Annotated in this window: 54 protein-coding genes (2 of these 54 cut by a window edge); 25 read left to right on the forward strand and 29 right to left on the reverse strand. The window is 46.6% G+C overall.

Features of this window, described 5'->3' with window-relative positions; genetic code table 11:
- The 7 genes from J8N69_RS10255 to J8N69_RS10285 form a co-directional block, all read right to left on the reverse strand.
- On the reverse strand, nt 1-681 hold the 5' portion of the coding sequence (locus J8N69_RS10255) for an iron chelate uptake ABC transporter family permease subunit (RefSeq protein WP_168824326.1). The gene continues 321 nt to the left of window position 1, outside the view; the window shows 681 of its 1,002 coding nt (coding positions 1-681); its start codon is at nt 679-681; its stop codon lies beyond the left edge, outside the window.
- On the reverse strand, nt 678-1,613 hold the full coding sequence (locus J8N69_RS10260; protein WP_168824328.1) for a Fe(3+) dicitrate ABC transporter substrate-binding protein: 936 nt from the start codon (nt 1,611-1,613) through the stop codon (nt 678-680). The genes J8N69_RS10255 and J8N69_RS10260 overlap by 4 nt, the downstream gene beginning before the upstream one ends.
- 107 nt (nt 1,614-1,720) lie before the next feature.
- Nucleotides 1,721-2,731: a gluconate operon transcriptional repressor GntR gene (gene gntR / locus J8N69_RS10265; RefSeq protein WP_227803866.1), complete on the reverse strand. Its 1,011-nt coding sequence runs from the start codon at nt 2,729-2,731 to the stop codon at nt 1,721-1,723.
- Between the two features lie 130 nt (nt 2,732-2,861).
- The gene (locus tag J8N69_RS10270) at nt 2,862-3,353 is read right to left on the reverse strand and encodes a gluconokinase (protein WP_168824330.1); all 492 of its coding nucleotides are present in this window, start codon (nt 3,351-3,353) and stop codon (nt 2,862-2,864) included.
- Between the two features lie 83 nt (nt 3,354-3,436).
- A complete protein-coding gene (locus J8N69_RS10275) occupies nt 3,437-4,753 on the reverse strand; it encodes a TRAP transporter large permease (RefSeq protein ID WP_168824332.1) in 1,317 nt (438 codons plus the stop codon).
- A complete protein-coding gene (locus J8N69_RS10280; RefSeq protein ID WP_168824334.1) occupies nt 4,746-5,303 on the reverse strand; it encodes a TRAP transporter small permease subunit in 558 nt (185 codons plus the stop codon). The genes J8N69_RS10275 and J8N69_RS10280 overlap by 8 nt, the downstream gene beginning before the upstream one ends.
- A gap of 139 nt (nt 5,304-5,442) precedes the next feature.
- Complete coding sequence (locus tag J8N69_RS10285) at nt 5,443-6,459, reverse strand: TRAP transporter substrate-binding protein (RefSeq protein ID WP_168824336.1); 1,017 nt, start codon at nt 6,457-6,459, stop codon at nt 5,443-5,445.
- 438 nt (nt 6,460-6,897) lie between these two features.
- On the opposite strand from J8N69_RS10285, the gene siaA reads away from it, so the two are divergent.
- The 6 genes from siaA to J8N69_RS10315 all read left to right on the forward strand — a co-directional run bounded on the left by siaA (nt 6,898) and on the right by J8N69_RS10315 (nt 13,328).
- A complete protein-coding gene (siaA, locus tag J8N69_RS10290) occupies nt 6,898-8,898 on the forward strand; it encodes a biofilm regulation protein phosphatase SiaA (RefSeq protein WP_168824338.1) in 2,001 nt (666 codons plus the stop codon).
- A 16-nt stretch (nt 8,899-8,914) separates the two neighbouring features.
- A complete protein-coding gene (gene siaB, locus J8N69_RS10295; RefSeq protein WP_168824340.1) occupies nt 8,915-9,451 on the forward strand; it encodes a biofilm regulation protein kinase SiaB in 537 nt (178 codons plus the stop codon).
- A gap of 10 nt (nt 9,452-9,461) precedes the next feature.
- Nucleotides 9,462-9,836 (forward strand): biofilm regulation phosphoprotein SiaC, encoded by a 375-nt coding sequence (gene siaC, locus J8N69_RS10300; RefSeq protein ID WP_168824342.1) that lies wholly within the window; start codon nt 9,462-9,464, stop codon nt 9,834-9,836.
- A complete protein-coding gene (locus J8N69_RS10305) occupies nt 9,837-10,694 on the forward strand; it encodes a diguanylate cyclase (protein WP_168824344.1) in 858 nt (285 codons plus the stop codon).
- A 105-nt stretch (nt 10,695-10,799) separates the two neighbouring features.
- Nucleotides 10,800-12,665 (forward strand): DUF294 nucleotidyltransferase-like domain-containing protein, encoded by a 1,866-nt coding sequence (locus J8N69_RS10310; protein ID WP_168824346.1) that lies wholly within the window; start codon nt 10,800-10,802, stop codon nt 12,663-12,665.
- Nucleotides 12,666-12,680: 15 nt separating this feature from the next.
- Nucleotides 12,681-13,328: a 3'-5' exonuclease gene (locus tag J8N69_RS10315; protein ID WP_227803867.1), complete on the forward strand. Its 648-nt coding sequence runs from the start codon at nt 12,681-12,683 to the stop codon at nt 13,326-13,328.
- A gap of 94 nt (nt 13,329-13,422) precedes the next feature.
- Here J8N69_RS10315 and J8N69_RS10320 read toward each other — a convergent pair whose 3' ends face one another.
- The 4 genes from J8N69_RS10320 to J8N69_RS10335 all read right to left on the reverse strand — a co-directional run bounded on the left by J8N69_RS10320 (nt 13,423) and on the right by J8N69_RS10335 (nt 17,799).
- Complete coding sequence (locus J8N69_RS10320) at nt 13,423-14,256, reverse strand: UDP-2,3-diacylglucosamine diphosphatase (RefSeq protein WP_168824350.1); 834 nt, start codon at nt 14,254-14,256, stop codon at nt 13,423-13,425.
- A gap of 102 nt (nt 14,257-14,358) precedes the next feature.
- Nucleotides 14,359-16,152 carry a GGDEF domain-containing protein gene (locus J8N69_RS10325; RefSeq protein WP_168824352.1) on the reverse strand — a complete coding sequence of 598 codons (1,794 nt, stop codon included), beginning with the start codon at nt 16,150-16,152 and terminating at the stop codon, nt 14,359-14,361.
- 467 nt (nt 16,153-16,619) lie between these two features.
- Nucleotides 16,620-16,802, reverse strand: a complete 183-nt coding sequence (locus J8N69_RS10330) for an RSP_7527 family protein (protein ID WP_168824354.1) — start codon at nt 16,800-16,802, stop codon at nt 16,620-16,622.
- Nucleotides 16,803-16,908: 106 nt separating this feature from the next.
- Nucleotides 16,909-17,799 carry a helix-turn-helix domain-containing protein gene (locus J8N69_RS10335; protein WP_168824356.1) on the reverse strand — a complete coding sequence of 297 codons (891 nt, stop codon included), beginning with the start codon at nt 17,797-17,799 and terminating at the stop codon, nt 16,909-16,911.
- Between the two features lie 236 nt (nt 17,800-18,035).
- Here J8N69_RS10335 and pobA point away from each other — a divergent pair, with 236 nt between their 5' ends.
- The 4 genes from pobA to J8N69_RS10355 all read left to right on the forward strand — a co-directional run bounded on the left by pobA (nt 18,036) and on the right by J8N69_RS10355 (nt 22,422).
- Entirely contained in the window at nt 18,036-19,241 is a 1,206-nt protein-coding gene (gene pobA / locus J8N69_RS10340) for a 4-hydroxybenzoate 3-monooxygenase (RefSeq protein ID WP_168824358.1), read from the forward strand.
- Nucleotides 19,242-19,550: 309 nt separating this feature from the next.
- Nucleotides 19,551-20,582, forward strand: coding sequence for a TRAP transporter substrate-binding protein (locus J8N69_RS10345; protein WP_168824360.1), 1,032 nt, complete (start codon nt 19,551-19,553; stop codon nt 20,580-20,582).
- A 47-nt stretch (nt 20,583-20,629) separates the two neighbouring features.
- Nucleotides 20,630-21,139, forward strand: a complete 510-nt coding sequence (locus J8N69_RS10350) for a TRAP transporter small permease (protein ID WP_168824362.1) — start codon at nt 20,630-20,632, stop codon at nt 21,137-21,139.
- Nucleotides 21,136-22,422, forward strand: coding sequence for a TRAP transporter large permease (locus tag J8N69_RS10355; RefSeq protein WP_168824364.1), 1,287 nt, complete (start codon nt 21,136-21,138; stop codon nt 22,420-22,422). The genes J8N69_RS10350 and J8N69_RS10355 overlap by 4 nt, the downstream gene beginning before the upstream one ends.
- A gap of 155 nt (nt 22,423-22,577) precedes the next feature.
- Here the strand turns inward: J8N69_RS10355 and J8N69_RS10360 are convergent, their stop codons facing one another.
- The 8 genes from J8N69_RS10360 to J8N69_RS10395 all read right to left on the reverse strand — a co-directional run bounded on the left by J8N69_RS10360 (nt 22,578) and on the right by J8N69_RS10395 (nt 29,416).
- Nucleotides 22,578-23,609: an LPP20 family lipoprotein gene (locus J8N69_RS10360; protein ID WP_168824366.1), complete on the reverse strand. Its 1,032-nt coding sequence runs from the start codon at nt 23,607-23,609 to the stop codon at nt 22,578-22,580.
- A gap of 2 nt (nt 23,610-23,611) precedes the next feature.
- Nucleotides 23,612-24,238, reverse strand: coding sequence for a penicillin-binding protein activator LpoB (locus J8N69_RS10365; RefSeq protein WP_168824368.1), 627 nt, complete (start codon nt 24,236-24,238; stop codon nt 23,612-23,614).
- A 54-nt stretch (nt 24,239-24,292) separates the two neighbouring features.
- Nucleotides 24,293-25,987 carry a hypothetical protein gene (locus J8N69_RS10370; protein WP_227803868.1) on the reverse strand — a complete coding sequence of 565 codons (1,695 nt, stop codon included), beginning with the start codon at nt 25,985-25,987 and terminating at the stop codon, nt 24,293-24,295.
- 249 nt (nt 25,988-26,236) lie between these two features.
- A complete protein-coding gene (gene secB / locus J8N69_RS10375) occupies nt 26,237-26,716 on the reverse strand; it encodes a protein-export chaperone SecB (protein WP_168824372.1) in 480 nt (159 codons plus the stop codon).
- A 24-nt stretch (nt 26,717-26,740) separates the two neighbouring features.
- Nucleotides 26,741-26,995 (reverse strand): glutaredoxin 3, encoded by a 255-nt coding sequence (grxC, locus tag J8N69_RS10380; RefSeq protein ID WP_168824374.1) that lies wholly within the window; start codon nt 26,993-26,995, stop codon nt 26,741-26,743.
- Nucleotides 26,996-27,001: 6 nt separating this feature from the next.
- Nucleotides 27,002-27,421 carry a rhodanese-like domain-containing protein gene (locus J8N69_RS10385; protein WP_227803869.1) on the reverse strand — a complete coding sequence of 140 codons (420 nt, stop codon included), beginning with the start codon at nt 27,419-27,421 and terminating at the stop codon, nt 27,002-27,004.
- A gap of 224 nt (nt 27,422-27,645) precedes the next feature.
- Complete coding sequence (locus tag J8N69_RS10390; protein WP_168824377.1) at nt 27,646-28,449, reverse strand: DUF1338 domain-containing protein; 804 nt, start codon at nt 28,447-28,449, stop codon at nt 27,646-27,648.
- Between the two features lie 97 nt (nt 28,450-28,546).
- Complete coding sequence (locus J8N69_RS10395; protein ID WP_168824379.1) at nt 28,547-29,416, reverse strand: LysR family transcriptional regulator; 870 nt, start codon at nt 29,414-29,416, stop codon at nt 28,547-28,549.
- A 195-nt stretch (nt 29,417-29,611) separates the two neighbouring features.
- Between J8N69_RS10395 and amaB the strand changes: the two genes are divergently transcribed.
- From amaB to J8N69_RS10455, 12 genes are all read left to right on the forward strand, one after another.
- Nucleotides 29,612-31,156, forward strand: a complete 1,545-nt coding sequence (gene amaB, locus J8N69_RS10400) for an L-piperidine-6-carboxylate dehydrogenase (protein ID WP_168824381.1) — start codon at nt 29,612-29,614, stop codon at nt 31,154-31,156.
- Nucleotides 31,157-31,235: 79 nt separating this feature from the next.
- Nucleotides 31,236-32,507, forward strand: a complete 1,272-nt coding sequence (locus J8N69_RS10405) for an NAD(P)/FAD-dependent oxidoreductase (RefSeq protein ID WP_168824383.1) — start codon at nt 31,236-31,238, stop codon at nt 32,505-32,507.
- A 382-nt stretch (nt 32,508-32,889) separates the two neighbouring features.
- The gene (locus tag J8N69_RS10410) at nt 32,890-33,843 is read left to right on the forward strand and encodes a LysR substrate-binding domain-containing protein (protein WP_168824385.1); all 954 of its coding nucleotides are present in this window, start codon (nt 32,890-32,892) and stop codon (nt 33,841-33,843) included.
- A 63-nt stretch (nt 33,844-33,906) separates the two neighbouring features.
- Nucleotides 33,907-35,436: a 2,3-bisphosphoglycerate-independent phosphoglycerate mutase gene (gene gpmI / locus J8N69_RS10415; protein WP_168824386.1), complete on the forward strand. Its 1,530-nt coding sequence runs from the start codon at nt 33,907-33,909 to the stop codon at nt 35,434-35,436.
- A 7-nt stretch (nt 35,437-35,443) separates the two neighbouring features.
- Nucleotides 35,444-36,583, forward strand: a complete 1,140-nt coding sequence (locus J8N69_RS10420; RefSeq protein ID WP_168824388.1) for a murein hydrolase activator EnvC family protein — start codon at nt 35,444-35,446, stop codon at nt 36,581-36,583.
- 68 nt (nt 36,584-36,651) lie between these two features.
- Nucleotides 36,652-37,926: a S41 family peptidase gene (locus J8N69_RS10425; protein ID WP_168824390.1), complete on the forward strand. Its 1,275-nt coding sequence runs from the start codon at nt 36,652-36,654 to the stop codon at nt 37,924-37,926.
- A 42-nt stretch (nt 37,927-37,968) separates the two neighbouring features.
- Nucleotides 37,969-39,180: a divergent polysaccharide deacetylase family protein gene (locus J8N69_RS10430; RefSeq protein ID WP_227803870.1), complete on the forward strand. Its 1,212-nt coding sequence runs from the start codon at nt 37,969-37,971 to the stop codon at nt 39,178-39,180.
- A gap of 508 nt (nt 39,181-39,688) precedes the next feature.
- Nucleotides 39,689-40,801, forward strand: a complete 1,113-nt coding sequence (locus tag J8N69_RS10435; protein ID WP_168824392.1) for a branched-chain amino acid ABC transporter substrate-binding protein — start codon at nt 39,689-39,691, stop codon at nt 40,799-40,801.
- Nucleotides 40,802-40,904: 103 nt separating this feature from the next.
- The gene (locus tag J8N69_RS10440) at nt 40,905-41,816 is read left to right on the forward strand and encodes an ABC transporter permease subunit (RefSeq protein WP_168824394.1); all 912 of its coding nucleotides are present in this window, start codon (nt 40,905-40,907) and stop codon (nt 41,814-41,816) included.
- Nucleotides 41,817-43,088, forward strand: coding sequence for a high-affinity branched-chain amino acid ABC transporter permease LivM (gene livM / locus J8N69_RS10445; RefSeq protein ID WP_168824396.1), 1,272 nt, complete (start codon nt 41,817-41,819; stop codon nt 43,086-43,088). It abuts the gene before it with no gap.
- Complete coding sequence (locus J8N69_RS10450) at nt 43,085-43,966, forward strand: ABC transporter ATP-binding protein (RefSeq protein ID WP_168824398.1); 882 nt, start codon at nt 43,085-43,087, stop codon at nt 43,964-43,966. Before livM ends, J8N69_RS10450 begins: the two co-directional genes overlap by 4 nt.
- Entirely contained in the window at nt 43,963-44,676 is a 714-nt protein-coding gene (locus J8N69_RS10455) for an ABC transporter ATP-binding protein (protein ID WP_168824399.1), read from the forward strand. Before J8N69_RS10450 ends, J8N69_RS10455 begins: the two co-directional genes overlap by 4 nt.
- Nucleotides 44,677-44,839: 163 nt before the next feature.
- Here J8N69_RS10455 and J8N69_RS10460 read toward each other — a convergent pair whose 3' ends face one another.
- The 5 genes from J8N69_RS10460 to glnA form a co-directional block, all read right to left on the reverse strand.
- Nucleotides 44,840-45,397, reverse strand: a complete 558-nt coding sequence (locus tag J8N69_RS10460) for an L-threonylcarbamoyladenylate synthase (protein WP_168824401.1) — start codon at nt 45,395-45,397, stop codon at nt 44,840-44,842.
- Between the two features lie 209 nt (nt 45,398-45,606).
- The gene (locus J8N69_RS10465; RefSeq protein WP_168824403.1) at nt 45,607-45,987 is read right to left on the reverse strand and encodes a DUF3461 family protein; all 381 of its coding nucleotides are present in this window, start codon (nt 45,985-45,987) and stop codon (nt 45,607-45,609) included.
- Nucleotides 45,988-46,138: 151 nt separating this feature from the next.
- Nucleotides 46,139-47,572, reverse strand: coding sequence for a nitrogen regulation protein NR(I) (ntrC, locus tag J8N69_RS10470; protein ID WP_168824405.1), 1,434 nt, complete (start codon nt 47,570-47,572; stop codon nt 46,139-46,141).
- A complete protein-coding gene (gene glnL, locus J8N69_RS10475) occupies nt 47,569-48,654 on the reverse strand; it encodes a nitrogen regulation protein NR(II) (RefSeq protein WP_168824407.1) in 1,086 nt (361 codons plus the stop codon). Before glnL ends, ntrC begins: the two co-directional genes overlap by 4 nt.
- Before the next feature lie 298 nt (nt 48,655-48,952).
- Complete coding sequence (glnA, locus tag J8N69_RS10480; RefSeq protein ID WP_168824409.1) at nt 48,953-50,359, reverse strand: glutamate--ammonia ligase; 1,407 nt, start codon at nt 50,357-50,359, stop codon at nt 48,953-48,955.
- Nucleotides 50,360-50,691: 332 nt separating this feature from the next.
- Between glnA and thiI the strand changes: the two genes are divergently transcribed.
- The 3 genes from thiI (at nt 50,692) to dtd (ending at nt 54,808) form a co-directional block, all read left to right on the forward strand.
- Nucleotides 50,692-52,143, forward strand: a complete 1,452-nt coding sequence (thiI, locus tag J8N69_RS10485; protein WP_168824411.1) for a tRNA uracil 4-sulfurtransferase ThiI — start codon at nt 50,692-50,694, stop codon at nt 52,141-52,143.
- Between the two features lie 255 nt (nt 52,144-52,398).
- Nucleotides 52,399-54,219 carry a translational GTPase TypA gene (typA, locus tag J8N69_RS10490; RefSeq protein ID WP_168824413.1) on the forward strand — a complete coding sequence of 607 codons (1,821 nt, stop codon included), beginning with the start codon at nt 52,399-52,401 and terminating at the stop codon, nt 54,217-54,219.
- Between the two features lie 154 nt (nt 54,220-54,373).
- Nucleotides 54,374-54,808 carry a D-aminoacyl-tRNA deacylase gene (gene dtd / locus J8N69_RS10495; RefSeq protein WP_168824415.1) on the forward strand — a complete coding sequence of 145 codons (435 nt, stop codon included), beginning with the start codon at nt 54,374-54,376 and terminating at the stop codon, nt 54,806-54,808.
- Here the strand turns inward: dtd and tatC are convergent.
- The 5 genes in view from tatC to ubiB are tightly spaced (at most 43 nt apart) and all read right to left on the reverse strand, a layout consistent with a single transcriptional unit that may run on beyond the window.
- Nucleotides 54,805-55,548 carry a twin-arginine translocase subunit TatC gene (gene tatC / locus J8N69_RS10500; RefSeq protein ID WP_168824417.1) on the reverse strand — a complete coding sequence of 248 codons (744 nt, stop codon included), beginning with the start codon at nt 55,546-55,548 and terminating at the stop codon, nt 54,805-54,807. The two genes, dtd and tatC, sit on opposite strands and share 4 nt — an antisense overlap.
- Nucleotides 55,549-55,591: 43 nt before the next feature.
- Nucleotides 55,592-56,059 (reverse strand): Sec-independent protein translocase protein TatB, encoded by a 468-nt coding sequence (gene tatB, locus J8N69_RS10505; RefSeq protein ID WP_168824419.1) that lies wholly within the window; start codon nt 56,057-56,059, stop codon nt 55,592-55,594.
- Between the two features lie 3 nt (nt 56,060-56,062).
- Nucleotides 56,063-56,281, reverse strand: coding sequence for a Sec-independent protein translocase subunit TatA (gene tatA, locus J8N69_RS10510; RefSeq protein ID WP_168824421.1), 219 nt, complete (start codon nt 56,279-56,281; stop codon nt 56,063-56,065).
- Nucleotides 56,282-56,297: 16 nt separating this feature from the next.
- Nucleotides 56,298-56,630 (reverse strand): phosphoribosyl-ATP diphosphatase, encoded by a 333-nt coding sequence (locus tag J8N69_RS10515; RefSeq protein WP_168824423.1) that lies wholly within the window; start codon nt 56,628-56,630, stop codon nt 56,298-56,300.
- A gap of 16 nt (nt 56,631-56,646) precedes the next feature.
- Nucleotides 56,647-57,671 carry the 3' portion of a ubiquinone biosynthesis regulatory protein kinase UbiB gene (gene ubiB, locus J8N69_RS10520; protein ID WP_168824425.1) on the reverse strand. Its footprint extends 619 nt past the window's final position, so only the last 1,025 of its 1,644 coding nucleotides appear in the window; its start codon lies beyond the right edge, outside the window; its stop codon occupies nt 56,647-56,649.

Consider the following 57,671-nt stretch of genomic DNA (forward strand, 5'->3'; position numbering starts at 1 on the left):
ATTGTCGTCGCCCAGTTGCAATAGATTAAGCGTGGGCGCAATCAGCATCGCGCCCACTAAACCAAGGATGCAGACTGGCCAGAAGGCGTCAAAGGTCTGCCATCTGGCATCGGTTAAACTGCCAGCCAACCAAGTCAGCACACCGGCGGCTTGATCTTCCGCAATGATAATAACGGCTTTGGTCAAGGCGGCACACAAGGCCGAAATAGCCACTCCAGCTAACACCAACCGGCCATGTTCATTGCCACCTCGCCAGGCGTTGCCCAGCAGCATCACAAGGGCCCATGCGATACCGCCGCCAATCATCGCCGCCACCGAGGTGCCGAGCAAACCAAACCAAGGCGCAAGGCTAGAGACGGTTGCCATGCCCAGCGCGGCGCCCGCGTTAATGCCTAATACCGACGGTGAAGCGAGAGGGTTTTGTGTTAAGCCCTGCATGATAACGCCAGCCGCCGCGAGATTGGCGCCGACCATTAGGCCAATCAGCACTCTGGGTAGGCGTAAGTCATGGACAATATGCTGAGCAATGCTTTCCTCGTTCATATTGTACAAAGCTTGAATGGCGTCGGTAGGGGTAATCGGAATGACGGACCAACTAAATAAGCTGACCCAAGAGCAAATCAATAACAGCAGCAATAAGGCGACACATTGGCGGATAAAAGACAAACGTACCGTGATCATTGCTTGGTGTGAAAGACATTAATCAGGTCTTGCCCCATGGCTTCGGCTGAAATAATGCCGCGACAACGGGACCAAGTATTGGGATTGACCGAATAAACATGGTGATTTTTAGCGGCTTTTAAAATCGACCAAAGTGGTTCATTTTTCCATTTGTCGACGATGCTTGGGGTAACGTAATGGCCAACAATAAAGTAGTCAGGGTTCACCGCAAGGAATTGTTCTAGGCTGGTTTGACGATAAGCGTCGTCGCTTCGGCCAGTGTTGGCATTTTTTAAGCCTAAGGCACGAATGACACCGCCAGCGTAAGAGTCTGCAGTATGCAGAAACAATGCGTCATCACGGGCCACGCCAAATTGCACTTCTTTGCCTTCTGGTAATTGTTTGGCAAAGTCGGCCATGACCTGAGCGTGTTTTTTCAAGCGTGCTTGCATTGCTTTGTCTTTGCCAATGGCTTTGCCGATGATGGCGGTGGCTTGGAGGTTTCCTTCATAGGTGGCGCGGCGTGAAGGTAAAATGAGTGTTGGTGCTATCTTTTGTAGATCGGCATACACCCCTTCGTGACGGGAAATATCAGCAATAATCAAATCCGGTTTAAGAGAAACGATGGTTTCAAGGCTGGGTTGAGAGCGAGTACCAACGGAGGTCCAATCGCCAATTTCATTACGAATGTCTTTTAAAATACGTTCTGGGTCTTTGTCATCGGCAATGCCCACGGGACTGACCCCCACCGCTGCCAAAGCATCGACAAAAGAAAGCTCTAATACCACAATGCGCTTTGGCGTGTAGTCAATGCTAAAGGTGCCTTTACTGTCTTCGACGCTATTGTTCAGACTGTTTTTTGCCCTGTTCTCGGTAGCCGAAAAGACGTGTGTTGAGAGCGAAAAACTCAGTAGTAGAAGGGCAGAAAGAGTAATTGATAAGAAACGCGTCATTGAACAGCCTATGAGAGAATAAAAAACGCGCTAATGATAACACTTATCAAATGTATTTGAAGTGTTATTGCGGCTATTCTCTTGCCATTCCCTGTCCTAACGCTGAGCTAAATACTTTCCCCTGCTTCGATTTGGAAAGGCAGTTCAATGATGCGTTGCGAGACGGGGTTGCCCTGTAAACGCGACAATAAATGTTCGCCAGCGAGGCGTCCCATTTCTTCTCTAGGGGTGATGACGGTGGCCAGCAAGGGCACCATCACGCGGGAAATATCGTGGCCATGGAAACCAGCAATGCTGATGTCTTGCGGGACGTTAATGCCGGCTTTTTGGCAAGCATAGAGCGCACCGATGGCCAAATCGTCGTTGGTGCAAAAAATACCATCGGTGTCGGGTTGTTGCTGTAAAGCGTCTTTTAGAAACATGGCGCCTAGGGTGAAAGAAGAGGCGCTGTGGGTTTTTAAACACAAGGGCGTTAAGCCGTTGTCGAGCATGGCGGTTTCGTAGCCTTTAATTTTGAATAAGGTTCGTTGGTCCATTCGGGCGGCAAAATAGACGATCTTTTGTCGACCTTTTTTGATCATAAAATCTGTCATCGCATAAGCCGCCGCTTGGTTGTCTATGCCAATGGCTTGTTCAATGGGAGGCGAGACGGAATCCATAATTTCAATGACGGGAATGCCGGCCACAGAGAGCATTTTTCTGACGCGTTCTGTGTGGTAGCTTTCGGAAATAATTAAGCCATCTACGCTATAAGACAAAAGCGTTGCAATGCGCGCTTCTTCGGCTTCTTTACTGTAGCCATAGTGGGCGAGCATGGTTTGGTAGCCTGCAGGTTCTAACACAGACTCGATGCCGCGGATGACTTCGGCGAACACTTGGTTGGTTAAAGAGGGCAGTAATACGCCAATCGCATGGCTTTTTGATTTGGATAAGATATCCGGTGCTCGATTGGGAATATAGCCTAGGGTGTCTAATGCGGCCGCGATTTTACTTTGTAAGGGCACAGAAACTTGCTGGGGATTTTTAAGAAAGCGACTGACCGTCATTTTGGTCACGCCGACTAAATTGGCGACGTCTTGTAATGTGGGGCGTTTGTTTTTCATAGCAGAGTGTTTCATGTCAGAATGTTTCGCACAAGACGGCCTATGGATGCTTTGTTACAGGTAACATTACCATAAGGCATTCATGGCTAAAACAAAAAAGAGCCGCGGTAAAAAGGCACAGCCTAGTGGCTGTGCCGCGTTGACGTTACCGGTTGGCTAACAGCGTCAGGGCTTCGTTTAATACCGCATCGGCGTCTTGAGTAATGTCGATCACCAGCGCTTCGTCTTCGCTTGGCTCAATTAAGGTTGCAAATTGACTCTCTAACATCTCTCGACCGTTGAAATAATGTCCATCACGCTTTTGGTGACGCTGCCAAATAGTGTCAATGTCGCCTTTGAGGTAGATCATGGTGACATCGTCTAAGTCATGGCGCAGCATGGCGCGGTATTCCGGTTTTAATCCAGAGCAGGCAATGACTGCGGTTGGGTTATCGGTCAATATGGTATTGAGTGTGGCTAACCAGCCTTTCCGATCTTCGTCGGTCAGCGGGGTGCCTTGGCGCATTTTGTCGACATTGGCTTGGCTGTGAAAGTCATCGCCATCAAAAAATGGGTAGCCAAGTTTGTCGGCGATGCTTTTGCCTATCAGGGATTTTCCTGAGCCTGATACGCCGAGTACTACAATTTTGTTTGTCATCTTCTTTTGTCCTTATTGCCTTGCTGTTTTCAGCAAGGCTGTGTCGTTCAAAAAGCCGTATTGAACGGCATGGTCACAATGGATTACTTCCACCAAAGGGCCAGCTGAGGGAAGAATATGACCAACAAAAGCACCGCTACTTGCATGCCAATAAAGGGCAGTAAAGAGCTGAAGATTTCGCCAAGGCTAATGTCTTTAGGGGCAACGGATTTAAGGTAAAAGGCCGCCGGACCAAAGGGGGGTGACAAGAAAGACACCTGCATGTTCAAACAGAACACCACACCAAACCAGATAGGGTCTAAACCAAGCCCGGTAATAATCGGCACAAAGATTGGCATGGTTAATAGCGCAACACCGACCCAATCTAAGAACATGCCCAATATTAGCAATATCACCATCATGATCATGATGGTGCCCATGACGCTGCCGCCACTGAGGGTAAGAATGGTTTCTTCAACGAAATCGATGCCGCCCATTAAGTTGTAAACACCGACCAGCGCGGTGGCACCAATACCGATCCAGATGATCATGCCACAGGTGCTCATGGTGGCTTTGGCGCTGTCTTTTAGCATGGCAAAATTCAATTCACCGCGAATCGCCGCGCTGATTAAAATACCAACAACACCCAGTGCAGAGGCTTCTGTGACTGAGGCCACACCGGTATAAATACTGCCCAGTACCATCATCACGGTAAGCAAAGGGAACAGTAGGGCTTTGAAATAATTAACATCTTCCTCGGCAGCCAGTTCTTCTGCACTTGGCAGTGGTGCGTATTCTGGGCGCAGACGACAGATGATCAACACGTAAGCCATATAAGCAAAGGCAAGAATAAACGCCGGTAGGAAGGACGCTTTGAATAAGTCGCCAATGGAAACGCTGGCGGTTAGACCATAAATAATCAATACAATACTGGGGGGCAGCATGGTGCCTAATGCGCCACCCGCACAGGTGACACCAATCGCCAGTTTGCGGTTGTAGCCAAGACGCAGCATTTGCGGTAACGCCAAGATGCCTAGTAGGACGGTTTCGCCGCCAATAACGCCAGACATAGAGGCCAATACCACGGCGACTAATAAGGTTTGTATCGCCACACCGCCGCGCAATTTACGGCCAAACACCTTCATCGCATCGAACAGATCGCGGGCAATACCGGATCGGTCTAGTAAGGCGGCCATTAGGACAAACATGGGCACCGCAAGGAAAACATAGTCGCCAACGAAGCTGTACAAACGGCTGGTAATCAATGGCAAAGCGCCAACACCGAACCAGCCAATGGCAAAAATAAGCGCCACTAGTGCCGTGACGAAAGCCAATTGCATGCCCGTTAGTAGCAATGCAATCATAGAACCGAGCATTAATAGGCTGCCGTAGCCTATGCCCATCGCAGATAAATCAAACATCTTTACGTTTCCTTAAGCTGTTTAGTTCTTGTATTAGATGCAAGGAAAACTGCACAAACATAACGCACAGCGTGGCGAACACCATGCCTTTTACTAAGGCTGGGAATACGGGATTCCAAGCGGATCCTGAGGTTTCTAAACGCAAATCACCAAATGGCGTGAACCAAGAATCCTGCACCATTTGATAAGCCGCCCAGCTAAGTAGACCGGAAAATAGCAATCCCATAACATGATGAAAAACATTCAACCAACGACGTGTACTGTCCGATACGATGTCATAGATAAGCACCACACGAACATGTTTGTTGATTGATAAGGCGTAAATACCGCCATAGATAAATAAAACACCGCCTAAAAACGTCGCGGTTTCGTGTACCCACATAGTGGGGTCGTTAAACACGTAGCGCATAATGACTTCATAAAAAGAAATGGCGACGGTAAAAAGAAATAATAAGCTGATGGCATTGCCAAAGGTGAAGATAGCCTTATCTAAAATATTTCTTGGCTGCTCTGAGCTATCAGGAGAATCTGGATGAATTTCGTCTGTCATGATCATAATCCAATGAAAATCAGCCGCCAGCGAGATAGTGACGTGCTAGCGGCTGGTGTGCTGGTTTTGAAGGTTTCCAACAATAGTCAACAAGGGTACGACGTGGTGTATAACCTCGTCGTACCGGATCATCATAGGCTTATAGAAGGTCGTTTTCTTCTAAATAAGTGGTAATGGAATCGTAGACTTTTTGCGCGTTGTCAGAGCCTTTTGCAAACTCTTCCCACTGTGTACGAGCAATGGTGCGGAATTTTTTACGTTCTTCTGCAGACCAGTCGTGAATAGTGATATTTGGATCTGCTTGCGCGGCTTTCACAGCGGCTTGGTCAGCAATACGTAATTGCGTTGTCATGTCTTCTGCGAAGTCACGTACCGAAACCGTTAGAATAGCTTGAATGTCCGCTGGCAGAGCGTCCCATTTTTTCTGATTCATTGAAATATCGATCAATGGCAAAGAATGGAAACCAGGCTGTACAGGGTGTGTGGCAATGTCGTTCATGCCGGATTTTTGGTTGGTTGAGAAAACCGTGTAATCCGCTGCGTCGATCACGCCTTTGCTTAGCCCCGTGAAGACTTCAGAACCTGGTAGGTTTACTGGAGCCGCCCCTGCCGCCGCAAAGACACGCTGTACAAGACCTTCTGGCGCACGCAGTTTTAGACCTTTCAAATCCGCTACGCTGTCTAGTGGTACACGAGCCACCAAAGACTCAACGCCAGTGGTAGAACCGCCAATGAATTTCACACCGTAAGGCGCGTAAAGTTCATTCATTAGTTCGTAACCACCACCGTAGTTTACGTATTGTAGAAGTTGCTGAGTGTTTGACCATGCACCAACCGTGTTACCAATTAGGCCAAAGGCTGGGTCTTTGCCAGAGAAGAATTCCGTCGCGGTGATATGGCCATCTAAGATGCCCATTTTAATGCCGTCTAGGGTTTCTGTGTGTTTAAAAATACTGCCAACAGGAAGCAATTCGATTTGAACACGACCGCCAGTCATAGACTCGACGCGTTGGGTCCATTCTTTTTGAACTTGGAAGTTTTTGTCACCCGCTGGATCAGAGGATTGAAACTTGAAGTTATAATCCGCAGCAATCGCAGAGGTGGATAGAATGCCGGCCATAGAGGCGGTCAATAATGTGGTGCTGAATTTGTTCATGATATTGCTTCCCATTATTTTTTTTTGAAAGAACTGTTTGTTGCAAACAGTTTTTAGGAAATTACTTAGTTTTCATTGAGGCTTTTTATTCAATGTTACCGGTAACTAAGAATGGCAATGTTACCGGTAACTTTTCGCTCTCGTCAAGTGTTTGACGTTTTATTTTTAAAGGACAAATACAAGGACAAAGTGAAGGGCAAATAGCTGATTGATATATAAGGCTTCTTTATAAGTATAAATCTTTTTTATAGGAGCCATGAAAAAGGTGAAAAACACAGCATAAGCGGCTCTTTATCCGCTTTTAGGGTGATTATCTTGGTTCCAATCAGCCATTTCTTTCACTAAGATAGTCATTGATTACAAAGTTGCTTTTTCTTTCTAGCCTTTTCATCACGGTGTGTTGTTATGCCGTTGAGTTCATCCACAAGGAAATTTTTAATGGCCCGTTGGGGATTACGCGGTAAATCATTATTTGCTTTAGCCGCTAGCTGTTTGTTTGCCTTGCTGATCATCGTGGTGATGGGTGGTTTTTTCATTCAAAAAGGCCAGGAATATTCAGCCGAAAACTACGCCACGAGTTTCACACAGCTTAACTATCAGCGCATTTTAACCCCAGTCTCGCGCGAAGTGGCATTAGCAGAGCGCTTTGCTAACTCAACGATTGTTAAGTCTTGGTTGCAGCGCCCAGATGACCCCGCATTAGAAACCGCATGGCTTGAAGAAACGCAAGGCTACCTCGATACCTTTCAAAATCACGCCATGTTTATCGTCAATGATGGCACGCTAAACTATTATTTCGCCGACCAAGAAAGCGCCCTCTCACGAATCCCGAAATACACACTAAGCCAGCAGAAAAACGCCGATAGCTGGTATTTTGCTATGCGCGAGACAAACACCCCCTTCAATATTAATGTGAACTACGATGAAGTATTAAAGGTAATGAAGGTGTGGATTAATTTTCAGGTCCGCGATCACGGTCGGTTTATTGGCTTAGCGGGGACGGGGTTTTCTCTGGAGCTTTTTATTAAGCAATTTGCTGAAAATCCGGTGCCCGGCGTGACGCCCTTTATTCTCAACGCGGATGGCACGATCGAAATTCATCAAAATGAAAAGCTGATTGCCTACAATGCGCAGAACGGCGACGCTAGCCTAGGCTCTATTTATTCCTTGTTGGACGATGATGAGTCTAAGCAAACTGTCCAAGCGGCGTTGGCCAGTGCGCAACAGAGTGATGGCAACGTTGTTACGGTTCCGGTTATGCAGGATGGCCATAAACAGTTGATGTCATTTGTGTATTTTCCATTATTGGATTGGTTTGTGGTGACCAATGTGGATTTGGCCAGCGTGAGTGTTTTTGATTCTAGTCTTGTCTTGCCCGCGGTCAGTGTTTTTGTACTGATGTTGGTTATATTATTGATTGTATTTGGCTTTGTGGTGGAGCGTTTGTTAATTGCACCGATTAGGCAGCTACAAAGGTCGGCGAAAAACATCGCCAGTGGCTCTTATGACGTGACGTTGGCCACAGGTGGAAACGACGAAATTGGAGAATTAGGCAAAACCTTCAATAAAATGGCACAACAAGTCAGAAACCATACGCAAGAGTTGGAGCATAAAGTTCAGGCTCGAACCGCTGAGCTGGAATTGGCCCATGCAAAAGTGTTGGAAGCTCATCGTAAAATTGGCGCGTCGATTGATTATGCCAGCTTGATTCAGAAATCGATTCTACCCGATCGCCAGATGCGGCAGTTTTTAGGGGAAGAACACAGTGTTATTTGGCGTCCGCGGGACGTGGTTGGTGGTGATTTTTATGTGTTTCACCCCACTGACGACGGTTGTGTCTTGGGGATTGTGGATTGTGCTGGGCATGGTGTTCCGGGCGCGTTAATGACCATGTTAATACGTGCGGCGATTGATTATGCAATTGCCCGAGTGGGGATTGCCGATCCTGCCGCCTTGTTGTCTTCTATTGATGACACTCTACGCTCTATGTTGAATGAAGACATGAGCGCTAATAAAGTCGCGACAAACGCCGATGTTGGCTTGGTGTATGTACCCAAAAAGGGCGATTTTATGCGCTTCTCTGGGGCTAAAATTGCCTTGTATGGCAGTAATGGCAAGGTGTTAATAAAGCACAATTCTGGCCGCCGAGCCTTAGGTGACCGTCGCCGTGGACACTATGAAAACACCGAGTTACCTATGTCCGGTTGGACTTATTACATGACCACGGATGGGTTTTTAGACCAATCTGGCGGTGATAAGAACTTTGGTTTTGGTAATCAACGTTTTGAAACGTTAATTAAAGACAACGCGGCGTTATCTTTAAAAGAGCAAGCGGCGTCTTTTGAGTTTGCCTTAGATGAATACATGGGAGACCAACCACAAAGGGATGACATTACGCTGTTGTCTTTTCGGTTTGATGCCAACAATAATGCACAGTGAATTATGAGGAGGTGAGATGAGTTCGCCAGATTTGTATGGATTAAGAGAGCGCTTCGAGAAAGACAATATTTTATTGTGTTTTAACGGTCCAATTTCTCGTAGTTTAATTGAAGAGATTGGTAACGCGCTAAAAAACTATTTGAAGTCCGAACAGCTGTCTCCAGCGTCGGCGCTAGATGTGTTTGCGGCGTATATTGAACTGACCCAAAATATTCGCCATTACGCGGCGTCTTCGCAATTACCTGGGGCCGACACGGCGACAGTGATTGTTAGCCATTATGACGGTTGTTATCGTGTTGCGGCGGGCAACATGGTGCGTGTAGCAGATGGTAAGGCTTTGGTTGAGCGTATTGCGTTATTTGCTAAAATGGACAAAGCAGAACTCAAAACCCTCTACAAAACGCAACTTCGAAGGCCTCGCGATGAAACTGCGGTGACGGGCGCTGGGCTGGGCTTGATCGACATGGCGCGTAAATCCTCAAAGCCGATGGAAGCGACATTGAAAGACATCGGTAACGACATGGCTTATTTCAGCTTAAGTATACAAATCTGAGACTATGAATATGAATGATTTAATAATAGAAGGGACGGTTTCTTCTCCGAGTGTGAAAGGGGATTGGGCAAACGGCATTCTGCATATGGAAGGCGATTCTTACCCAGAAAATTCCTATGAGCTTTATGCCGATATGGTAGCTTGGGTAGCACGTTATCTTGAAGAGTCGTCTGAACCACTGACGCTAGAATTGGCGTTGTTATACCTTAATACCAGCAGTATTAAAGTGATGATGGATATGTTTGATGAAATGGAAGAGCGCTTTCAAACAGGCCGCCAAGTGGCGGTAAATTGGTACTTCGATGAAGAAAATGAGCGAGTGGCGGAACTTGCAGAAGAGTTCAAAGAAGATTGTACTTTTCCTTTTAATATCATAGGCAAATAAATGACGACTGACTTCACTGAACTTGAAAAAACCATTCAGGATATTTTGGCCAAACCAGAGTATCAAGATCACCCTGCTAGTGTCGCGCTGAGTAAGCTGTGGGCGGTCAATCAAGACCAGTGGAATCGCATGGATCGTTTAACCCGGCTATCCGATTCGTACCAAGATATGATGCTCCAGCGAGAAAAAAGCCTCAGTGAGCGGTTTGATAAACACCTGCGTCAATTGGAAAAAATGACGCGAATATCAGATCGTTATCAGCGCAGTTTAAGACAGCTGAATATTGAGTTAGAGAAAACCTCATTGATTGATCCATTGACGGAGCTGCCCAATCGACGAATGATGATGAGGCGTTTGTCCCAAGCCTTTGACTATCAGCAAGAGGAAGATCAGCAAGAGGAAGATCAGCAACAAGAAGACTCGCAAGACCGTCCACAAGGGCAAGCGGAAAACCATCCAGTTGAGCATTTGGCTGTCGCCATGGTGGATGTTGATTACTTTAAGAAAGTAAACGATGAGTTTGGTCATCAAGTGGGTGATGATGTGTTAATCGCCATTGGCAAGCTGATGGAAAAAGAGATTGAGGGTCATGGCGTGATTGGGCGCTGGGGCGGCGAAGAATTTTTGGTCATATTGCCCGGTTACAAGATCGCCGACGCGGCCATTGTGATGGAAGCGCTGCGCTCCAACGTTAATGCTTACTCTTTTCAAGTCGACGAAAAAACCGTGTCAACCAGCGTTAGTATTGGCCTTGCGGGTTACCAAGATAAGGATTCGATGGACTCGCTCCTTTCAAAAGCAGACAACGCTTTGTACCTTGCCAAATCAAAGGGTCGAAACAGCGTGGTCATTGGATAAAGACAAGGATCTATTGGTTTACCTAGACATTGGTCTAAGAAGGGTTTTGTTGTCTAGGATAAAAGCGCACACTCTTTTATCCGTCGATAAAATGAGAATAATAAGATGGCCGCGATCGACATCCCCGAAGTTCATAAATTTATTGAAACCATTCCGCCTTTTTCAAGCTTGAATTTGCTAGAGCGTAAGCAAGTGCTAACCGGCGTGTCCATGTTGTACGTGCGACAAGGGCAAACCTTAGTGCTAACGGGGGAGGCGGCTACGGTGCATTTAATTCGCCGTGGCGCGTGTGAAATCCGTACGCCAAAAGGTGGGCTGGTGGATCAAATCGCCGATGGCGAGTGCTTTGGCGTGTCCAGTGTGATGGCGCAAAATCCCGATGGTTTACAAGTGGTGGCGATGGAAGACAGTTTGGTCTATCGCTTCAACAAAACGCATTTTATGCAGACGCTGGAAAAGAGCGAAGCCTTTGGGCTCTTTTTTGAATATACACAGCATAATCGCTTGCGCAAATTATCTCGCCGTCAAAGCAACGAATTGGCCTCTCCCGCCTTACAATTATCGACACCTGTCGCACACATTATGACGCGTCAGTTGATTTTGGCGTCCCCAGAAGAAACCGTGCAAACCATCGCCATGCGCATGACCGAAGCCCGAGTCAGTTCGATTCTGGTGGTGGAAGCGGAGCGTTTGCTGGGCATTGTGACCGATCGAGATTTGCGTTCTCGCATCTTGGCGCTTGGCGGTTCGGCTGACACATTAATAAAAGACATGATGACCCTCGATCCGGTTAGCTTGCCGCCAGACTCTTTGGTGATGCAGGCGCAAACCTTAATGAGTGAAAGCAATATTCACCATTTGCCGATTGTTGACGAGGATAAAAAAGCCGTTGGCATGCTAACCGCCGCGGATTTACTGCGTCACCAAGAGTTGAGCCCACTTTTACTGATCAATCAAATTCATCGCCAGCAATCCATCGACAGCCTCGCCAATGTTTGCAAGCAATGGCCAACCTTGATTATTAATTTGATTGTCACCGATATGAAACCAGTCGATGTTGGTAAAGTATTGGCGACGGTCAGCGATAACTTAACGCGACGGGTGATTGAGCTGGCGTTGGATAAACTTGGCCCTGCGCCGATGGCATTTCAGTTTTTGGTGTTTGGCTCACAGGCGCGCCGCGATCAGTCACTCGGCAGTGACCAAGATAACGGTTTGATGCTGGAGCGTGAACCGACCACAGCAGAAAGTCAGTACTTTGCTGAATTGTCTGAGTTTATCTGCCAAGGGCTCGCCCTTTGTGGCATTCGCCTTTGCCCCGGTAATATCATGGCGAGCAATCCTGAATGGCGCAGAACTCAGGCAGGTTGGCAACAAGCGTTTTCCACCTGGATCAAAAGCAGTGCGCCAAGTGCCTTGCTTCATGCCAGCATCTTTTTTGATATTCGCTGTGTGTATGGAAGCGAAGCGCCAGTCCTTGCGTTGATTGCCGCCATGCAACGAGAAGTGAACAAAAACAGCGTCTTCCTTGCCACGTTAACCCGCGCCGCACTGGCGACTAAGCCACCATTGGGCTTTTTTCGGCATTTTTTACTGGAATCGTCTGGGGAACATAAACATCAGTTGGATTTAAAACACCAAGGTTTGGCGTTAATCAATGATCTGGCGCGCTTGTATGGTTTGTCTTGTCAGACTTATCGGGTGGCGACATTGGACCGAATCGAGCAAGCGATCCGCGAAAAGCTGATTAGCGTAGACACCGCGCGTAACCTAATCGACGCGTGGGACAAATTAAACGGCTTGCGCTTAGAAGCGCAACGTCGACACTGGCAAGCGACAGGTAAAGCCAGCGCCTATCTCGACCCTAAAGATTTAAGCTCCTTAGAACGCAAACACCTGAAAACCACCTTTAGCATTATTAGCGACGTGCAAGACGTGGCGCAACAGCGCTTTTTAAGAGGATACAGCTAGATGCTGGCGGATTGTTTGCAAAAACTTAAAGCTTGGCAGCGCTTTCGACAGTCGACAAAACGAGCCTGGAGTGAGTGGGAGTATTTGGTGCTCGATATTGAAACTTCTGGGCTGGATGCGAAACAAGACCGTATTGTTAGCGTGGGGTGGGTTTGTATCCGAAACGGCACGATTGAATTAGACAGCGCCCGCCATATCGTATTGGACAGCGCCAAAATAGGCGACAGTGTCGGCATCCACATGATTACCGATTCAGACGTGCAACAACAGGGCAAACGCCAAGAAAGCGTCCTACGTTACCTACGGCACTTGCTGCGCGAGCGTATTTTGGTCATGCACCACGCGCCAATGGAACTGGGGTTTTTAAAACAAGCGTGGCAAGCCGAAGCGCTGCCTACGTTTTCCGTGAGTTGGCTGGATACCTTAGCCATCGAAAGAACCAAAGCCCACCGATCACAACAACCAATCCAAGAGGGCGGCTTTCGCCTTGGCGCCTGCCGAGAACGCTACGGCTTACCAGAATACCAAGGCCACGACGCCCTTACCGACGCCCTAGCCACCGCCGAACTACTCCTCGCGCAAATCGCCTACCAAGGCCACGACTGCCGACTACAGGACCTAAACCAAATGGGCGGTGGACGAGTGAAGTTCACGACGCGTTAATTGTGCTTCATACCTCATTTCCGTGAAGACGGTTGCCGCAAAAGGTTTTGTAGGCCTGATTACAGTCGTGCCTCCCTCATCAGGCCTACAAAACCTATCCAACCTTCGCTGAATACCTTTTGCGACAGCCTCTAGAAGGAATCGGCGATAATCCCCAGTGTTCTTCTTTGGGTTCGGTGGCTAAGAGGGTTGGGTTTTCTGACCAGTGTATTAGGCTCATTTCTCCGCTTGCTGATTCAGTCAGTGCTGTGCAGTGTTCAACCCAGTCGCCGTCGTTGCAGTACAGAATGTCGTCTTTGATGCGAAACGAGGCAAAGTGAATGTGCCCACAAATATAGCCGTCGACTTTTTGATTTTTGGCGGATTTGAGCGCGGCGGTTTCAAAGCGTTCGATAAATTCTTTGGCCTTGCTGATATGGCTTTTTAAGTAGCCCGCGAGGGACCAATAAGGCAGCCCCACCAAACGCCTTATACTATTGATCCATTGATTCAACGACAACATGAGTCCGTGGGCTTTGTCGCCAATGGCGAGCATGAGTGGGCTGATTTTTACCATTTGGTCGAATTCGTCGCCGTGGCTGACGTGAAAAGTGCGGCCATTGGCGGTTTTGTGGCGAGCATTGAGTTTTATGTCGATGCCAGAAAGGGTTTGCCCCGCAAATTGACGGAAAAACGCATCGTGGTTGCCGGGAATATAAATGACTTTGGTGCCGGATTTTGCCATGGCGAGAATACGTTCGACGACTTGGTGATGAGCCTCGATAAAATACGCCCGGTGGCGCATTTCTTGTAAATCGATAATGTCACCGACTAAATACAGGGTGTCTGTTGTGATCGATTGTAAAAAATCGAGTAAGTGGGCCGCTTGGCACGCTTTGGTTCCCAGATGGACATCTGAAATAAACACAGAGCGGAATTTTGTCTGCATAAACACCTCCTATTGTTGCCTGTCTTAAGAGTAAAGAGGGTTTATGACAGATGTGTGAGGCCTTTGTGACAAGTTAACTTGAAAAAACCGGATTACAGCGTATTAGGCGGAATGGTGGGGGCGAGTGTGTAGTTTGTCGATATCGACAGGGGGATGCGTTGGCTGAAAATACACAATATTGCCGCCTTGTTGTTTGGCCGAATTTTTGGCGTGGGCGGCCATTTCTGCAACTTGGTGATGGTTGTTGGATTGCTCTGGATCTGGGTGCACGACGCCAATGGCTAGGCTGAGTATTGGGTGAAAACGCATTTCGCCGTGACGGCTTTTTGTCCATACGCCGCCTTCTGCTAGGGTGTCATCACTGTAGAATGCTCGTATTTTTTGGGCGAATGTCTGCAGAATCATGTCACATTGATGTTGCCAATCTGGGCTACCGAAAATCACCACAAAATCGTCGCCCCCAATGTGACCGATAAAGTTATTGTCCGGAGCGACCCATTCTTTGATCAAGGCACCAACGAGTTGAATGACGGCGTCACCTTTTGAATAGCCGAAAAAATCATTGAAAGGTTTGAAGTCATTGAGATCAAAGTACGCCACGTAAAAATCTTCTTTGGCTAATAGGCGTCGGCTTACTTCCCAATGTATTGGGACATTGCCTGGCAATAGCGTGAGGGGATTTGAGTAGGTGGCGTTTTGTATTTTTAGTTCGGTGATGCGCTTTAATAAGTCTCTAAGATGGCCGGTGCCAATAAATTTACCTTCTCTAACGATGATGATTTCGTTGTTTATCGTATCGGATTCTTGGTCTGTCATTAATGTCGAGACATTGGACAGCCCGACGTTGCTTTCGACAATAAGTACATCATCGCTCAGTAGGTTGATGACGGGTTTGTGTTCGTATAATGCGCGACCGTAAGGCGTGGAAAACAGTTCATGTAACTGATTGCGCCGTACCACTCCCAATGGCTCGCCATGGGGGTTGAGTATGGGAATGGCGATGAGGTCGGGTTGTTTTCTAAAATATTGCGCCGCGTCTTCGAGTAAGTCGTTTTCGAGCAAACTGGGGGTTGGGCGGCACAGGGTTTGTACGGTTTCAGAGTGGTCTATTTGAAACTGCGAGCGCCTTTTGGCTTGTTTCACTAAATATGGATGGGTTGAAAATGCCGGGTGTTCTGTCGGGCGCCCTAGAAAATACCCTTGTCCGAGTGTGACGCCGATGGCAATTAATTGGTCGAGTTCTTGTTGCGTTTCGATGCCTTCGGCGATGAGTGTGCAGTTCAGTCGTTGGGCAATGGTGACAATAGAGCGAACAAACTCGCGTTTAATTTCATCTTTGTCGACGCCGGTAATAAAGTGCTTATCTATTTTGACAATGTCTGGTTGTAGTTCAGACCACAGTTGTAACCCTGAATATCCAACACCTAAGTCATCGATGGCGACTTGAAAGCCCATTTTTCGATAATGCTCCACACTGTTTCGGGATAAGCCGTTGTGGTCATAAGGGTGTTGTTCGGATAGCTCAATGACGATGTCTTTTTGATCCAGTCCAAGCTCTTTTAAGATGGCAAGTGTCATGCCTGATTGGTGGTCTGGGGACGCCAATAACGAAGCGCTGACGTTAAGAAAAAGTCGGCCTTTTAATGACAGTTTGGCGAATTTAGACAGGGCTTTTTCACGGCAGAGAAGTTCTAATTTGTGCAGTTTTTCTTCTTTTTGCGCCAGCGTAAACAGTGGGTCTGGGGAGAAGAGGGGAGAGTTCATTGGACCGCGAGACAATGCTTCGTGCCCATATATTTCACCGTTGTTGAGGTTATAAATGGGTTGAAAATACGGCGTAATTAACGCGTTTTTAAGTATTTTCTCAAGCAAGTCGCGGTCGTCTATTTGGCTCATTTCGTCTCAAATATAGTCAGGGTGAGTGGATGTTGTTGAAAGGATTTTATGTCGTATTTATGACACTTTCATGACGTGTGATTTTTGATCTAGAGGGAATCGACTCTAAGGCGGTCAAATAAAATGCAGTAGAAGAAAAAGGGGTAACCATGGCAGCGAGCGGATTGGTAAGAGCGGGATGGTTTGTTGATTTGGATAGTTTGTTGATTTGGATAGTTTGTTGATTTGGATAGTTTGTTAGAGCGGGGTGGTTTGTTGGTTTGGATACTGAAGAAGCCCCCGTTACCGGATCGATTTGTTATTTTTGCCTTTCGATCTTCGGGAACATTGGGGCCTTAGCGTCAGGAGGGTATTTGTCTCGACCACGGTTGTTAGTGCGTTTGATTATGCAAAACAGCAAAAGCGACAACGGCAGTAAAAAAGCAAATAAAGTGACGTAAAGGTTTGTGAAAAATAAAACGCTGATCTTAGTGCTGAGAAGCCGATTTTAGTGGGCGACTAGCGGTAACATTGGCAAAAAATGCTTTAACGTTTGCTGTCATTTTCTTGATTAGAGCGGTGAAGTAAGCACGACGTAATTCGTAGGCTTTTTCCACATAGTAATCAGTGTCAAGGTTGCCAAAAGTATCGTATTTCATCTCGTTTTTCATAATGATTCTCCTATCAAAATAAGTCATGGTTGACGCTGTTTATAATAGGGCTCAGCTAATGAATCGGCAAACGATCAATTTTCAGCTGATAGGTTAGAAAAATTCATCAAATCGCGGGCTGGTTGCTCAATGCACGAAATTTTCCCGGCGGGACGCCTGTTGAGCGCTTAAAAAAACGTGAGAAGTAGCCCGGGTCTTTAAAGCCCAAATCGTAACTTATTTCTTCTACTGAACGGGCGGTATAAATCAGGCTGCGCTTTGCTTCGAGTAAGACTCGGTCATGTATTAGTTCTAGTGTGCTTTGGTTAAACGCGGTTTTACTGAGGCGGTTTAAGCGGCTGATCGAGGTGTTTAGTTTCTCTGCGTATTGATGGCTGGTCCAATGTTCTCGGTAGTGTTTTTCGATCAGTTCTTTGAGCTGTTGGGCTTGGCTAAGTTCGGTTTTATTGGTGTTGGTGACCGCGTCATTTGCCTGCTGGCGGTGTAACAATAATAAAATGGCTTTGATGAGATATTCGCTCATTAAGGCGCGCCCTTCACGAATAATAGCTGACTCACGTTCAAGTTGTTGGATGAGCGGCCAAAGCTCAGAAAAAACAGTGCGGTGCGCATTAAAATCGATATAACACGCTTGGCTAAGCAAGGGTTGAATGAATTTTGCAGACTTTTCCTTGTAGACATCTTCAAGCAAGGGCTCTGCAATGCTAATGACGCGCCCGTCGGTCTCTGGCGCGAAACGAAACCCATGTACTACCCCGGCTGGCACAATAATCGCCCACGCCCCGCGCAGCCGATACTGCTCAGCGTCGAGCTGCACATTGACTTCACCGGCCTTTAAAATAAGTATTTGAAAAAGCTGTGCATGTCGATGTGGGTTTATTTTCCAACCTAGGTCTCCGCTGCGCGATTCTATGTCTTCAATATGGAAAAACTCTGGATCATTGATCCAGCTGGATTCACCATAAAGGCCAAAGTGAGGGATGTTGAGGTGTTTCATGGGCTCTTCTTACTGTGGTAAATGAACAAATTATACTGTGCTAAATAGACAAGTGACTGTGTTAAAAAGACAAGTAACTGTGTTTAAAAGGCAAATAACTGTGCTAAATAAGCAAAAAGTACAATTTTTTGATGAAAAATAACCTAACGTATTCTGCCTGAATCTCTCATTATTATGGGTACTAGATGCCATTTTAGCTATTGGTATTGGACAATAACAATAAATCGGAGAGAAGCATGAAAACACAAGTTGCGATTATTGGTGCCGGCCCATCAGGTCTATTACTGGGTCAATTGTTAGCCAAACAAGGCATTGAGAACATTATTATTGAACGGGTGTCAGGCGAGTACATTCTTGGGCGTATTCGTGCTGGTGTGCTTGAGCAGGGCATGACGGATTTGCTGCGCGAAGCGGGCGTTGGCGAGCGCATGGACAGAGAAGGTCAAGTGCATACCGGTGTTGAGTTGGCCTTTAACAACAAACGTGTGCAGATCGAATTAGAAAAGCTCACTGGCGGTAGCACTGTGATGGTGTATGGCCAAACGGAAGTGACACGTGATTTGATGGAAGCACGCGCCGGTGCGGGTTTAACCACTTATTACGAATCCAGCAATGTGGAGTTACATGATGTCAAAACCGATGCGCCTTATGTGACTTTTGAACAGAACGGCGAGCAACACCGATTGGATTGTGACTACATTGCGGGTTGTGATGGTTTCCATGGCGTATCGCGTCAAACCATACCCGAGTCGTCGCGTAAAGAGTTTGAGCGTGTCTACCCGTTTGGTTGGTTAGGGGTGTTGTCTGACACGCCACCGGTCAACCATGAGTTGATTTATTGTAAGACAGATCGCGGTTTTGCTATGACGAGTATGCGTTCGGCAACGCGCTCGCGTTATTATCTCCAAGTGCCGTTGACCGATAAAGCGGAAGATTGGAGCGATGACGATTTCTGGACAGAGCTAAAACGTCGTCTTCCTGACGATGTGGCGGCCAAGCTAGTGACTGGGCCAAGTATTGAAAAAAGTATTGCGCCACTGCGGTCTTTTGTCTGTGAACCGATGCAATACGGTCACTTATTTCTGGTTGGCGATGCGGCGCACATTGTTCCGCCAACGGGAGCAAAAGGGCTGAATTTAGCGGCGTCTGACGTGGCGACCTTGTATAAAGTGATGACACGGGTTTACAAAGAAGGCGACAAAGGCTGTATTTCTCAGTACTCAGACATTTGCTTGCGTCGTGTTTGGCATGGGGAGCGTTTCTCTTGGTGGATGACCAGTATGCTGCACGACTTTGGTCAGGGCGATGTTCATGATACTGACGCTGCGACGCATGAGAAATTTATGAGCTCAGAATTGAATTTCTACACCGACACCGAAGCTGGGCGTCGTATCATTGCGATGCAATATGTTGGCTTGCCTTACGAAGATTTGAGCAAATAAACTGTTTTGAAAACACTTTATTAGCAAAAAATGAACCTTGTTTGTTTTTTTGCTAATAAAAGTGATTTCATTTTTATTTATTAAATATCAATATTTTATATGCTATTTTGAATTTTATCTGATCTTTAAGAACGCTTCGTTTCTTTAAAAAAACGCTGTCGCTATCCAATTTTTCAATACCTTGGATTTATAATCAATTACCTTTTTGAAGATTAGGTTGCTAGTCTTCTTTAAGTATAGTGGTCGCAAGCATCCTGTGATCAGTGTGAACAATGAGATAAAAACAACAAAGCTACTTTGGAGTCGATTATGATAAAAATAATGAAGCACGCCGCTATCACGGCCGTTGCTGCTTCCGCTATTGTTAGTGCGCAAGCAAATGCATCCGCAGAGTATACTTTGCGTTTCAGTCATTTCTTTCCCGAGGTGTCAGGCCCAAGTAAAGGTCTATTTCAAAAATGGGCCGAGGCGGTCGAGACAGAATCAAACGGACGTATTGATGTACAAATTTATCCCTCTAGTACGTTAGCCAAGTCACCGGCTCAATATGATGCAGTGAAAAGCCGTATTGCCGATGCGTCGGTTGCGGTCCAAGGTTATACCGCAAACCGTTTCCCTTTGACGCAGATTGTTGAATTACCTGGTGTGACTCAAAATGCCGCTCAAGGCTCTTGTATCGTTCAGTCTTTATACGATGAAGGTCTGATTACGAGCGAATACCGCGAAACCAAACCTCTTTTCATGTTTACACATGGTGCGGGCGCGATTCATACGGTAGACAAAGAAATTAATACGCCAGAAGATTTAGCGGGTTTACGTATTCGTCGTCCAACCGCGGTGGTCGCAAAATTGCTTGAAGGTTTAGGAGCACAGCCTGTTGGCATGCCAGCACCTGATGCGTATCAGTCTGCTCAGCGTGGTGTCATTGATGGGGTTTCGTTGCCGTGGGAAGGTCAATATACCTTCCGTCTTAATGAGTTAACCCAACATCATACTGAGGTCGGTGGTCTTTATACATTGGCCTTTGTGATGTCGATTAATAAATCTTTCTATAACAGTTTGCCTGCGGATCTTAAAGAAGTCATCGATCATAACTCCGGTATGGAGTGGGCGAAAAAAGCGGCAGTGGTATTTGATGACTTAGATACTAACGGCCGTACTCAAGCCATTGAAATGGGCCATAAAATCAATGTTATTGAGGGCGGTGCCGAGAACCCTCTATGGAAACCTGTGCTTTATCAGGCAACAGAAGATTATTTGAACGAGTTACAAGAGAAAGGCTTACCGTCTTATAAAGTCTATGCTCGTGCTGTTGAATTGTCTCAGTCAGCGTGTCAATAACGTTATTTCGTTAAATGTTTCGAGTAGAGGCAGTTGGAGAGATTTAAATGAAGGTGATAGCTCAAATAGTCGAGCGTATAACCCATGGAATGCACCTATTGGGCGGGTTTTTCTTAATCGCAATGATGGTGGTTACCCTGTGGGATGTGTTTACCAGAGGTCTTTTTACCATGACGGATGGATCTGTTGATTGGACCATTCTAGGGGGAATCGAGTTGGTAAAATACAGTCTGCTATTTACTGTGCTCTTCATTTTGCCTCACTCTGTTAGCCGTTCTCAGGTCATTGTTGACCTGTTTACGGAGCGGCTTCCAGCAAGAAGCAAAAGAGTATTAGAAGCCATCTACATGTTCTGCTTTGGTTTGATGGGTGTTGGTATGAGTTACGGTTTTTATCATTTGGTGGATGAGGCGGCGATGAGTTATGAAACCACTCAGGATTTGTTGATCCCATTAACCTATTTTTATGGTGTCGCGGCATTTGCCACGGCCATGCTCGCGGTATCTGCCACAGTGCATACGCTTCAATTATTAGTTTGCAGGAAGACAGCGTCATGAGTACATCAATGATCGGCATCATTTGTATTGCTGCCATGTTGTTATTAATTGCACTGCGTGCGCCCGTTGCATTAACTATGGCGTTGGCAGGTTTTGTAGGTTTTGGTTGGATTGTTGCATTTGATCCTGCGGTTTCTATATTGGCAAGTGGCCCGTTTGAAACCCTGTCTAATTACAGTTTTAGCCCTATTCCGATGTTTATTTTGATGGGGGTGTTTGCGTCAAAAGCGAGGATGTCGCAAGAGCTTTTTGATGGCTCAAGGGCAATGTTTGGTAGCTGGCGAGGCGGAATGGGATTGGCCGCGGTTATGTCTTGCGGTATTTTCTCGGCGATTTCCGGCTCTTCTATGGCGACAGCTGCAAGCATGTCTCGTGTAGCATTACCTGAAATGGAAAAAAATGGCTATGCACCGACTTTGGCAACAGGGGTTTTGGCGGCTGGTGGTACATTGGGCATCATGATTCCGCCTTCTATTGCCTTGCTCTTGTATGCCTTGATTACGGAACAATCTGTTGGCGATATGTTTATTGCTGGCATGGTGCCTGGTTTGCTTGGCTTGGTAATGTATGGATTGACTGTGGCGGTACTTGTTAGCGTTTTTCCGAATATTGCACAACCGGGTCAGGCGACGACCTTAAAGGAGAAATTGCTTGGGTTAAAAGGTTTAGTGCCTTTTACTGGGGTTTTTGTATTTATTATTGGTGGGATTTACACTGGTTGGTTTACCCCAACAGAAGCATCGGCGGTGGGCGCTGGCGCAACACTAGTGATCGCCTTGTTTCGTGGCATGCGTTTTGAGCAATTTAAAGACGCCGTTGGTGAAACCTTAGTCATGTCTGCGATGATCTTCTTTATGATCATTGGTGCGGAGATTTTTGGCTACTTTTTATCTGTATCGCGTATTTCTTTTTCATTGGTCGAATATGTCGACAGTCTTCAGCTTAGCCCTTATATGATCTTATTGTGTGTGTTGATTATCTTCATGCTGCTAGGTTGTGTGATGGACAGTATTGCCATGTTGTTGCTGACTGTGCCCGTGGTGTATCCATTAATTGAAGCGGCGGGTTTTGATCCCATTTGGTTCGGGATTGTGGCGGTTATTACGGTTGAACTCGGTTTGATTACACCGCCTGTCGGAATGAACGTCTTTGTTATTAAGTCGGTGGCCCCGCATATCTCCATTGGGGACATGTACAAAGGCGTCATGCCATTTGTGATTGCCGATTTATTGCGTCTGGCCTTGATCGTTGCTTTTCCGTTCCTTGCAATAGGATTGCTGTAAAAATAGCGCTATTGCTGTCTTTAGAAAACAAAAAACGGCCCTATTGATTAGGGCCGTTTTTTTTATCAAATTAATAGCATCTAGACTTATCAATTAATTGCTTAGGGTAAATACCTCGCCCCTTGGGGCGGGTTATTTATTAGTATCTAGAGGCTTTAATCTAAACGCGTCAACCAGGTAAACAGGGCTTCAATGGCTTGATTCGACCAGTTGACGGTGGCTTTTTCTTGCGCGCTGGTGAGGCTTTTGCCAATGCCTCTGGCGCTGACGCTCCAAGAGGCTAGGCGCGAACCCGTTGGGGCGATGAGTTCTAGGGTGCCGTCTTCAAAGGCGTAAAAGCGTCCGTCTTGTGTCTCATGGTGCTGTACGGTTCGGCTGTTAAGCAGAAAGAGTGAGTCGCTTTTTGGGGTGAGACCATAATGCGAGAGGGCGCTGGCAAGGGCGTCGGCCTGTCTTGTTTTCGATGCGTCAAAACCATAACTGCTCAGCGCTTGGTTGAGACGTTGCTCTGTGTGTTGAATATCGGCATCCGCTTTGCCTAGGGCGCTTCTTTGTGTTGAGTAGAGGTTGAGTTCGTCTTGATACGATTGGCGTTGAGCAAAATAGGGAATCAGCCGCATATAAGTCTGCCAATCTTGCGGTGCCGCTGGGTGTGCTTCTGTTGTTGCGGTTAGCAAGCCTGCCTGCGTGCGAATCATCTCGTCGGTGTCACGAATTGCACCTTGTAGTTTGGCAATAATGCGGCTGCGATCAAGGGATTGTAGGGCGTAAACATAGTTTTTCCCAGTGAAGCGTTTTTCGTTTATCGCTTGTTCCAGCTCAATCGGTGACGTTGTCACTTGCGTATAGGCGGTGGCTATTTTCGATACTTGTTCTTCGCCTTGTCCCGATCGTACTTGCGTGTCTTGGGTATTGGTTTGGCTAACTTGAGTACGTAGCTGTTGTGCGATTTGCGCATTGCCATTTTGCTCGGCTTGAGTGAAGGCTAAGGCGATATTTTCAATCCGTGGTGCGCTGCCAACGCCATACAAATGCGTGTTACTTTGTGGCGGAGACGATACCCAATCGGGCATCGTCTCTTCATTTTGAGCGGTTTGGGTATCGATGATTGAACAGCCCGCCAAACTGAGCAATAGCCCAGTCAGCATCAGGCTATTGAGTACCGAAGGAAGTGCAGAGAGTTTCATGGTTAGAAAAAGCCTTTATCTGCCAATTTTTTGATTTTCTTCTGACCGTTCCAGACTTCACGGTTGGTGGTCATGTCGATCAATTTCAAATCGACTTGATAGAAGCTCACTCGTTGGTCGCCATTGGAGTCGACAATTGAGTTGATGGTGCCAGACAGTGCAAACCCAGCGCCTTGTTCTAGACCAAATTTAGCCACGGTATCGGGTGCCGCGTTGAGTTCTTGCTCTTCACGTTCTGTGCGAATGTCGTCTCGTTCCGCACCGGAAACAACAAAGTCGACTTTGCCCGCGCGTAAAAGGCTGCGTTTGATGTCGTTAATGAAGGTATCAACCGGAATGTGCTCAGAGGTTTTGTTGCGAATGGTTTGAACAATAACCGTCGGGTTGCCTTTGTTGCTGAAATTGTAGTCACGGAACCAAGGGAAGGTGAGCATGTCGCCCATCATTTCTTCTGCCACGAGGCGTGAGTCTGTGTCATTCCAGCGGTCAGACAACATGACGTCTTCGTTGCTGTCTAGGCGCTTAACGCTGCCGGAACAAGCGGTTAATAACACGGCCATAGAGAGGGCGACTAATCCCTTCCAGGAGAGAGAAATCAAATTAGACTGTTTAAGTGTGCCAATGCGCATGATATTTTCCTTACGTCCGTTTTAGCCTGATGCCAAGCCGTTAGTGTAATCAATTTAATAGGGATTGCGTAGATTCCAAACTTTAATTTTGTTGGCTTCTAGAGTGACCTTGCCAAGCGAGAACACATTTTCATTTACTTTATAGGTTGGTGTGTAGTCTCCAGGAGAGAGCGGTTCTCGTGTTAATCTGACTTGGGCTGGCAAGGTTAGCCAGTTTCGCGTATCGGCGGCAGAAGAGGCAAAGACCGCTACTTGGCCAATAAGGTTTAAAATCAACGCCGCATTTTGATCCTGCACATTGGAGGATACCTGATACGCTAACCAGCTGCGTAACAGTTCCCTTACTAAGCTTTCGTAAATATCCCTTTGTGCTTGTGCGAGTTGTTCTTGTAGTGCAATGTCCGCCAGCGAGGTCATAGTCAAACCACGGGTAATGGTAGGATGATCGACCTTGGTGTTTTTCGTTGTCTGGTTGAGCTGTAGGGTCGGTTGGTGTTGATCCAAGGTAAAGCGTTGATAATATGGCACGGTGACACGTACCACTTGCTCGGTTAGCAATGTATCGACCTTGCTTGAACTGAGCTGTTGCCAAGCGGGGCGTCCAAGAATCACGCGCTTGGTGAAAATACCGGAAAATGTGCCCCATGCGCCGCCTGTTTTATAGTTGGCAATCAGGTTCAGTGGGTTAATGTCGGCATACACCATGGTAAACCAGCGAAAAGCATCGTTTGCGGCTTGTGTTCCACCGCCATGCAGCGGCTCAAGCACCAAAGAATAGGCGTTTGGATCGGCATACAACAATACCGTCATTTCACTTTTATCAGGAATAAAACCTTGGTGTTCCAAAATCACTAACTCGGCATCGCCTTTCTGGTATTGCTTGAGGGTTGTTTGCATTTCTGCTGAAAGCTGGGTGTCGATTTGTCGTTGAATCTCTCTGTGATTGTAGCCGCCTTTTTGCATCATACGAATGACATCTAACCAAGCGCGCTCTGCGGTGACACTGGGTAAATCGTACTGTTTGGCGTAGCCATCTTGATAAAGGTTGGCGGCTTTTTGATAGCTGATTCGAGCGTCGTCGTAGTCGCCGCTTATTTCGTACTGCAAACCTTCCAGGTAACGAGCCCAGGCATCATCCCGATAGAGAAATTTGTCGGTGTCGCGTCCACCAGTGTAAAAATCGCCTAACCAACTTAATGCTTTCAGGTAGAAAGCTTGGTTTTCTTTGGCGTTGAGGTCTTGATAACTGGGGTTTTGCGCACGAATTTCATTGAGTTTAATATCAATGCGGCGTACTTCGACTAAAGCGGCATCGTTTAATTGGCGTTTTTTGGTGAGGGTTGATTCTTGCTCCGCCAAGGCCAAATAATTTAATGATTTAAGGTAGCTGATGTAAACGCGCTCCATGCCGCTACCGCGATAATCGCTTTGCCTTGGGTTGCTTAGTAACGCCCAAGAGCGGTTGGAGAAGTTGTCGGGGAAAAAGGTGTCGCTTAACCTTTCAGCCTGTTCTAGCAGCGCATTACTGCGCTCGAAGTCGCCTTGATTTTGGGCAAGGGCGCCGATTTCCATGTAATAGAGTAGTTTGTCTTCGGGGCTATCTAATATGCCCTCGAGCTTACTTTCAGCGCCTTTCCAGTCGCCTTCTTTTGCTAAGCTTAATCCAGCATCAATGTCTTGTTTGTACGTGGCGCAACCCGTCAGAAAACTCAAAGCCACTAGGAAAATGCTCGACTTTAAAGTGTGCAAGGCTCTCATTACATTCCTTTCTCTAAGAATTGGTGGACGATGAGTACGCCGAGTAAGGCAAAACAACCGAGATAAAGAATCAGCCAGCGGGCTTTTAGACAATTCGGACAAGGTTTCTTTTTCTTTTTCATCACAGTTCCATTTTGACGGATGATTTTAGAATGAGGCGGTGTCCTTATTATGCAACAAAAAAAAGAGGCGTCGCCTCCTTTTTTATTGTTTTGAATCGTTTTGGTCACTCAATAGGGTTTACTGAGTGGTTTCCGCTTGTTGTTTTTGCAAGCTTTCAACGTACAAGGCATCAAAGTTGATGGGGGCCAACATAACGGCTGGGAAGCTGCCTTTAACAATCACTGCATCGATGTTTTCACGAGCGTACGGGAATAACGTAGCAGGGCAGAAAGCACCTAAAGCGTGATGCAATTGCTGGTCATCAAGACCCGAAATAACAAACAAACCACCTTGTTGGACTTGCACTAGGTAGCCGGTGTTGCCATTGTTTTTTACCGTTACAGTGATTTCAAGCACGACTTCATAAACACCTTCACCCACTTGACGGCTTTTAGTGTTTAATTCTAAGCCAATCTCCGGCTTCCACTCTTCTTGGAAAATCATGGGTGAACGAGGAGATTCAAACGAAATGTCTTTTAAAAACACGCGCTGCATAGAAAGTTGTGGCGTTTGAGCTTCTTGTGTTTGAGCTTCTGGTGTTTCAACTGCGTCGGACATGTTGGTTCCTTTTTGTTAATGTTTTTATTGGGCCAGTAGAGTGTCTAATTTATGTTCACGTTCAAGGGCGTAAAGATCGTCACAGCCGCCAACGTGTCGCTCACCAATCCAAATTTGTGGGACAGTATGACGACCACTCTTTTCCATCATTTGTTGGCGTAACTCGCGCTCTCCATCAACCCGAATTTCATTAAAGGCAATGTTCTTTGCCGTTAATAGTTGTTTTGCTCTAACACAAAATGGACAGTAGTCGCTTGAGTAAATGGTCACAGTGGCCATGTTTAATTATCCTTTAACCAGTGGCAGGTTAGAAGATTGCCATTCCGCAATGCCACCTTGAAGTTTGTATATTTTACTAAAGCCTGCTTTTTTCAAGTCTTTAGCGCTGGCGCCAGAGGTCACACCAGATTTGCAAACAATAATAATGGGGGCGTCTTTATGTTTCTCAAGACGGTTCATGTTGTCTTTCATTTTAGTCGCAGGAATGTTCAGTGCGCCTGTAATGTGGCCCGTGTTGAACTCTTTCTCGGGACGAATATCGACAACAACAGCGTCTTCGCTATTCATTAGGTTAGTCGCCGCAGAAGGCGTGAGCCCTTGGGCGCCGCCCTTGCTTTCAACAAAAAGTAGTGTGGCAAGAATCGCAATAAAAACAGCGACCATTTCCCAGTGGTTGATAGAAAATTCAATAAGTTGGTTCATCATAATCGTAAAGCCCATATTTAAACTGCGAGCATTATACACGGCCAGCAGAATCGGTACAGACTCTCAGGCGACTAGTTTGGCTCGTCACAGTACTCAAGGGTTTTTAGCATAAAAATTTCAGCGTCGAAAAGTGTCCAGGATCGAAGGCGATGATTCTTACCTAGCAGACGGGCACAAAAAACGAGCCACTTGGGCTCGTTATCGTCTTTTCATTGGCCGGATCGTTACTTCGCGCTGGTGGAGTCGAAGATTTTGTCGGCGTTGCCTTCGATAAAGCTGTCGAACAGTTTGCCATCTGGCATGGTGTGGCGACGGGCGAATTCATAAAAGCAGCTGGGGATGGTTTTTTGTTTGCCATCGGCGAAAGTGTAGTTGACCTTGTCGGCCATGGTTGATGACTGCTCTAAAAACAGTTCTGGTGAGCCTTTGACCAAACCTCCCACTTGGTTTAGTGCGTAACCCTCGTTTTGCAGCAAGGTGTTTACTGCTTCAATGGTCGGGAAGGTCGTCAAGTGGTTGATGCTGACAGTGAAGTGGTTGGCTTGTAACCCCATAGTCGATAACCAAGCGGCGTATTCGCTGTGCTCGGCTAAGGCAAGGTATTCGTCTTCGGTTGGCGTCTGCCATAATTTACCCGCCCAAAAAATCGCCGGTGTTTGCACGGCATCGGCAGGAATTTGTGCGATAAACTTGCCAATAATCTCTTGGCAGTTGGCGGGTAGCTCTTCTACTAATAATTCCGACAAAAAGACCTTCGGCGAGTCCACATCCGTTTGATGTTGGTAACAACGGGCTTTTAGGTGTTTGTTTTCGAAGCGAAACGCGCCATAAGCTTTATAGCCAATGGCTTCTAATTGCGCTTCCAGCTTCTCTAAGGAAATCGGTGAGTTGTTAAAGGTGCGAAAGGCAACGTGATCGTTCAGGACGTTTTCGCCATGGCTTTTAAAAAGTTGCTGAATACGCTGAGCCTGTGGCGTGATGGTGGTGTAGTGATCCCATAAGGATGCGAAAAAGTCGGTTGGTTTCATAAGATTTCCTGCCATAGTGTCGGATCGATTTAGTTACTGTAGTGCAGTAATTAGCGGTAATGCAAAAGGTAAAAACGCACCTTGTGATGCGTAAAAGTTATGCGACTCGTATATCGGTTGGGTTTTTATTGACCAACAGCTGCTGCTTGGCAGTTAGAATCGTATTGATCAGATGCGCCGGAAAACTGCGCTCTTTTTTGTGTGCCAAGCCTACCATGCGTTTTAGTTTGACATCGTTTAGGGGGCGTAAACACAGGTCATTGCGTCCCCGAGCGGAGTGTTCTGGAATCAAAGAAATTCCCAATCCCGCCGCAACCAAATCTAGCGCGTATTCTTCGGTTTTTACCTGAGCACGAACGTCTGTGGTGAGTTCTTGCTTCTGCATTAAATAGTTCCATGATTCCAAAATGTCACATGGGGTCCGTGAAATGAAGGGCTGTTTGTCTATTTGCTTGATCGACACCGAGGGGAAATCCGCCAGCCAATGATCTAGTGGCATGGCGATCACATAGTCGTCTTCCCAAAGTGGGTAAAACACATCTTCTTCTGTGGTGTAGCGCTGGCAGGTAAAACGTAAGTCGGCGCTTTCGGATTCATCGACTAGCTTTAAGGTCAGCCCGTGCACTTCGTCTAACATGGTTTTGATCACTTGACTGATTAACGCGCCAGACAAAAATGGCGTCAAGGAAATAGACAGCGCCAGCGGTGTGGGTGTGTCGCTGAATAAACTGCGCATGGCGCTGAGGTCGCTGACCATTTTGCAGGCGTGAGGATAGAGTTGTGAACCGCTGTCGGTAGGCGATACGCCTTTTGAATGGCGCACAAAGAGTTTCGTGCCTAGGTCATCTTCTAATTGCGAAACCGTGGTAGAAATAGAGGGTTGTGCAACAAAACAGCGTTTGGCGGCGGCGCTCAGACTGCGCTCTTCGTAAACGGCAATAAAATAACGTAGTGATCGAATGTCCATCTGTGTGCTCTTTTAATAGGCAGCTCTTTTGAGGATCGTTTTTTGCGCTCCTTTCTAATATACCTATGGGGCGTTTGTCTGGCTATAGGTAAAAACTAGACCACTGGCAGGAAAACGGTATTTCTCATTCTAATCTGGGCTGGTTAAGGTGAAGGAATGCTTGCACGATTTATTAGATAAATTTTAGAGGTTCATATGTCACTTACTTGCTTAGAAACACTCGGCGTTAATACGCTAAAACAAGGCGATACCTTTTACAGTGTATTAACCGGCAACACGCTTGCTTTGGGTGAAGGCAGCACTTTTTCCGCTCACAGTCCAATTGACGGGGCCGTATTGTCGACCTTTAACAATGCCACGCCTGCGCAGCTAGATAAGGTTAATGCAGAATTACAAGACGCGTTTAAAGTATTGCGTACTATTCCTGCGCCACGTCGCGGTGAGTTGGTGCGTCGTATTGGTGACGAAGCACGTAAGTACAAAAATGAATTGGCACAGGTCATTTCGTTGGAAGCGGGTAAAATTGTGCCGGAAGCCTTGGGCGAAGTGCAAGAGTGGATCGACGTGTGTGACTTTGCTGTGGGTCAGTCTCGCATGTTGCACGGTTTGTCTATCGTCTCTGAGCGTCCTGGCCATCGCATGATGGAACAATGGCATCCACTGGGCCCTGTTGCGGTGATTACCGCGTTTAACTTCCCTATGGCGGTGTGGGCTTGGAATACCATGCTGGGGCTCGTTTGTGGCGACCCTGTGTTGCTTAAGCCGTCTGAAAAAGCGCCGTTGTGTGCCTTGGCCATGTATCAGATCGCACAAAATGTCATTGCCGATATGCCAGATATTCCAAAAGCGGCCGTGTCTGTGATGATAGGTGATCGAGATCTTGGTGAAGCGATTGCCGCGAGCGAGACCTTCCCGCTGGTATCGGCGACGGGTTCTACGGTCATGGGTCGTGCAGTGGCGAAAACCGTGGCAGGCCGTTTAGGTCGTTCTTTGTTAGAGCTTGGCGGCAACAACGCAATGATCGTCTCGGATACAGCGGATCTAGATCTTGCGTTGCGGGCGATTGTATTCTCTGCAGCAGGTACGGCGGGTCAGCGTTGTACCACATTGCGTCGCTTGATTACCCATGAAGCCATTGTGGACGGCTTGGTTGAGCGTTTGGCAAAATCTTACGGTTCGCTTCGTGTGGGTAGCCCAATAGTGGAAGGCAATCTTGTCGGACCATTAATTGACGAAGGCAGCTTTAATCGTATGCAAGCGGCCTTAGAAACCGCGAAAAAACAAGGTGGTGAGATTGTCTGTGGTGGCGAACGTGTCACCGAAGGCGTGCCTGCTGGTGGGTTTTATGTGCGTCCAGCCATTGTGCGTATTGCTCACGATGCGCCAATTGTCCATGAAGAAACCTTTGCACCTATCATGTATGTGTTGACTTACAAGACGTTTGAGGAAGCGATTGACATTCAAAACGAAGTACCACAAGGCTTGTCTTCTGCGGTTTTCACAGAAAGCATGCGTGAAGCCGAAATGTTTATGTCGCCAGCGGGTTCTGATTGCGGTATTGCTAACGTTAACATAGGTACGTCTGGTGCGGAAATCGGCGGCGCGTTTGGTGGCGAAAAAGAAACCGGCGGCGGCCGTGAGTCAGGATCGGATGCGTGGAGAAACTACATGCGCCGTACCACCAACACCGTCAACTACGGCGGCGACTTGCCATTAGCACAGGGCATTGTTTTCGAATAAGTTTTTCTTTAAACAATCCAATAGGCGGGTTGTATCTCGCCTATTGTCGTTTTTATCCGCTTCCTTGTGAGGTCGTCTTATGTCTGAAAAAGTCTGCAACTCTTTATGGCGTGCCAGTGCGCCCGCTGCGCCGCTATTGTCGCCCCTTGAAGAGCGTGTTGATGTGGAGGTGGTGATTGTTGGCGCGGGCTTTACCGGTCTGTCGGCGGCCTTGCATTTGGCTAAATTTGGCATTTCTGTTGCTGTGATTGAAGCTCAAGAAGTGGGCTTTGGTGGATCAGGTCGTAATGTCGGTCTGGCGAACGCTGGCGTTTGGCTGGAGCCAGATCAACTGGATAAAACCATCGGGCCAGACGCGGGCCGTGTCATGTACAAGGCCTTGGCGGCGGCACCAGATGTCGTTTATGGTTTAATCAAAGAGTACGATATCCAGTGTGAGCCCGTTCGCAATGGCACCTTGCATGCAGGCGTTGGTAAAACTGGTTTAGCGCAATTGCAGCGCCGTTATGAGCAAATGAAAAAACGTGGTGCGCCCGTTCAGCTTTTGGATGCCGCAGAAGCGCAAGCGCGTATTGGCTCAAGCAAATTCAACTCGGCGTTGTTTGATCCGCGTGCGGGAACCATACAGCCCTTGGCGTATGCTCGAGGGCTTGCTCATGCGGCCATCAAAGAAGGCGCTCGGCTTTTCGATTATTCGCCCGTAAGCAAGATTGAACCGACGGAAAACGGTTGGATTGTGTCTACCGATAAGGGTCAGGTGCACGCTGAAAAAGTGATTCTGGCCACCAATGCCTACAGTGAATTTGGTGTCAAAGAGCAAGCACGTAAGTTTGTGCCGATCTTTTATTCTCAATTGGCGACCAAGCCGTTAAGCGAGGTGCAATTGGCCAGTGTGTTACCTAATAAAGAGGGCGTTTGGGACACTTGTACCGTGATGAGTTCATTTCGCTTGGATCAGCAAGGTCGCCTAGTGTTTGGTGGTATGGGCGGCGAGGGCAGTGTGCTGTCAAATTGGGCAACCCAGCGCGTTACCGAGTTATTTCCGATGTTAAGCAAGGTTGAGTGGGATTACTGCTGGACAGGAAAAATTGCCTACAGCGAAGACCATTTGCCCCATTGTCAGCAATTGCAAAAAGGGCTGTTTAGTGTGGCCGGTTACAGTGGCCGAGGAATTGGACCCGGTACTGTAGTGGGTGTGGAGTTGGCAGAATGGCTTTCGGGTCGAAGAGACAGTTTGTCGATACCGACTACTGTGCTGAGAGATATTTCTTTCAGAGAGCTGAAGCGTTTATTTTATGAAGTAGGTGCTCATACTTATCACCTCGGGCAACAGTCTCATGCTTTGGAGTAGTCCGTCGATCTTGGTCGTGCTTTAGCGCGTCAAGGTTTTTGGTTTGGTGTTATCGGGCTTTTGACGGCCTATAAGGCCGACAAAAAACAATATAAATCAACCAATTGCAGGCTAAATAACGTCACACGCCTGATTACGGTCGTACCTCCCTCATCAGGCCTACAAAACTTCCCCAACCTTCGCTGACAACCTTTAGCGACAGCCTCCTTCGAGGGAATGACACACTGATATCTCGCCCCTTGGGGCGGAGTTATTCATTTGCTTGTCTATAACGCATCTTTATGGTGCGTTTTTTGTTTTACTGGTTGGGAATAAGCGTGTTATAGGATACAGTGATTGTCTTCTTTTTTGTCTTTTCATTATGTAAATGAGTAACGTCACCATGCGCCGTTATATCCCGTCGTCAACTGCATTAAAATGTTTTGAAGCCTCGGTCCGACATCTGAGCTTTACCAAGGCGGCGGAAGAGCTGCATCTCACTCAAAGCGCCGTTAGTCGCCAGATTCGTAACCTTGAAGAGTTTTTGTCACGAGATTTGTTCATTCGTCTTAATAAACGTTTGGTCTTAACGGGCACTGGGGCGGCGTATTACAAAGAAGTGGTGCCTTTATTGGATGGCATGGAAAACGCCTGTTTACGTATGTTGCATCGAGAAGACGAAAAAACCACCTTGACCCTATCTGCGCTGCCTACTTTGGCGTCTTATTGGCTAATGCCCTTGCTGGCTGAATTTCAATTGGCGCACCCTCAGTTTCAAATTAAAGTTCGTTCATTGGATGATGCGGCGAAGATCGACCCTGAAAGCATCGATATTATTTTGCATTATGGTGGTGATCATTGGCCGCGGGCGATTTCGCATCAATTGATGAAAGAGAGTGTGGTTGCGGTTTGCTCAGCGGAATTATTGACTCGTATTGGCGACAAGCCATTTGATGCGTGGAAGGTTGAAGATGTCACCTCATTCCCTTTCTTGCATTTATCTTCTCGCATTAACGCTTGGCCGGATTGGATGGTGGCGCAAGGGCTGGAAAGTGGCTCTTTTGCGGGGGCGTCGTTTGCGCATTTTCACATGTTGTTGGAAGCGGCGAAAAACAGCATGGGCATTGCCATTATGCCGACGATATTAGCCGAACGGAGTTTAAATAATGGCGAGCTGGTGGCGCCGTTTGGTAAGGCTGTGGCGACGCCTCATGAATATCTTTTGTCCTACCCTATGGATAAAGCCGACCTTGAACCCGTGGTGATTTTTCGCGACTGGTTGTTGGCAAAGCTCAGTAGTCGCGAAAAGGTTTCTATTAGTGAAATTAATAGTCCGAATAGCCTCGCTAGTCTGTAATTAAATTACAAGCCTGTGATAGTATCTAATGATATTCATGATCAAGTTACGGGATAGATTAACATGAACAAAAAAACCACCGCCCTCTTCATTCTTGACGGATGGGGATACAGTGAAACCTCTACATCGAACGCTATTGCCGCGGCAAACACACCAAACTGGGATGCATTGTGGGCCAATCACCCGCATACGCTGATTAAAACCTCTGGCTTAGCGGTGGGTTTACCCGAAGGTCAGATGGGTAACTCGGAAGTAGGCCATATGAACTTAGGCGCAGGTCGAGTGGTTTATCAAAACTTTACTCGCATCGGTAAGGCCATTGAAGACGGTTCGTTCTTTGAAAACGAAGCCCTTGTTAATGCGGTCGATAAAGCCGTCAGTGCCGGTAAAGCGGTGCATATTTTAGGCTTGTTGTCTGATGGTGGCGTTCACAGTCATCATGAACAAATCATGGCGATGTGTGAATTAGCCGCAAAACGTGGTGCGAAAGCCGTTTATGTACATGGTTTTACCGATGGTCGTGACACGCCACCGCGTTCTGCCAAAACCCCTGCGGCGGCGTTAGACGCTAAACTTGCCGAATTAGGTGTGGGTAAAATTGCGACCTTAACGGGCCGCTATTTTGCCATGGACCGTGATAATCGTTGGGATCGGGTGCAAACCGCTTATGATGCCATTGTATTAGGCAAGGGTGAGTTTCAAGCGGCGACCACAGAGCAGGCGATTCAAGCGGCCTATGACCGTGACGAAAACGATGAGTTTGTCAAAGCGACCGTGATTGGTGACTCTGTTCCCGTACAAGATGGTGATGCAATTATTTTCGCTAACTTCCGCCCTGATCGTGCGCGCCAATTAACCCGTGCTTTCACCGATGCCGATTTTGATGGTTTTCCTCGAGCTGTTTACCCAACGCTAGCGGCGTTTGTGACCTTTACTGAATTTGCTTCCGATATTAAAGCGGGTGTGGCTTTTCCTCCTGTTGCACTCAGCAATACTTTTGGTGAAGTGTTGGCGAAACAAGGCAAGAAGCAGTTGCGTATTGCCGAAACGGAAAAGTACGCCCATGTCACCTTTTTCTTTAATGGTGGCGAAGAAGCCTTATTTGATGGCGAAGAGCGTGAGTTAATCCCTTCCCCCAATGTCGCAACGTACGATCTGCAGCCAGAAATGAGTGCGCCAGAAGTCACAGACAAGCTGGTTGAAGTCATTAATGCGGGCAAATACGACACCATTATCTGTAACTTTGCCAACGGCGATATGGTGGGTCACAGTGGTATTTTTGACGCGGCGGTGAAAGCGGTTGAAGCCGTGGATGCTTGTTTAGGTCGAATCATTGAAGCTTTGCAAGCGAACGGCGGTCAATGCTTGATCACGGCGGATCATGGCAACGTAGAGCAGATGCTTAGTGATGACGGGTCTCAGCCTTTGACCTCTCATACCATTGGGCCAGTGCCTCTGGTGTTGTTCACGCCGACGCAAGGATTAGGCATTAAAGAAGGCGCCTTGTGTGATCTTGCGCCGACTTTGCTTGATATGATGGGCATGGAAAAACCAGCAGAAATGACAGGTGTGAGCTTGCTCACACGAGCATGAGGCGGGCATGATCCGACTATATCGTGCTTTTCTTTTGTGTTTTTTGCTGCTGCCCAGCCTAGGCTGGGCAGCGGGAGAGCCGCAAACACCAGAAGAGGCAAAACAGCAAATCCAAGCCTTGCAAAAAGATTTGCAGAAGCTTAATGGCTGGTTAAAAGAGGTGAAATCTGAACGATCAGGCGTTGAAAAGCAGCTTGAAGTCCGGGAAAAGGACATCCAAGAATTGCTGAAAAAAATCCAGAGCATCCAAGAAAGCCTTAAAAAAGGCGATAAACAGCTGGGAGAGCTCACTATCCAGCAGCGGTCTCTCCAGCTGAGTATTCAGCAACAACATACACAAATAGCCGCCCAATTAAGGGCGGTTTATCGTTCTGGTAAAGAAGAAAATATTAAGTTGCTACTAAATGGTGACAGCTCAGAAGAAGTACAACGTTTGGTGCAATATAATCGATATTTTTCCACCGCTAGGCAGTCGTTGGTGAATGGCTTTGTCACTGAGGTCAGCGATCTCAATTTAGTTGAAAAAAGCATTCGCAGCCATCGAGCCCAACAAGCCAAAGAAGAAAATCAATTAAAGGAAGAGCGGCGTCTGCTGGTCAATCAACAAGCAGAGCGCCGAAATATATTAGTGAAGCTTGATAAAGACTTAGCGCAAGGTGACAAACGTGCTAAGCAATTATTACAAGACCAGCAAAATCTACAAACCATGCTGCAGCGCTTAGAAGAAGCGCTGGCGGATATACAAATCCCCGATCAAGACGTGCCTTTTTCCTCTTTACGTGGCAAGCTTGTTCGCCCTTTAAACGTGCTCTCTACTTTGCCATCTGCAGGCAGTGTTAACTTGGGTGGCGTCACTTTGCGAGCGAAAGAAGGTGAGCCAGTTCATGCGATATTCTCTGGTCGAGTGGTGTTTTCGGACTGGTTGCGAGGGTTTGGTTTTTTACTTATTTTAGACCATGGTGATGGCTATATGTCATTATATGGTTACAACCAAAGTTTATTGAGAGAAGTTGGAGAATGGGTAGCGGCGAATGATACTGTGGCCACGGCAGGCAGTTCTGGTGGTCGTCCAGATGCCGCGTTGTTTTTCGCCATTCGCCACAATGGCACGCCGTTAAAACCTCTCTCTTGGGTCAACGCTGGGTAGCTTATTATGGCCGTTACCCCACATAACACACTCAGTCTGCGGCGAGTAAAAAAGTCATAGGAAGAAAGATGATCAATATTTTGCGTCAACGAATGCCCATTTTATGTCTGCTGTTGTTAGCTCAACCGGCTTTCTCGGCCGATACTCAACCGGCATCCAAATTGCCGACGGCTGAGATTCAATCTTTTGTCGAAACCTTTGAAACCATACGTGAAGGTTATGTGGAAACCCTGTCCGATGAAGACATTCTTAATAAAGCATTAAAAGGCATGGTGTCTGGGCTTGATCCGCACTCTGAGTATTTTACTAAAACGGAATTGGTGGATTTTAACGAGCTGACGTCTGGCAATTATGCGGGCATTGGTGTCGAAGTAGAAATGAAAGACAACCGCCTGACGATTGTGACGCCAGTGGACGGCTCCGCCGCCGCGGAAGCCGGGATTTTACCGGGCGATGTAATTATTCGAATCGATAATACGCTCATCACCAATCTTGGTATGCAGGATATTGTGACATTGATGCGCGGTGATATCGGTACCAAAGTGACGTTGGATATTGAGCGCAATGGCGAAATTAAACAATACGAATTGACTCGTCGTCTGGTTGAAGATGAAAGCGTCTCGGTTAAATGGCTTGATGACGGCATTGCTTATTTTCGTATTAGCCAATTTCAAGGCGATAGTGGCGAAGAGCTTAACCAAGCCATCGAGACACTTAAGCAAGAAAAGGAGATTCGCGGTGTGGTGTTAGATTTGCGTAATAATCCTGGTGGCGTATTACAAAGTGCGGTGGTGGTGGTGGATACCTTTATTGATAAAGGCATTATTGTGTATACCGATGGCCGCCATGAGATGTCGAAGAGCCAGTTTGAAGCATCTGGAAAACGTACGCTGTTGCGTGATGTGCCTCTGGTTGTGCTGGTTAACGACGGCTCTGCTTCGGCGTCGGAAATTGTTGCTGGCGCTTTGCAGGATCATCAGCGTGCGGTAATTCTTGGGACTGAAACCTTCGGTAAAGGCTCGGTTCAAACCGTAGTGCCTTTGTCTAATGGCGATGCGGTGAAGCTGACGACGGCGCTTTATTACACCCCAAATGGTCGCTCTATTCAGGCGCAAGGCATCACACCAGACCTGATTGTTCCGCAAGCAACGTTAACTTTTGATAAAGGGCAGTTCTTTGTCAAAGAGGCAGAGTTAAAAGGGCATTTGGGTAATGGTACGGGGGGGAAAGAACGCACCAGTGCCGATGTGTCTTCCGATATTGGTGAGTTGGCAAAAAGCGATTTTCAGTTATTCCAGGCGGTCACTATTCTGAAAACCTTGCCTAAATTAGTGCAGAAATAAAGATCTGTTTTTTACAAACGTATTGTTGGGGTAACAGCTCCTTTGTTTGATTTTAAGTTTGATATTGAGTTTGAGTTTAAGAAAATGTATGTCGCTGTGTTGTTTTTGTTCGCCTTGTCTGGGGGCGCAAAGGCGGCAGAGGATACGGTTGATCGGCCAGACGATAATGGGCTGAATAGTCGTAATGTGATTGAGCCTAACAATACTAGTGAGCCTGACAGTATTGATGAGCCTAATAATGGCCGCGATGAGCCAGAGAAAGAGCAAACGGCCATGGCAGAAAGTGCCGCCACGCAAGACGACTCGAGGGTGTTGCCTGAGTCTTTAGGGCCGGTGGTCGTCAATGAGACGAAAGACTTGGTAGAGCAAGCAACGAGTCTTCGTGAACCTAATGACCTTTTCCCCGTCTTGCCTAGCCAGAACATACTGGAAACGACAGCACCTTGGACACCGTCGATTGTGCCGTTTTTAGAGGCTCCTGTTCTGCATGAGTCGGATTTGTTTACCCCTCCAGAACTCGACAACCAGCCGAATAAACGCATCACGCCAGCCAAAATATTAGCGGTTGATGTGCATCCTAAATTGCCGCAAATTGCCATTTTGATTGATGATCTTGGTTATAATCGACAGGGTATGAAATCGTCTTTGTTGTTGCCAGCAGAGGTTGCGCTGGCGATTTTGCCGGGCACGCCTTTTGCGTTACAAACGGCGTTAGCGTCGCAAAAGCAACAACGCATCACCTTGCTGCACGCGCCGATGGAAAATCTACGTGAACTAAAGCTTGGCCCAGGTGGCTTGTATGCTCGTATGTCTGAGACGGAACTGAAAGACACCCTAACCCGAGAGATTGAAAGCTTGCCGGGTATACAAGGCGTAAATAATCACATGGGGAGTTTATTAACGGCCAAAGCGGACTCGATGAGATGGGTGATGGAAACCTTGCAAGGGCGGTCGTTATTTTTTATTGATAGTTTAACCAGCGCTAAAAGCGTGGCAAAGAAAACGGCGCAAGAATACGGTTTGCCAACCGTCAGTCGTGATGTCTTTTTGGATAATATTCGCACCGAGCAAGCGATTGATCGACAATTTTCTCGCTTATTGACGCTAGCTAGGCGCCATGGCAGTGCGCTGGCGATTGGTCATCCTTATCCTGAAACGACCGCTTACCTTAAAAAACGCCTCGCTGCGTTAGAGCGTGATGGTGTTCGTCTCGTGCCGCTTTCTGAGGTATTGCTACCATCGGATGAAAAATAAACCGTACTACATCATAAATTACCGTTAACCAGACTTTTTTGATAAAAAATCGGACTTTTTGTTAGTTTTTATTTTCTCTTTTGTATTAGATTATTAAGGCGTGTCGATTTTGTATCGGCGCCTTGTTCCTGTTTATGGTTCCTATTGCTGCTTCCTAGTGAGTTTTCTCACCCTTTTTATCACAGGCTATTTTTAGCCTTGTCATCTTGTCGCGTCATGCTCATTTTTCTCAAGTGAAAAAAACTGATTAAGTCAGAAAAAAAAGTATTAAATGTCGTTCCTTTTGATTTTTTGAGAATTTTATTTCACATATTTGTATTATTTGTGCGCACTACTATTGACCAAAGTTTGGTCAGCTATTACTGTGTTAGTCCATTACAGTGCACATTTTTTGAATAGTTACTGTAAAAGGTTCCATATTTACTGCCTTTTTAAGGGTTGAATTATTGGAACGCTTCTTGCTTTTGAATAATAACGATAAAACACAAAACGAGTAGAGGCTTTTCTTATGTCAAATGCGGTTGTTAGAAAAACATTAATTTCTCTTGCTGTGGCGGGTGCGGTGACACTGGCTCAAGCGGATGTGGTCATCGGTGTTGCGGGTCCTCATACTGGGGCTTATGCAGCATTCGGAGAGCAATTGTGGAAAGGGGCGGAAAAAGCCGCTCAAGATATTAACGCTGCGGGAGGCGTTAATGGTGAAATGATTAAGTTGGTGAAAGCAGACGATGCTTGTGAACCGAAGCAAGCGGTGTCTGTGGCGAACCGTTTGGTTGACTCAGATGGTGCGTTGGCGGTCATTGGTCACTTTTGTTCTTCATCCTCCATGCCTGCTTCTCGAATCTACGATGAAGCTGGCGTATTGATGGTGACGCCCGCGTCAACCGCGCCGTTGCTGACCGATAATGGCTTGCCAGGGGTTTTCCGTGTATGTGGTCGTGATGACCAGCAAGGCGATGTGGCGGCAAGTTATATTGTTGATAAATTAGGTGCTAAACGAGTCGCTATTATTCATGATAAAGACACCTATGGTAAGGGTCTTGCCGACGCGATGAAAACGACTCTTAATGCTTACGGCGTGAAAGAAGTCATGTACGAAGGTTTGACGCGTGGTGAAAAAGACTTTAACTCGCTGATTACGAAAATTCGTTCTGTCGATGCGGATGTGGTGTATTTTGGCGGCCTTCACTCTGAAGCCGGTCCATTGGTGCGCCAGTTGCGCGAGCAAGGTTCGAAAGCTATTTTCATGTCAGGTGACGGCATTGTATCAGATGAATTTGTTGCTGTTTCGGGCTCTCCTGAATATGTAGATGGCGTATTGATGACCTTTGGTGCGCCACCAACCTCTTATCCTTCCGGTAAACAAATCATTCAAGAATTCCGCGATAGTGGTTACGAGCCAGAAGGCTACACCTTGTACTCTTATACCGCGATGCAAGTTGCTGTAGCGGCGTTGGCGAACAATAATCTTGATCCAATAAAAGGCGCGGAGTGGTTGAAATCGAACTCTGTTGACACTGTTATGGGCGTCAAAGATTTTGATGAAAAAGGCGACTTAACCGTGTCAGATTACGTTATGTATGAGTGGGATGCTCAAGGTAAATATCATCAAATAAACTAATATCCATAGCGTTTACATTTCAGTAATAACCGACACACGCTTACCTGCCAAGGAGGGTGGATAAGCGTGCTACTTATTTAAAAAATTCCCACGAGGTCTCACGATGGATATCGTTCTCCAGCAGCTGGTAAACGGTCTTACCCTTGGTTCTGTTTATGGACTCATTGCGATCGGTTACACCATGGTGTATGGCATTATTGGCATGATTAACTTCGCCCATGGCGATGTTTACATGGTGTCAGCTTATATCACCGCTATTGCACTTGCTCTTCTCACATTTTTCGGTATCGAATCTTTCCCCATTATTATTGTTGGTACATTGTTCCTTACGGTGGCCGTAACGGGGGCTTACGGATGGGTGATTGAGCGTATTGCATATCGCCCACTGCGCAGCTCTAGTCGTTTATCGGTATTGATTTCTGCCATTGGTATGTCACTGATTTTGCAAAACTACGTACAGCTTAGCCAGGGCGCGAATCAGCAAGGTGTGCCAACACTATTGACTGGCGCCATTCGTTTTTCAGTCGGCGATGGCTTCGTACAAATTACCTATATGAAATTGCTTATTTTGTTTGTTTCTATTTTAGGCATGGGTGTACTGACCTATGTGATTCATAAAACAAAACTGGGTCGCATGTGTCGTGCGACGCAACAAGACAGAAAAATGGCGTCTATTTTAGGCATAGATACGGACAAGGTTATCTCAACGGTGTTTGTTATTGGTGCTGTCATGGCGGCATTAGCGGGTGTCTTGGTGACACTAGATTACGGCGCATTTGATTTCTATGTTGGTTTCATTATTGGCATCAAGGCCTTTACGGCGGCGGTGCTGGGTGGAATAGGCTCTTTACCCGGTGCCATGCTGGGTGGGCTGATTCTTGGCTTGTCCGAGGCGTTGTTTGCTGGGTTGATTAGTTCTGATTACAAAGATGTGTTCTCGTTTTCTTTGTTAGTTCTCATTTTGGTTATTCGCCCAAGTGGCCTTCTCGGCAAACCTGAAGTGGAGAAAGTATAAATGAGCCAAGCTGTAGGAATAAATTTTAAGAAAAGTGGTATTGATGCACTGATTGCTGGTTTTCTGGCATTAATTCTGTTTGGTCCGATTGTTGGTGTCGTTCTGGACAGTTATAGCTTTAATGCCGAGTTTGACCGAGTGGCCTGGATGGTGCTGATTGTCGTTGTGGGGCGTTTTGTCATCTCCAGCTTTTTTCAGACCGAAAAAGGCATCGCCATGGCGTTTCGTTACGCCAACAGTGACGAAGGGGCAACCGTGTTGCCGCCAGGGCATAAGTCAAAAATGATATGGATTATTCCATTGGTGATTGTGGTTGGCTTATTGGTGCCATTTATTGCCTCAAAATACGTTTTGACTGTGGTGATTCTAGGTCTGATATACGTGTTGCTTGGGCTGGGTCTGAACATTGTTGTGGGACTAGCGGGATTGCTTGATCTTGGCTTTGTAGGCTTTTATGCGATTGGTGCTTATGGGTTGGCGCTTGGCTATGAAAATCTAGGCTTGGGCTTTTGGTCTATGTTGCCCATAGCGGCAGTGATGGCGGCGATGGCTGGGGCGATACTGGGTTTTCCGGTGCTGCGGATGCACGGTGACTATTTGGCGATTGTTACCTTAGGCTTTGGGGAAATTATTCGTTTAGTGCTTACCAACTGGGCGTCTTTTACGCACGGACCAAATGGGGTTGCGGCGCCATTGCCGACGTTTTTTGGCTTGGAGTTTAAACGTCGATCCAGTGAAGGCACTTTTCATGAGTTTTTCAATTTGCCCTATGATTCTGCCTATAAATACATGTTTATCTACATTGTGTTGTTTGCGGTTGTTTGGGCGGTACTTTTCATTAAGCACCGGTTAGTAAAAATGCCCATAGGTCGTGCATGGGAGGCGCTTCGTGAAGACGAAATTGCGTGTCGTTCGCTAGGTTTAAACCACGTACTAGTGAAGTTGTCGGCGTTTATGTTGGGGGCGTCTACTGGTGGTTTAGCGGGGGTGTTTTTTGCCACTTACCAAGGCTTCGTTAACCCTTCGTCCTTTACTTTTTTTGAGTCGGCTTTGATTCTGGCTATTGTCGTTCTGGGGGGAATGGGCTCGACATTAGGGGTGGTGATTGCCGCCTTCTGTTTGACCGTATTACCGGAAATGTTGAGGGAGTTTGCAGAGTACCGCGTGTTGATGTTTGGTATTTTGATGGTGGTGATGATGGTTTGGAAACCTCGAGGTATTGTTCGTGTCACACGAACGGGTTTTGCGACGAAAAAAGGGGTGGTTAAATGAGCCAAGAAAATATTTTAGCGGTTGAAAACTTGGTGATGCACTTTGGTGGTATTAAGGCGCTTAATGACGTCACTTTTGACATTAAACGTGGCTCTGTATCGGCCTTAATAGGGCCAAACGGCGCAGGTAAAACCACGGTATTTAACTGTCTAACCGGTTTTTATAAGGCCACGGGTGGGAAGGTTGTGTTGTCTGCTGGCGGTAAACAGACCAGCATTATTAAAGTCTTGGGTGAGCCGTTCCAAGTGACGGACTTTTTCTCGCCAGTCGCTTTCTTTTCCCGTCTTAAATACAAGATGTTTGGTGGTTCGCACTTAGTCAACCGCGCGGGCTTGTCGAGAACTTTCCAAAACATTCGTTTATTTAAAGAAATGTCTGTGGTGGAAAACTTGTTGGTGGCTCAGCACATGCGTGTCAACCGCAGTTTGATTGCGGGAATTTTAAACACCAAAGGCTATCGAAAGTCAGAAGAAGAGGCGCTTGAGCGGGCTTTTTACTGGTTGGGTGTGGTTGATCTAGTGGGGTCGGCTAACCGTTTAGCAGGGGAGCTTTCCTATGGTCAGCAGCGCCGTTTAGAGATTGCGCGCGCCATGTGTACTAATCCGGAAATCGTCTGTTTGGATGAGCCAGCCGCGGGTTTGAACCCTTCCGAAACCGAAGCCTTGACTAAGATGATTCGCGTATTGCGTGATGAGCACAATGCAACGGTTCTACTTATAGAGCACGACATGGGCATGGTAATGGATATTTCTGATTACATCGTTGTTTTAGATCATGGAGAAGTCATTGCTAAAGGCGGCCCTGATGATATTAAAAATAATCCTAAGGTGATTGCCGCGTATCTTGGTGCTGAAGAAGGTGAAGAGGTGACACTATGACGACTTTGATGCAGTTTAAAGAGGTCGATGTGCATTACGGCCCGATTCAAGCGCTAAAAAAAGTCTCCTTGAGTATTGATGAAGGTGAAATCGTCACCTTGATCGGCGCGAATGGTGCGGGTAAATCAACACTTTTGATGTCTATTTTTGGTCAGCCACGCATTTCTTCTGGTGAGATCATTTACCGTGGTGAGGACATTTCACAGAAATCGGCGCATTATGTGGCGTCACATGGATTGGCTCAATCGCCAGAAGGGCGACGTATATTTCCCCGCATGTCGGTAGAGGAAAACTTGCTGATGGGGACCATTCCGATTGGTATGGATCACGCTGAAGAAGACATGCAACACATGTTTGAATTGTTTCCCCGCTTGTTAGAGCGCCGTAATCAGCGGGCATCGACCATGTCTGGCGGTGAGCAACAAATGTTGGCGATCGCCCGGGCCTTAATGAGTCGTCCAAAATTGTTGTTGTTGGATGAGCCTAGTTTGGGCTTAGCGCCGATCATCGTGAAGCAAATTTTCCAAATTTTGCGCGATGTGGCGAGTACCGGAATGACCATTTTCTTAGTTGAGCAGAATGCCAATCATGCCCTAAAACTGGCCAACCGTGGCTATGTGATGGTAAATGGTGAGATTCGCATGACTGGAACCGGCGAAGAGTTGTTGGTGAATCCGGAGGTGCGAGAAGCGTATTTGGGTGGTCATTAATGCTTGAGTATTAGCGGATATAATAAAGCCACGCCTGCTGACTGAACGCCGCGCGTGGCTTTTTTATGACTCACAATAAGCGTTATGGTTAACATTAAAGAAAATTTGTGGATAAAAAGGGGGCTTTTGCACAGGTAAAGTAACCATCAGCGCACAGAACACATTAGGCCCTAAATAATTGCTCGGTCAAAATGTCTCTTACTTGAGAGGGTTTTGCTGCCTTGCCAAGTGGCGCATGGAAAATCGCGTCGATCTTATCACCAAAGTAGGCGTTTACTTCTTCTGCGCTCATGGCGGGTTCTAATCCTGCTGGATTGGCCGACGTGGAGACAATCACCCCTTCAAAGGCCGCACACAAGGCTTGCACCGCTTGGTGTTGAGACAAGCGAATGGCCACGCTTTGGTGCTCCCCTCTGACCCAGCTTGGTGTAATTTGCGTATCCGGCACGACCCAAGAGGTTGGTGTTTCTCGTACACTGATAAGGCGCTGAGCAGCGTGAGCATCTAGGGTTTTGCGCCAAGGTGTGAGTTGATCCTGTGCGCCCGCAATGAGAATTAGCCCTTTTGATTCAGCTCGAGACTTTAGTGCCAAAATACGCCTTACGGCCGATTCGTTAAAAGGATCGCAACCCAAGCCCCAAACCGCTTCGGTTGGATAAGCAATAACGCCGCCTTGGCGAATAATGTTAGCAAGCTCTATTGCAGAAGTAATAAGGTGCATATATTCAGACTCAAACGACCATAGGGAAAATAAAACGCAAGAATTGTAGCGGGATTTTTGAAGTGGGGCCAGTGGGATTTTTATCGATGGCGGTATGAGATTTTATAGACAAATCAGCGGTATTCTTTTCTTTTGTTAGAGCTCAGTGCAACTCTTAGCCCATAGAAAAGAATACCAGCTTTACCTTGAACATCGACGGTTCGAAAAGGTTATTCCATTGCTTCGATTTTGATTCTGATTTCGTTGATTTTGCTGGTGACGACTTTTTCTAAGTGCTCAAGTTCCTTGATCAAATCGTCTTTGCTGGCCTTGCTTTCTTGTTGCTTACCGACAATTTTTTCAAGTTCTTCCATGGCGCGCAAGACGATCAATGAAGGCTCTTGAACTTGTCGATAGGTTTGCTGGCCGCCGTCGGCAAGAACGGTTTTTGTCGAACGACCAAATTTGAATTTTTTACTTTTCGGTAGCAAAGAGCCTTTTTCACGACGGTAATAAATTTTTAATACGTCGTGGCCGCCTTCGTAACGCAAAGTGAATTTTTCAATGTCCTGTATGCTGGTGATACCCATGGACTGAAGTGTTGGATACATAACCGTTTTCCCGCTTATTAGTCATCAATTAGTTGTCTTTAATTAGTAGGGGATTGTGCGAGTAAAAGCAAGCCAAAAATATCAAAAACTGAGAGAGAGGCGGGCAAATAGCCGTAAATTTGTCCGCCTCTCTAGCGCTTATCAAAACCGATCAATCCTCATCTTGCTCTGCGTGATCAATGTTCAGCTCTTTGATTTTTCGCGTTAAGGTGTTGCGTCCCCAACCTAATAACAAGGAGGCATCACGACGACGTCCACCCGTATGAGCAAGCGCGGTTTCGATCATGATGCGCTCAAATTTTGGCACGGCTTGATCAAGAATGCCTTTTTGCCCTGTTGCTAGGGTGCTGTCTACCCAATTTTTTAGGGCTTCTTCCCACGAGGCAAAAGGTTGTTCATGGGGAACGGCGGCGAGCAATTCCGGCGGTAAATCTTCGACTAAGACTTCTCGTCCTGATGCCATAACGATCAGCCAGCGACAGGTGTTTTCCAGCTGTCGTACGTTACCTGGCCAGTCAAGCTGGGTGAGGTAGTTTTCTGTTTCTTTGGTGAGTAACTTAGGCTCAACAGCGAGTTCGTCAGCGGCGCGGCTTAAGAAATGACGCGCGAGTTTTGGAATGTCTTCGCGACGTTCTGCCAGCTTAGGTAGGTGAATACGGATAACGTTGAGGCGGTGAAATAAGTCTTCGCGAAATGACCCTTTTTGTACTAGGTTTTCTAGATTTTGGTGCGTGGCGGCAATGATGCGCACATCGACTTTAACGGGGGTGTGGCCGCCAACACGATAGAATTCACCATCTGCCAATACACGTAATAGGCGAGTCTGTGTTTCAGCGGGCATGTCGCCGATTTCATCGAGAAAAAGCGTGCCGCCATTGGCTTGTTCGAAACGCCCACGACGCTGAGTATTGGCTCCTGTGAAGGCGCCTTTTTCATGACCAAACAATTCAGACTCAATTAAGTCATGGGGAATAGCGGCCATGTTTAAAGCGATAAAGGGGTTGGCGGTGCGCGGGCTGTGAGTGTGTAATGCTTGCGCAACCAGTTCCTTGCCTGTGCCTGACTCGCCATTGATTAATACGGTAATGTTTGAATTAGCGAGTCGACCGATGGCACGAAAAACTTCCTGCATGGCTGGGGCTTCGCCGATGATTTCTTTATCGACTTGTGGCTCGGCCTCGATTTCCATGTCGTCTGTACTGGGTCTGGCGTTGCGGTGGTGCAACATGGCGCGTTTCACCAGACTCACGGCTTCTTCTACATCGAACGGCTTGGGTAAGTATTCGAAAGCACCCCCCTGATAAGACGCGACGGCGCTTTCAAGGTCGGAATGCGCTGTCATGATAATGACCGGTAAATAGGGATGATCTTTTTGCAGTTTTTCGAGTAGTTTTAAGCCATCCATGCCAGGCATGCGAATATCACTGATAATGGCGCTAGGTTGCTCTTTATCAATTAAATTGACGAGATTTTCCGCGGAATCAAACAGGCGACATTGAATCCCTTCTTGTTCGAGTGTTTTCTCGAGTACCCAGCGAATAGAGCGATCGTCGTCAACAATCCATACGGTTTCTTCTGCTGTCATGAGTGTTTCTCCTGATATTGGACTGTCGTCTCAATGGGAATTAATAGGTTAAATTCGGTTTTTTTCGGATAGCTGTTGCATTCAATAATGCCGTGATGCTGATGAACCACAGACTGGGCAATCGATAGTCCTAATCCCGTGCCATCGGCTCGACCACTGACCATGGGGTAAAATAGCGTTTTTAAAATGCTGTCAGGAATGCCGGGGCCATTGTCAATGATGCTGATCTTGCAGACTAAGCGATGTCGCTTTGAGCCAATCGTAAATTGTCGCAGCGTTCTGGTGATCATGTGGATACTTTTGTGGTGATTACTGTCATCTTCCAAGAGTGCTTGCATGGCGTTTCTAGTGATGTTTAACAACGCTTGTATAAGCTGCGATTCATCGCCAATTAAGTCTGGGATGCTGGGGTCGTAATCCCTGATGAGTTCAATTTGGTTATCGGTTTCGACGGAAATAAGCTGTCTGACGCGTTCAATCACTTTGTGAATGTTGAGTGCTTTGTTTTTAGGCAGTTGTCTTGGTCCTAATAAACGATCAACCAAATCACGTAAGCGATCAGACTCTTCAATAATAACTTGTGTGTAGTCGTTTAATGCTTCGTCAGTAAAGGCGCGACTAATGAGCTGTGCTGCGCCACGAATGCCACCAAGTGGGTTTTTTATTTCATGGGCAAGACCGCGAACTAATTCTTTGCTGGTTTCGTGATTGGCAATGAGCTCGTCTTCTTGCGAAATGCGTTTCATCCTGTCGCGTGGGTACAGCTCTATGATTAAGCTTTCTGTTTCATTTGATGTGCCCATGATGGGGGTGACCGTGTAATCACAAAAGAGCTTTTTGTTGTTGCTGCACTCTATTTCCGCTTCCCGTTTGGTAAAAGGGTGACCCGATTTAATCGCGGCGTAGAGGGCTTGAATACTGTCTTCACTTTCGCGAAAGACGGTCTCTAACTCGCTGCCATAAATACGCCGACGACTCACCGCCAGCAACATTTCTGCGGCAGGGTTTAAATATTCGATTTCAAGCTTGTCATTCAGTTGAACGACGGCGGTAGATAAATGGTCGATTAATAAGCTATACACAGTATGCGCCTCGTCTTTGCTTCGCTCGTAACATCGTGCAAAGGCCTTTTATTGTTGCTTTATCTCTTGTCGTGTCTTTAATCAGTTGCAAAAAACGAACCAACATTGGGCAGCCTGAAATGGCGTGTTTTCTCAGCTTTTGGTGTAAAGACAAAATCTATTTGCACTATTATAGTGCATCTATTTGTTCGTGCTTCTTTTTGAGTAAAACGCGTGCTGCAAAAAAAACCCCGACCTAGGTCGAGGTTTTTACTTCGCTAACCGATTTGGTTAGCGAGCGGCCTAAAAACAATAAAGCTTATAGGCTGTAGTAAAGTTCAAACTCAAGTGGGTGAGTGGTCATGGAGACACGACGCGCTTCAGCCGTTTTTAGCTTGATGTAAGCGTTGATCATGTCATCAGAGAACACGCCGCCTTGAGTCAAGAAACCACGGTCTTCGTCTAGGCACTTAAGGGCTTCTTCCAAGCTGCTAGCAACGGTAGGAATGGCCAAACCTTCTTCTGGAGGAAGGTCGTACAAATCTTTATCAGCGGCATCGCCTGGGTGAATCTTGTTTTTGATGCCGTCGATACCTGCCATCAACATCGCAGAGAATGCTAGGTATGGGTTAGCGGTTGGATCTGGGAAGCGAGCTTCAATACGTTTGCCTTTAGGGCTTGCAACGTATGGAATACGGATAGAAGCAGAGCGGTTGCGAGCTGAGTATGCCAGCATAACCGGAGCTTCGAAATGCGGTACAAGACGCTTGTAAGAGTTAGTTGACGCGTTAGTGAACGCATTCAATGCTTTAGCGTGCTTAATGATACCGCCGATGTAGTAAAGTGCCATTTCAGATAAGCCAGCGTATTGGTCACCTGCGAATTGGTTTTCGCCGTTTTTCCAGAAAGACTGGTGAACGTGCATACCAGAACCGTTGTCGCCAACGATGGGTTTCGGCATAAAGGTGGCTGTTTTGCCGTAAGCGTGCGCTACGTTGTGTACGCAGTACTTAAGAATTTGAACTTCATCTGCTTTCTTAACCAGTGTGTTGAACTTAACACCGATTTCGTTTTGTCCAGCAGTGGCGACTTCGTGGTGATGAACTTCAATAACTAAGCCCATTGTTTCCATTGCGCCACACATAGCGCCACGAAGGTCATGGTGAGAGTCGACTGGTGGGACTGGGAAATAACCGCCTTTTACGAAAGGACGGTGGCCCATGTTGCCGCCAGCGATTTTTTTGTTAGAAGACCAAGCGGCTTCTTCTGAGTTGATCTCAACAGAACAACCTGACATGTCTGTTTTCCAGCGAACATCGTCAAAAATGAAGAATTCTGGCTCTGGACCAAAGAAAGCCGTGTCGCCAAGACCCGTTGATTTTAGGAACTCTTCTGCACGAAGCGCCACAGAGCGTGGGTCACGGTCATAGCCTTGCATAGTAGAAGGTTCGATAATGTTACAACGAACAATAATAGTCGCTTCTTCAGTGAAAGGATCAATGATTGCGGTATCATCTTGCGGCATCATGATCATGTCGGATTCGTTGATGCCTTTCCAGCCTTCGATTGATGAACCATCAAACATTTGACCGTTTTCAAAAAACTCTTCATCTACGGTTTTAGCAGGAACAGATACGTGTTGTTCTTTACCTTTAAAGTCGGTAAAGCGAAGGTCAACCCACTTCGCGTCATGCTCAGCAATCAAGGCAAGGGTCTTGTTTGACATAGTTGTTCTCCAGTCGTCGTTAAAGCGAAATTAATTTTTCGTTTATGGGGGTGCTTCACTATAAAACACCATTTGGCTAAAGATAAAGCACAACTTATGCCAGAATGTTGTGCGAAGATATAAATCCTTATATAACAAAGACATATCTTTTTCATTTTAAAAAATGCACTTAATAATGGCTAGGACGAGCTAAATAAAATGCAATAATGGTCTATTTTGGTGCGTAAATTGTCTTTCTGTATCATATTGGTGCAAATTTAATGTTTTTGTATCGATAGCCTTTTCTTTATACTAAGCGCCTTTTTTAATATTCGGTATAAATTGCACTCCCTATGAAATTTATTGTTAAGTTTTTTGCAGAAATCACCATTAAAAGCCGCCCAGTCAGAAAAGCCTTTATTAAGCAACTTAGACACAATGTGAAGCTGGTGCTCAAAAAGCACGATGCTGATGTTATGGTGTCGGGCAATTGGGATTTTATTGAAGTGTTTTCGGAGCGGGACGAATTACGTGAAGATTTCATTGAGGCGCTGTCTCATATTGCGGGAATTGCGCATTTTCAGTATGTCCGTGAATTTCCCTTTGTTGACCTTGATGGCATTGTTGATCAGGCGATTGTTTCTTATGGCGATGCGCTCAAGGGCGCTGTTTTTGCTGTACGAGTGAAACGAGTGGGTCAGCATGACTTTACATCGGTTGATGCTGAGCGGCATATTGGTGGTTGCCTGAAGGCGCGTTGTGACGCACTGGCGGTGCGTTTAAAGAACCCTGACGTGTTGGTGCCAATCGATATTCGTGATGACAGAGTGTGGATGATAGAGCAATGGGTGGAAGGCCTTGGGGGATACCCGCTTGGCTCACAAGATCCGGTGTTATCATTGATGTCTGGAGGTTATGACTCAACGGTGAGTTCTTATTTGACCATGAGCCGTGGTTTAAAAACGCACTTTTGCTTTTTTAATCTAGGCGGTGACGCCCATGAAATCGGCGTTAAACAGGTGTCTAATTTTCTTTGGGAAAAATACGGCTCGGCCCTCAATGTCAAATTTATCACGGTGCCATTTGAAGCGGTTGTCGGTGAGATTTTAACGAAAGTGGACAATGCTGAAATGGGCGTGATCCTCAAGCGCATGATGTTGCGAGCGGCGTCGCAATTGATGGCAGAGGTTGGTGCGAAAGCCTTGGTAACAGGAGAAAGCGTGGCGCAGGTTTCTAGCCAAACGCTGATGAACCTGAAGGTGATTGATCAAGTGACTGAAGAATTAGTGTTGCGGCCTCTTATTACCACAAATAAACAGGTGATTATTGATAAGGCGATTGAAATTGGTACGGCACCGTTTGCGGCTAGCATGCCGGAATTTTGTGGTGTGATTTCCGTAAAACCCACCACGCGAGCAAAACTGCACCGGGTGGAAAAGCAAGAAGCTAATTTTGATTTTGACGTTTTAGAAAAAGCTGTCGCAAATGCCTCGGTTCAGTCTATTCAAAATGTTATGGACGATGTCGCGAAACAGTATCAAGGCGAAGTGCCGATTGTTCGAATGCCAGTAGGTGATGAAATTATCATTGATATCCGTCATCCAGATGAGGCCAGCCATCGCCCTTTAAAAGTCAGTGGTCGACCGGTGAAGGTTATCCCTTTCTTTGCGTTAGAGTCGAACTGGTCTGAACTGGACTCGGCTACCACGCATCTATTGTATTGCGGCAAAGGTGTCATGAGCCGCATGCATGCTTCTTATTTATTGGGCAAAGGCCACACCAATGTCGGTGTGTATTTGCCCTAAAGAGACGCTGAAAACAACGATAGCATTTTTGCCATGTTGGGATGTTATCGTTGCGATCTACTATTAATATGCAGTGTTGCCTTTTTTATATTTTTGTGGGATTTTTTTCTCACTTTAATGGGATATTGATTAATATCAGGTTACAATTGCGCCAATTTTACCCCGCACCAAGATTCTAGACGCTTGAAGAGCTTAATCCGCCCATATCAAGCGGTGGCATATCTTTTTGCTCACGCTAAATGCAGAGAACTATAAATGTCTAATGATATCAGTAAGTTACGTAACGTGGCCATCATTGCTCACGTTGACCATGGTAAAACAACGTTGGTTGACCAGCTATTAAGCCAGTCAGGCACGCTAGATCGTAAAGATCTTGGTTCAGAGCGAATCATGGATTCAAACGACCAAGAAAAAGAGCGTGGCATCACCATTTTGGCGAAAAATACGTCAATTATGTGGAACGATTACCGTATTAATATCGTAGATACACCTGGACACGCTGACTTCGGTGGTGAAGTTGAGCGCGTATTGTCTATGGTTGACTCTGTATTGTTGTTGGTTGACGCGGTAGATGGCCCAATGCCACAAACGCGTTTTGTAACCTCTAAAGCATTCGAACGTGGTCTTCGTCCTATTGTTGTTATCAACAAAATTGACCGTCCTGGTGCGCGTCCTGATTGGGTTATGGATCAAGTATTTGATTTGTTCGATAGCCTTGGAGCAACAGAAGAACAATTAGATTTCCCGGTTATTTACGCATCCGCTATTAATGGTATTTCTGGTAACGATCCAGAAAAAATGGCAGAAGACATGACGCCACTTTACCAGATGATCGTAGACAGTGTTCCTGTGCCTGACGTTGATCCAGAAGGCATGTTCCAAATGCAGGTTTCTGCATTGGACTATGATGCTTACGTTGGCGTTATTGGTATCGGTCGTATTACTCGTGGTAGCTTGTCGCCAAACCAGCAAGTTGTTATCAAGTCTGCTGATGGTAAAGAGCGTAAAGGTAAAGTCCTTAATGTTAAGGGTTACCACGGTCTAGCACGTGTCGATACAACTAAAGCGTCTGCTGGTGATATCGTTTGTATTAATGGTATCGATGGTCTAAGTATTTCTGACACGCTATGTAACCCAGAGTGTGTTGAAGCGCTTCCTGCATTGTCTGTAGATGAGCCAACCGTAAGCATGACCTTCATGGTTAACGATTCTCCATTTGCGGGTAAAGAAGGTAAATATATTACCACTCGTAATATCGCAGACCGTCTTGATCGAGAGCTTATCCACAACGTAGCATTGCGTGTTAAGCAAGGCGAAACGCCTGATAAATTCATCGTATCAGGCCGTGGTGAGCTTCATCTTTCTGTATTGATTGAAAGCATGCGTCGTGAAGGCTTCGAGATGGGTGTTTCTCGTCCTGAAGTGGTTCAAAAAATTGTTGATGGAAAAGTTCAAGAACCCTTTGAGCTAGTGGTTATCGACGTTGAAGAACAGCATCAAGGTTCCATCATGGAAGAGCTTGGCTTGCGTAAGGCTGAGTTAACTAACATGGAACCAGACGGTAAAGGCCGTGTTCGTCTTGAGTTCATGACGCCTTCGCGTGGTTTGATCGGTTTCCGTGGTTTGTTCCTAACGCTAACGTCTGGTTCTGGTATCATGACCAGCGTATTTGACCATTACGGCCCAGTAAAAGAAGGGGATGTTGGTAGTCGCCAGAACGGTGTATTGGTCAGTATGGTGACAGGCAAAACAGCAGCTTTTGCTTTGTTCAATTTGCAAAGCCGTGGTCGTTTATTCTTGGGTCACGCGGTGGAAGTGTACGAAGGTCAGGTCATCGGTCTTCACTCACGCGATAATGACTTAACGGTTAACCCAGTTAAAGGTAAGCAGTTAACGAACATGCGTGCCTCTGGTACCGATGAAGCCTTGACGTTGACGCCACCGATTCGTCATACCCTTGAGCAGGCGCTTGAGTTTATCGAAGATGATGAGTTGGTAGAGGTAACACCAGAAAGTATTCGTGTTCGTAAAAAGCTATTAACTGAAAACGAGCGTAAACGCGCTGGTCGTAAGTAAGTACAAGCGATTCTTTTAATAAAAGAGCAGCAGCAAATGAACTCATGCAAATGAGTTCGTGAGCGACAGAAGCGCCTTCGGGCGCTTTTGTTTTTTCTGGGGTTGGCTAAAGTCATGACTCTGATTTACGTTAAGCAAATAGTGTGAGGGTAAAATGAAAGTGTTGGTGCAGCGTGCGTTAAACGCTTCGGTTGTGGTGGATGGTGAAACCATTGGGGCCATTGATCACGGTCAGTTGGTGTTAGTTGGTATCGAAAAAGGCGATACAGAAGTCGATACGCAGCGGTTGGCTGACAAGCTATTGAAGTACCGTATGTTTGGTGATGAAGATGGCAAGATGAACCTGAATGTTCAGCAAGTTAGCGGTGGTGTTTTGTTGGTGTCGCAATTTACCTTGGCGGCGGAAACCAAAAAAGGGCTGCGCCCTGGCTTTTCGACGGCCGCGATTCCAGCAGAAGGCGAGCGTTTATTTAATGCGTTTGTTGATCAAGTTCGTGCGCAATATGGCAATGTTGAGGTTGGACGTTTTGGCGCTGACATGAAGGTGTCCTTTATAAACGATGGGCCTGTTACTTTTATGTTGGATTAAGCGTCAGAGTTTTCGACTACTACTTTTACCGTGCGCCCAGCCAGCAGTCCTAACTCAAACAGTAACCACATTGGGATGGCTAATAAAGTTTGAGAAAAAATATCAGGAGGTGTGATCAGCATTCCCACCACAAAACAGCCTAAGAAAATATAAGGGCGCTTTTTGGATAATGCGGCCACAGTGGTTACTCCAGCCTTGATAAGCAGATACGTTGCTATAGGGATTTCGAATGTCACGCCAAAAGCAAAAAACAATTTTAATACAAAGTTTAAATAATTGTTTATATCCGTCATAACCGTTACTTCGCCAGGCCCTACGGTCGTAAAAAAGCCAAAAATAAGCGGTAAAACCACGTAATAAGCAAACAAAACGCCGGCATAAAAGAGAAAAATACTCGACACCAGTAACGGGATGGCAATTTGCTTTTCATTTTTATACAGTGCGGGGGCAATAAAGGACCAAGCCTGAAACAGGGTATAGGGAACCGATAATAATACCGCAACAAAAAAAGTTAGCTTGAGAGGTGCTAAAAAGGGAGAAGCCACTTCTGTGGCAATTAACGAGCTGCCAGCGGGTAATAACAGGCGTAATGGTTCAGACACAATGAGATATAAATCATTCGCAAAGGCATACAAGCCAACAAACAAGATTAATATAGCGAGAACCGATTTCAGTAAGCGGTTTCTGAGCTCAATAAGGTGAGCGACTAGTGGCGCTTGGTTGGAAGAGTCTGTCGTCATAATACGTCACATGTCCGCGTCTAATGTGTGAAAGTAAGCTCGACTAGGCACGAGAAATGGCGTCAGGCGTTTTGTCTTTATTGTCTGTTGCTTGGGCTTGGGGTGAGTTAGCAATCAAGTCTGCGTCTAGCGTTTCATTTGGCTCTGTGTTTTGCGGTGATTCAGCCACTGCTGAAGATTGTTCTGTCACCGCTGAAGATTGTTCTGCCACTGCTGAAGGCTCTGGTTGGGCCGAAACTTTTATTTCATTCTTTTCAGCAACGGGCAGAATCGTGTTTTGAATAGAGCGCTCTTCTTTTAGAAGGCGTTGGTTGGTTTCCTGTATTTTTTGTTGCAGCTCTTCTTGGTCCAGTTGAGCATTGATCTCTCTTTGAACTGAGTTGATGCTGCGTTTGATTTTGCGCACCCATAAGCCCGCCATTTTTGCTGCGTGAGGCAGGCGTTCTGGGCCAAGGATGAGTAGCCCCACGACGAAAACAACCAGAAGTTCAGAAAAGCCGATATCGAACACAGTTTAGGCGCTCTTATCGTCTTTTTTGGCATCAGCATCAATGACTTTATGCTGGGCTGTTTTTTCATCTTCTGTTTTGTCGTCTTTATCAACCGCTTCTTTAAAGCCTTTTACGGCCCCGCCTAAATCAGACCCTAGGTTCTTGAGCTTTTTGGTGCCGAAAATAAGTATTAAAATTGCTAATACTATCAGTAGTTGCCAAATGCTAATTCCACCAAACATATGTTTCTCCTATTCTTTATTCGCTACGGCTGGCTTTTTCGTCTAAGCCAGACAGATTAAATCGACGAGCCAGTTCATCCAGTATAGCATCTGGACCAATGTCTAGATGAGATAGCATGACAAGCGTGTGAAACCAAAGGTCGGCTGTTTCATAAATCAAATCAGACTTATCGCCAGAAAGAGCCGCATCTTTTGCGGCGATAATGGTTTCTATACTTTCTTCGCCTACTTTTTCGAGTATTTTATTCAGCCCTTTAGCGTGTAAACTGGCCACATAAGAAGAATCGGCAGTGGCTATTTTTCGTTGTTCTAGGGTGGCGGCTAGTTCAGCCAAAATATCGTTTTTCATTATAGTCTCTCGAATGTTACGGTTTTAAGACGAGCAGGTAAAAGCCTACCAGAAACAAGCCTAAGCTGCTTATGTCAGTGGCTTTTAGCTGTTCAAACGACACCGGATCAGTGATGAACCAAGCGGCCCCTAAGCTTAATAGGCCCAGCAGGCGAAAGGGCACGTTGCTACGATTCTTTTGTAACTCTTTGCTGAGTTGGTGGATCGCATCGGTCTGTGCTTGCATGCGCTCTTCTTGATGAGACAGTTGAGACAAAGTCGTAAAGACCAAGTTGGGGATTTGCGGCAGCTGTCCCGCCCATTGTGGTGCTTGTTTACGGACTTCCTCTATGACGCGCTTTGGCCCCATTTGTTCGCGCATCCACTTTTCTAGGAAGGGTTTGGCGGTTACCCACAGGTCTAAATCTGGGTACAGTTGACGGCCTAAGCCCTCTATATTGAGTAATGTTTTTTCTAGTAAAACCAATTGAGGTTGTACTTCCATATTGAAGCGCCGTGCAGTTTGGAATAGGCCGATTAATACTTGCCCAAAAGAAATATCTTTCAATGGTTTGGCAAACATAGGCTCGCAAACGCTGCGAATGGCTGATTCAAAGGCGTGTACGGGGGTGCCTTTTGGTACCCAACCACTTTCTACGTGGAGTTCTGCTACTAAGCGATAATCGCGTTGAAAAAATGCCAATAAGTTGCGCGCTAAATAGCTTTTATCGGCATCGTCTAAACTGCCCATGATGGCGCAATCAATCGCAATGTATTTGGGTTTCTTAGGGTTGCTCGCATCGACGAAAATGTTGCCAGGGTGCATGTCGGCGTGAAAAAAGCTGTGAGAAAAAACTTGGGTAAAAAAGATTTCTACGCCCCGTTCTGCCAAGCATTTCATGTCTACATTGGCCTTGTTTAGTGCGCTGATATCGGCCACCGGAATGCCTGAGATACGCTCCATCACCATGACGTTGCGGTGGCTATAATCCCAATGGATCTGTGGGACATAGAGTAAATCGGAAGGGGTGAAGTTACGCTGCAATAAACCGGTGTTCGCGG

The sequence above is a fragment of the Marinomonas profundi genome (assembly GCF_020694005.1).
GTDB lineage: Bacteria > Pseudomonadota > Gammaproteobacteria > Pseudomonadales > Marinomonadaceae > Marinomonas > Marinomonas profundi.

Excerpts from the sequence above, each read along its gene's own strand:
- J8N69_RS10260 (WP_168824328.1), bottom strand. The coding sequence starts at position 1,613 with ATGACGCGTTTCTTATCAATTACTCTTTCTGCCCTTCTACTACTGAGT.
- gntR (WP_227803866.1), bottom strand. The coding sequence starts at position 2,731 with ATGAAACACTCTGCTATGAAAAACAAACGCCCCACATTACAAGACGTC.
- J8N69_RS10270 (WP_168824330.1), bottom strand. The coding sequence starts at position 3,353 with ATGACAAACAAAATTGTAGTACTCGGCGTATCAGGCTCAGGAAAATCC.
- J8N69_RS10275 (WP_168824332.1), bottom strand. The coding sequence starts at position 4,753 with ATGTTTGATTTATCTGCGATGGGCATAGGCTACGGCAGCCTATTAATG.
- J8N69_RS10280 (WP_168824334.1), bottom strand. The coding sequence starts at position 5,303 with ATGACAGACGAAATTCATCCAGATTCTCCTGATAGCTCAGAGCAGCCA.
- J8N69_RS10285 (WP_168824336.1), bottom strand. The coding sequence starts at position 6,459 with ATGAACAAATTCAGCACCACATTATTGACCGCCTCTATGGCCGGCATT.
- siaA (WP_168824338.1), top strand. The coding sequence starts at position 6,898 with ATGGCCCGTTGGGGATTACGCGGTAAATCATTATTTGCTTTAGCCGCT.
- siaB (WP_168824340.1), top strand. The coding sequence starts at position 8,915 with ATGAGTTCGCCAGATTTGTATGGATTAAGAGAGCGCTTCGAGAAAGAC.
- siaC (WP_168824342.1), top strand. The coding sequence starts at position 9,462 with ATGAATGATTTAATAATAGAAGGGACGGTTTCTTCTCCGAGTGTGAAA.
- J8N69_RS10305 (WP_168824344.1), top strand. The coding sequence starts at position 9,837 with ATGACGACTGACTTCACTGAACTTGAAAAAACCATTCAGGATATTTTG.
- J8N69_RS10310 (WP_168824346.1), top strand. The coding sequence starts at position 10,800 with ATGGCCGCGATCGACATCCCCGAAGTTCATAAATTTATTGAAACCATT.
- J8N69_RS10320 (WP_168824350.1), bottom strand. The coding sequence starts at position 14,256 with ATGCAGACAAAATTCCGCTCTGTGTTTATTTCAGATGTCCATCTGGGA.
- J8N69_RS10325 (WP_168824352.1), bottom strand. The coding sequence starts at position 16,152 with ATGAGCCAAATAGACGACCGCGACTTGCTTGAGAAAATACTTAAAAAC.
- J8N69_RS10330 (WP_168824354.1), bottom strand. The coding sequence starts at position 16,802 with ATGAAAAACGAGATGAAATACGATACTTTTGGCAACCTTGACACTGAT.
- J8N69_RS10335 (WP_168824356.1), bottom strand. The coding sequence starts at position 17,799 with ATGAAACACCTCAACATCCCTCACTTTGGCCTTTATGGTGAATCCAGC.
- pobA (WP_168824358.1), top strand. The coding sequence starts at position 18,036 with ATGAAAACACAAGTTGCGATTATTGGTGCCGGCCCATCAGGTCTATTA.
- J8N69_RS10345 (WP_168824360.1), top strand. The coding sequence starts at position 19,551 with ATGATAAAAATAATGAAGCACGCCGCTATCACGGCCGTTGCTGCTTCC.
- J8N69_RS10350 (WP_168824362.1), top strand. The coding sequence starts at position 20,630 with ATGAAGGTGATAGCTCAAATAGTCGAGCGTATAACCCATGGAATGCAC.
- J8N69_RS10355 (WP_168824364.1), top strand. The coding sequence starts at position 21,136 with ATGAGTACATCAATGATCGGCATCATTTGTATTGCTGCCATGTTGTTA.
- J8N69_RS10360 (WP_168824366.1), bottom strand. The coding sequence starts at position 23,609 with ATGAAACTCTCTGCACTTCCTTCGGTACTCAATAGCCTGATGCTGACT.
- J8N69_RS10365 (WP_168824368.1), bottom strand. The coding sequence starts at position 24,238 with ATGCGCATTGGCACACTTAAACAGTCTAATTTGATTTCTCTCTCCTGG.
- secB (WP_168824372.1), bottom strand. The coding sequence starts at position 26,716 with ATGTCCGACGCAGTTGAAACACCAGAAGCTCAAACACAAGAAGCTCAA.
- grxC (WP_168824374.1), bottom strand. The coding sequence starts at position 26,995 with ATGGCCACTGTGACCATTTACTCAAGCGACTACTGTCCATTTTGTGTT.
- J8N69_RS10385 (WP_227803869.1), bottom strand. The coding sequence starts at position 27,421 with ATGATGAACCAACTTATTGAATTTTCTATCAACCACTGGGAAATGGTC.
- J8N69_RS10390 (WP_168824377.1), bottom strand. The coding sequence starts at position 28,449 with ATGAAACCAACCGACTTTTTCGCATCCTTATGGGATCACTACACCACC.
- J8N69_RS10395 (WP_168824379.1), bottom strand. The coding sequence starts at position 29,416 with ATGGACATTCGATCACTACGTTATTTTATTGCCGTTTACGAAGAGCGC.
- amaB (WP_168824381.1), top strand. The coding sequence starts at position 29,612 with ATGTCACTTACTTGCTTAGAAACACTCGGCGTTAATACGCTAAAACAA.
- J8N69_RS10405 (WP_168824383.1), top strand. The coding sequence starts at position 31,236 with ATGTCTGAAAAAGTCTGCAACTCTTTATGGCGTGCCAGTGCGCCCGCT.
- J8N69_RS10410 (WP_168824385.1), top strand. The coding sequence starts at position 32,890 with ATGCGCCGTTATATCCCGTCGTCAACTGCATTAAAATGTTTTGAAGCC.
- gpmI (WP_168824386.1), top strand. The coding sequence starts at position 33,907 with ATGAACAAAAAAACCACCGCCCTCTTCATTCTTGACGGATGGGGATAC.
- J8N69_RS10420 (WP_168824388.1), top strand. The coding sequence starts at position 35,444 with ATGATCCGACTATATCGTGCTTTTCTTTTGTGTTTTTTGCTGCTGCCC.
- J8N69_RS10425 (WP_168824390.1), top strand. The coding sequence starts at position 36,652 with ATGATCAATATTTTGCGTCAACGAATGCCCATTTTATGTCTGCTGTTG.
- J8N69_RS10435 (WP_168824392.1), top strand. The coding sequence starts at position 39,689 with ATGTCAAATGCGGTTGTTAGAAAAACATTAATTTCTCTTGCTGTGGCG.
- J8N69_RS10440 (WP_168824394.1), top strand. The coding sequence starts at position 40,905 with ATGGATATCGTTCTCCAGCAGCTGGTAAACGGTCTTACCCTTGGTTCT.
- livM (WP_168824396.1), top strand. The coding sequence starts at position 41,817 with ATGAGCCAAGCTGTAGGAATAAATTTTAAGAAAAGTGGTATTGATGCA.
- J8N69_RS10450 (WP_168824398.1), top strand. The coding sequence starts at position 43,085 with ATGAGCCAAGAAAATATTTTAGCGGTTGAAAACTTGGTGATGCACTTT.
- J8N69_RS10455 (WP_168824399.1), top strand. The coding sequence starts at position 43,963 with ATGACGACTTTGATGCAGTTTAAAGAGGTCGATGTGCATTACGGCCCG.
- J8N69_RS10460 (WP_168824401.1), bottom strand. The coding sequence starts at position 45,397 with ATGCACCTTATTACTTCTGCAATAGAGCTTGCTAACATTATTCGCCAA.
- J8N69_RS10465 (WP_168824403.1), bottom strand. The coding sequence starts at position 45,987 with ATGTATCCAACACTTCAGTCCATGGGTATCACCAGCATACAGGACATT.
- ntrC (WP_168824405.1), bottom strand. The coding sequence starts at position 47,572 with ATGACAGCAGAAGAAACCGTATGGATTGTTGACGACGATCGCTCTATT.
- glnA (WP_168824409.1), bottom strand. The coding sequence starts at position 50,359 with ATGTCAAACAAGACCCTTGCCTTGATTGCTGAGCATGACGCGAAGTGG.
- thiI (WP_168824411.1), top strand. The coding sequence starts at position 50,692 with ATGAAATTTATTGTTAAGTTTTTTGCAGAAATCACCATTAAAAGCCGC.
- typA (WP_168824413.1), top strand. The coding sequence starts at position 52,399 with ATGTCTAATGATATCAGTAAGTTACGTAACGTGGCCATCATTGCTCAC.
- dtd (WP_168824415.1), top strand. The coding sequence starts at position 54,374 with ATGAAAGTGTTGGTGCAGCGTGCGTTAAACGCTTCGGTTGTGGTGGAT.
- tatC (WP_168824417.1), bottom strand. The coding sequence starts at position 55,548 with ATGACGACAGACTCTTCCAACCAAGCGCCACTAGTCGCTCACCTTATT.
- tatA (WP_168824421.1), bottom strand. The coding sequence starts at position 56,281 with ATGTTTGGTGGAATTAGCATTTGGCAACTACTGATAGTATTAGCAATT.
- J8N69_RS10515 (WP_168824423.1), bottom strand. The coding sequence starts at position 56,630 with ATGAAAAACGATATTTTGGCTGAACTAGCCGCCACCCTAGAACAACGA.